General features: G+C 63.3%; 54 protein-coding genes and 3 pseudogenes. 34 read left to right on the forward strand and 23 right to left on the reverse strand.

Going from position 1 to position 57,538, the window contains the following annotated elements; all coding sequences use genetic code 11:
• From C3B61_RS19910 to C3B61_RS19505, 5 genes and pseudogenes are all read right to left on the reverse strand, one after another.
• On the reverse strand, positions 1–323 hold a 323-nt coding region (locus C3B61_RS19910), incomplete at its 3' end, for a hypothetical protein (protein ID WP_208858830.1).
• A 105-nt stretch (positions 324–428) separates the two neighbouring features.
• Complete coding sequence (locus C3B61_RS14715) at positions 429–1,295, reverse strand: DNA/RNA non-specific endonuclease (protein ID WP_103461357.1); 867 nt, start codon at positions 1,293–1,295, stop codon at positions 429–431.
• Between the two features lie 289 nt (positions 1,296–1,584).
• A complete protein-coding gene (locus tag C3B61_RS14720) occupies positions 1,585–2,022 on the reverse strand; it encodes a DUF4232 domain-containing protein (protein ID WP_240632543.1) in 438 nt (145 codons plus the stop codon).
• Positions 2,023–2,478: 456 nt separating this feature from the next.
• A pseudogene (locus C3B61_RS14725) lies at positions 2,479–2,747 on the reverse strand (recombinase family protein); the annotation flags it as partial.
• Positions 2,748–3,118: 371 nt separating this feature from the next.
• Entirely contained in the window at positions 3,119–3,643 is a 525-nt protein-coding gene (locus C3B61_RS19505) for a hypothetical protein (RefSeq protein WP_133160311.1), read from the reverse strand.
• A 250-nt stretch (positions 3,644–3,893) separates the two neighbouring features.
• On the opposite strand from C3B61_RS19505, the gene C3B61_RS14730 reads away from it, so the two are divergent.
• Both C3B61_RS14730 and C3B61_RS14735 read left to right on the forward strand, forming a co-directional pair.
• On the forward strand, positions 3,894–4,844 hold the full coding sequence (locus C3B61_RS14730; RefSeq protein WP_088458250.1) for a hypothetical protein: 951 nt from the start codon (positions 3,894–3,896) through the stop codon (positions 4,842–4,844).
• A gap of 610 nt (positions 4,845–5,454) precedes the next feature.
• On the forward strand, positions 5,455–6,213 hold the full coding sequence (locus tag C3B61_RS14735) for a GAF and ANTAR domain-containing protein (protein WP_103461358.1): 759 nt from the start codon (positions 5,455–5,457) through the stop codon (positions 6,211–6,213).
• Positions 6,214–6,852: 639 nt separating this feature from the next.
• Here the strand turns inward: C3B61_RS14735 and C3B61_RS14740 are convergent.
• Positions 6,853–7,182: a hypothetical protein gene (locus C3B61_RS14740; RefSeq protein ID WP_133160312.1), complete on the reverse strand. Its 330-nt coding sequence runs from the start codon at positions 7,180–7,182 to the stop codon at positions 6,853–6,855.
• A 246-nt stretch (positions 7,183–7,428) separates the two neighbouring features.
• Here C3B61_RS14740 and C3B61_RS14745 point away from each other — a divergent pair, with 246 nt between their 5' ends.
• From C3B61_RS14745 to C3B61_RS14785, 9 genes are all read left to right on the forward strand, one after another.
• Positions 7,429–7,611 carry a hypothetical protein gene (locus C3B61_RS14745; protein ID WP_103461360.1) on the forward strand — a complete coding sequence of 61 codons (183 nt, stop codon included), beginning with the start codon at positions 7,429–7,431 and terminating at the stop codon, positions 7,609–7,611.
• Positions 7,612–8,284: 673 nt separating this feature from the next.
• Positions 8,285–8,821, forward strand: a complete 537-nt coding sequence (locus tag C3B61_RS14750; RefSeq protein WP_088458247.1) for an LPD29 domain-containing protein — start codon at positions 8,285–8,287, stop codon at positions 8,819–8,821.
• Between the two features lie 16 nt (positions 8,822–8,837).
• Positions 8,838–9,137 carry a hypothetical protein gene (locus C3B61_RS14755; RefSeq protein WP_208858831.1) on the forward strand — a complete coding sequence of 100 codons (300 nt, stop codon included), beginning with the start codon at positions 8,838–8,840 and terminating at the stop codon, positions 9,135–9,137.
• Between the two features lie 9 nt (positions 9,138–9,146).
• The gene (locus C3B61_RS14760) at positions 9,147–9,356 is read left to right on the forward strand and encodes a ribonuclease PH (RefSeq protein WP_088458246.1); all 210 of its coding nucleotides are present in this window, start codon (positions 9,147–9,149) and stop codon (positions 9,354–9,356) included.
• The gene (locus C3B61_RS14765) at positions 9,347–9,724 is read left to right on the forward strand and encodes a hypothetical protein (RefSeq protein ID WP_133160313.1); all 378 of its coding nucleotides are present in this window, start codon (positions 9,347–9,349) and stop codon (positions 9,722–9,724) included. Before C3B61_RS14760 ends, C3B61_RS14765 begins: the two co-directional genes overlap by 10 nt.
• A gap of 20 nt (positions 9,725–9,744) precedes the next feature.
• Positions 9,745–10,122 carry a hypothetical protein gene (locus tag C3B61_RS14770; RefSeq protein ID WP_103461361.1) on the forward strand — a complete coding sequence of 126 codons (378 nt, stop codon included), beginning with the start codon at positions 9,745–9,747 and terminating at the stop codon, positions 10,120–10,122.
• 17 nt (positions 10,123–10,139) lie between these two features.
• The gene (locus tag C3B61_RS14775; RefSeq protein ID WP_103461362.1) at positions 10,140–10,541 is read left to right on the forward strand and encodes an RNA polymerase sigma factor sigma-70 region 4 domain-containing protein; all 402 of its coding nucleotides are present in this window, start codon (positions 10,140–10,142) and stop codon (positions 10,539–10,541) included.
• 19 nt (positions 10,542–10,560) lie between these two features.
• Positions 10,561–11,046, forward strand: coding sequence for a hypothetical protein (locus C3B61_RS14780; protein ID WP_103461363.1), 486 nt, complete (start codon positions 10,561–10,563; stop codon positions 11,044–11,046).
• A 206-nt stretch (positions 11,047–11,252) separates the two neighbouring features.
• A complete protein-coding gene (locus C3B61_RS14785; protein WP_103461364.1) occupies positions 11,253–11,768 on the forward strand; it encodes a DUF4232 domain-containing protein in 516 nt (171 codons plus the stop codon).
• A gap of 256 nt (positions 11,769–12,024) precedes the next feature.
• Here C3B61_RS14785 and C3B61_RS14790 read toward each other — a convergent pair whose 3' ends face one another.
• A complete protein-coding gene (locus tag C3B61_RS14790) occupies positions 12,025–12,414 on the reverse strand; it encodes a sigma-70 family RNA polymerase sigma factor (RefSeq protein WP_103461365.1) in 390 nt (129 codons plus the stop codon).
• 329 nt (positions 12,415–12,743) lie between these two features.
• Positions 12,744–12,872: a hypothetical protein gene (locus tag C3B61_RS20180; RefSeq protein WP_279628311.1), complete on the reverse strand. Its 129-nt coding sequence runs from the start codon at positions 12,870–12,872 to the stop codon at positions 12,744–12,746.
• On the opposite strand from C3B61_RS20180, the pseudogene C3B61_RS20290 reads away from it, so the two are divergent.
• The 3 genes and pseudogenes from C3B61_RS20290 to C3B61_RS14800 form a co-directional block, all read left to right on the forward strand.
• Positions 12,825–12,995 (forward strand): annotated as a pseudogene (locus C3B61_RS20290) (DNA/RNA non-specific endonuclease); the annotation flags it as partial. The gene C3B61_RS20180 and the pseudogene C3B61_RS20290 sit on opposite strands and share 48 nt — an antisense overlap.
• A 121-nt stretch (positions 12,996–13,116) precedes the next feature.
• Positions 13,117–13,260 (forward strand): hypothetical protein, encoded by a 144-nt coding sequence (locus C3B61_RS20085; RefSeq protein WP_244285950.1) that lies wholly within the window; start codon positions 13,117–13,119, stop codon positions 13,258–13,260.
• 147 nt (positions 13,261–13,407) lie between these two features.
• Positions 13,408–13,614 (forward strand): ANTAR domain-containing protein, encoded by a 207-nt coding sequence (locus C3B61_RS14800; protein ID WP_165791186.1) that lies wholly within the window; start codon positions 13,408–13,410, stop codon positions 13,612–13,614.
• 508 nt (positions 13,615–14,122) lie between these two features.
• Here C3B61_RS14800 and C3B61_RS14805 read toward each other — a convergent pair.
• Positions 14,123–14,674, reverse strand: coding sequence for a MarR family winged helix-turn-helix transcriptional regulator (locus C3B61_RS14805; protein ID WP_103461367.1), 552 nt, complete (start codon positions 14,672–14,674; stop codon positions 14,123–14,125).
• Between the two features lie 100 nt (positions 14,675–14,774).
• On the opposite strand from C3B61_RS14805, the gene C3B61_RS14810 reads away from it, so the two are divergent.
• Both C3B61_RS14810 and C3B61_RS14815 read left to right on the forward strand, forming a co-directional pair.
• Positions 14,775–16,415 carry an MFS transporter gene (locus C3B61_RS14810; protein WP_103461368.1) on the forward strand — a complete coding sequence of 547 codons (1,641 nt, stop codon included), beginning with the start codon at positions 14,775–14,777 and terminating at the stop codon, positions 16,413–16,415.
• Positions 16,416–16,557: 142 nt separating this feature from the next.
• Positions 16,558–17,832, forward strand: coding sequence for an FAD-dependent monooxygenase (locus C3B61_RS14815; protein WP_103461369.1), 1,275 nt, complete (start codon positions 16,558–16,560; stop codon positions 17,830–17,832).
• 260 nt (positions 17,833–18,092) lie between these two features.
• Here the strand turns inward: C3B61_RS14815 and C3B61_RS14820 are convergent.
• Both C3B61_RS14820 and C3B61_RS14825 read right to left on the reverse strand, forming a co-directional pair.
• Positions 18,093–18,319: pseudogene (locus tag C3B61_RS14820) on the reverse strand (transposase); the annotation flags it as partial.
• Positions 18,320–18,352: 33 nt separating this feature from the next.
• Positions 18,353–19,249 (reverse strand): IclR family transcriptional regulator, encoded by an 897-nt coding sequence (locus C3B61_RS14825; RefSeq protein WP_241983595.1) that lies wholly within the window; start codon positions 19,247–19,249, stop codon positions 18,353–18,355.
• 99 nt (positions 19,250–19,348) lie between these two features.
• Between C3B61_RS14825 and dhaK the strand changes: the two genes are divergently transcribed.
• The 14 genes from dhaK to C3B61_RS14885 all read left to right on the forward strand — a co-directional run bounded on the left by dhaK (position 19,349) and on the right by C3B61_RS14885 (position 40,549).
• Positions 19,349–20,347, forward strand: coding sequence for a dihydroxyacetone kinase subunit DhaK (gene dhaK, locus C3B61_RS14830; protein ID WP_103461370.1), 999 nt, complete (start codon positions 19,349–19,351; stop codon positions 20,345–20,347).
• Positions 20,348–20,351: 4 nt separating this feature from the next.
• Entirely contained in the window at positions 20,352–20,996 is a 645-nt protein-coding gene (dhaL, locus tag C3B61_RS14835) for a dihydroxyacetone kinase subunit DhaL (RefSeq protein ID WP_103461371.1), read from the forward strand.
• Between the two features lie 3 nt (positions 20,997–20,999).
• Entirely contained in the window at positions 21,000–23,450 is a 2,451-nt protein-coding gene (gene ptsP, locus C3B61_RS14840) for a phosphoenolpyruvate--protein phosphotransferase (RefSeq protein WP_103461372.1), read from the forward strand.
• A 461-nt stretch (positions 23,451–23,911) separates the two neighbouring features.
• Positions 23,912–25,057, forward strand: coding sequence for a glycerol dehydrogenase (locus C3B61_RS14845; RefSeq protein ID WP_088458230.1), 1,146 nt, complete (start codon positions 23,912–23,914; stop codon positions 25,055–25,057).
• A gap of 847 nt (positions 25,058–25,904) precedes the next feature.
• Complete coding sequence (locus C3B61_RS20295) at positions 25,905–26,081, forward strand: type ISP restriction/modification enzyme (protein ID WP_165791187.1); 177 nt, start codon at positions 25,905–25,907, stop codon at positions 26,079–26,081.
• A complete protein-coding gene (locus C3B61_RS19510; protein WP_133160316.1) occupies positions 26,078–26,401 on the forward strand; it encodes a hypothetical protein in 324 nt (107 codons plus the stop codon). Before C3B61_RS20295 ends, C3B61_RS19510 begins: the two co-directional genes overlap by 4 nt.
• A 69-nt stretch (positions 26,402–26,470) precedes the next feature.
• A complete protein-coding gene (locus C3B61_RS14850) occupies positions 26,471–27,553 on the forward strand; it encodes a LacI family DNA-binding transcriptional regulator (RefSeq protein ID WP_103461444.1) in 1,083 nt (360 codons plus the stop codon).
• A gap of 168 nt (positions 27,554–27,721) precedes the next feature.
• Complete coding sequence (locus C3B61_RS14855; protein WP_103461373.1) at positions 27,722–29,383, forward strand: ABC transporter substrate-binding protein; 1,662 nt, start codon at positions 27,722–27,724, stop codon at positions 29,381–29,383.
• Positions 29,384–29,490: 107 nt separating this feature from the next.
• Positions 29,491–30,471 (forward strand): ABC transporter permease, encoded by a 981-nt coding sequence (locus C3B61_RS14860; RefSeq protein WP_103461374.1) that lies wholly within the window; start codon positions 29,491–29,493, stop codon positions 30,469–30,471.
• A complete protein-coding gene (locus tag C3B61_RS14865) occupies positions 30,468–31,433 on the forward strand; it encodes an ABC transporter permease (RefSeq protein ID WP_103461375.1) in 966 nt (321 codons plus the stop codon). The genes C3B61_RS14860 and C3B61_RS14865 overlap by 4 nt, the downstream gene beginning before the upstream one ends.
• Positions 31,430–33,160 carry an ABC transporter ATP-binding protein gene (locus tag C3B61_RS14870; RefSeq protein ID WP_103461376.1) on the forward strand — a complete coding sequence of 577 codons (1,731 nt, stop codon included), beginning with the start codon at positions 31,430–31,432 and terminating at the stop codon, positions 33,158–33,160. The genes C3B61_RS14865 and C3B61_RS14870 overlap by 4 nt, the downstream gene beginning before the upstream one ends.
• A gap of 70 nt (positions 33,161–33,230) precedes the next feature.
• Positions 33,231–34,400, forward strand: coding sequence for a glycoside hydrolase family 1 protein (locus C3B61_RS14875; RefSeq protein ID WP_103461377.1), 1,170 nt, complete (start codon positions 33,231–33,233; stop codon positions 34,398–34,400).
• Positions 34,401–34,553: 153 nt separating this feature from the next.
• Positions 34,554–38,015 carry a glucosidase family protein gene (locus C3B61_RS14880; protein ID WP_133160317.1) on the forward strand — a complete coding sequence of 1,154 codons (3,462 nt, stop codon included), beginning with the start codon at positions 34,554–34,556 and terminating at the stop codon, positions 38,013–38,015.
• Positions 38,016–38,032: 17 nt separating this feature from the next.
• Entirely contained in the window at positions 38,033–40,549 is a 2,517-nt protein-coding gene (locus C3B61_RS14885; RefSeq protein WP_103461379.1) for a glycoside hydrolase family 3 protein, read from the forward strand.
• A gap of 621 nt (positions 40,550–41,170) precedes the next feature.
• Here the strand turns inward: C3B61_RS14885 and C3B61_RS14890 are convergent.
• From C3B61_RS14890 to C3B61_RS14905, 4 genes are all read right to left on the reverse strand, one after another.
• Positions 41,171–41,869 carry a tetratricopeptide repeat protein gene (locus tag C3B61_RS14890; protein ID WP_103461380.1) on the reverse strand — a complete coding sequence of 233 codons (699 nt, stop codon included), beginning with the start codon at positions 41,867–41,869 and terminating at the stop codon, positions 41,171–41,173.
• A 197-nt stretch (positions 41,870–42,066) separates the two neighbouring features.
• The gene (locus tag C3B61_RS14895; RefSeq protein ID WP_103461381.1) at positions 42,067–43,101 is read right to left on the reverse strand and encodes a PDDEXK nuclease domain-containing protein; all 1,035 of its coding nucleotides are present in this window, start codon (positions 43,099–43,101) and stop codon (positions 42,067–42,069) included.
• Positions 43,102–43,272: 171 nt separating this feature from the next.
• The gene (locus C3B61_RS14900; RefSeq protein ID WP_103461382.1) at positions 43,273–44,166 is read right to left on the reverse strand and encodes an exonuclease domain-containing protein; all 894 of its coding nucleotides are present in this window, start codon (positions 44,164–44,166) and stop codon (positions 43,273–43,275) included.
• A gap of 83 nt (positions 44,167–44,249) precedes the next feature.
• Positions 44,250–45,242, reverse strand: a complete 993-nt coding sequence (locus C3B61_RS14905) for a DUF559 domain-containing protein (protein ID WP_103461383.1) — start codon at positions 45,240–45,242, stop codon at positions 44,250–44,252.
• Between the two features lie 221 nt (positions 45,243–45,463).
• Here C3B61_RS14905 and C3B61_RS14910 point away from each other — a divergent pair, with 221 nt between their 5' ends.
• Both C3B61_RS14910 and C3B61_RS14915 read left to right on the forward strand, forming a co-directional pair.
• Positions 45,464–45,805, forward strand: coding sequence for a hypothetical protein (locus C3B61_RS14910; protein WP_103461384.1), 342 nt, complete (start codon positions 45,464–45,466; stop codon positions 45,803–45,805).
• Between the two features lie 166 nt (positions 45,806–45,971).
• Positions 45,972–46,880: a nuclease-related domain-containing protein gene (locus tag C3B61_RS14915; RefSeq protein ID WP_244285951.1), complete on the forward strand. Its 909-nt coding sequence runs from the start codon at positions 45,972–45,974 to the stop codon at positions 46,878–46,880.
• Between the two features lie 76 nt (positions 46,881–46,956).
• Here the strand turns inward: C3B61_RS14915 and C3B61_RS14920 are convergent, their stop codons facing one another.
• From C3B61_RS14920 to C3B61_RS14965, 8 genes are all read right to left on the reverse strand, one after another.
• Positions 46,957–47,385 (reverse strand): DUF4913 domain-containing protein, encoded by a 429-nt coding sequence (locus tag C3B61_RS14920; RefSeq protein ID WP_165791188.1) that lies wholly within the window; start codon positions 47,383–47,385, stop codon positions 46,957–46,959.
• On the reverse strand, positions 47,378–49,192 hold the full coding sequence (locus tag C3B61_RS14925) for a type IV secretory system conjugative DNA transfer family protein (RefSeq protein ID WP_244285952.1): 1,815 nt from the start codon (positions 49,190–49,192) through the stop codon (positions 47,378–47,380). Before C3B61_RS14925 ends, C3B61_RS14920 begins: the two co-directional genes overlap by 8 nt.
• Positions 49,189–50,913: an ATP/GTP-binding protein gene (locus C3B61_RS19915; RefSeq protein ID WP_208858832.1), complete on the reverse strand. Its 1,725-nt coding sequence runs from the start codon at positions 50,911–50,913 to the stop codon at positions 49,189–49,191. The genes C3B61_RS14925 and C3B61_RS19915 overlap by 4 nt, the downstream gene beginning before the upstream one ends.
• Positions 50,913–52,409, reverse strand: coding sequence for an SCO6880 family protein (locus C3B61_RS14940; RefSeq protein WP_341866777.1), 1,497 nt, complete (start codon positions 52,407–52,409; stop codon positions 50,913–50,915). The genes C3B61_RS19915 and C3B61_RS14940 overlap by 1 nt, the downstream gene beginning before the upstream one ends.
• 9 nt (positions 52,410–52,418) lie before the next feature.
• Complete coding sequence (locus C3B61_RS19515) at positions 52,419–53,858, reverse strand: TrbL/VirB6 family protein (RefSeq protein WP_133160318.1); 1,440 nt, start codon at positions 53,856–53,858, stop codon at positions 52,419–52,421.
• 113 nt (positions 53,859–53,971) lie between these two features.
• Positions 53,972–54,700, reverse strand: a complete 729-nt coding sequence (locus tag C3B61_RS14955; protein ID WP_133160319.1) for a DUF8175 domain-containg protein — start codon at positions 54,698–54,700, stop codon at positions 53,972–53,974.
• Between the two features lie 47 nt (positions 54,701–54,747).
• Positions 54,748–55,023 (reverse strand): hypothetical protein, encoded by a 276-nt coding sequence (locus tag C3B61_RS14960; RefSeq protein WP_103431146.1) that lies wholly within the window; start codon positions 55,021–55,023, stop codon positions 54,748–54,750.
• Positions 55,024–55,053: 30 nt separating this feature from the next.
• Complete coding sequence (locus C3B61_RS14965) at positions 55,054–55,539, reverse strand: DUF6668 family protein (protein WP_133160320.1); 486 nt, start codon at positions 55,537–55,539, stop codon at positions 55,054–55,056.
• 292 nt (positions 55,540–55,831) lie between these two features.
• Between C3B61_RS14965 and C3B61_RS14970 the strand changes: the two genes are divergently transcribed.
• Together C3B61_RS14970 and C3B61_RS14975 are read left to right on the forward strand one after the other, a co-directional pair.
• On the forward strand, positions 55,832–56,074 hold the full coding sequence (locus C3B61_RS14970; RefSeq protein ID WP_103461390.1) for a helix-turn-helix domain-containing protein: 243 nt from the start codon (positions 55,832–55,834) through the stop codon (positions 56,072–56,074).
• Between the two features lie 21 nt (positions 56,075–56,095).
• On the forward strand, positions 56,096–57,445 hold the full coding sequence (locus C3B61_RS14975) for a MinD/ParA family ATP-binding protein (RefSeq protein WP_103461391.1): 1,350 nt from the start codon (positions 56,096–56,098) through the stop codon (positions 57,443–57,445).
• Positions 57,446–57,538 lie beyond the last annotated feature (93 nt).

Below are 57,538 nucleotides of genomic sequence, written 5' to 3' on the forward strand. Positions count from 1 at the left end.
TCTTCTATCCGAGTCGCTTGGGCCTGGGCGTTGACGACCTCAGCGCTACGGCGGGGTCCGTCACTGACGAGGGGGATGCCCTCGGAGTTTTCATCGAGCCGGCGAAGTTCTTCGTCCGTGAATTCCAGCGGAGGTTCCCAGACATCCGAGGTGAGACCTTCAGCCGTGTCGACGTTGCCTCTTAGTTCTTCGTCTATTTCAGTGGGCGACGCGGCCCCCTCCGTCGCAAGGTACGACAGAACCGCGATGGAGGAACTCGGAAGAAACCGTTGCCACCCGCTCTGGACGTAGACGAGGGTAAAGAGTGTCCAGGTGTCTCTCATTCCGAAAGAGTAGCTGCCCAGTTCCGGTTCGGGAACTTTCCGATCCTCTTTGCCCTCTGCTCGAGTCGGTAGGGGCGAGCGTAATGCGCCGCCACACCAGGTCCCCTAAAGGTGGATTCCTGACTCGTCCGAGAGCTCGACCCAGAGCCCACGGTCACCAGTGTCATTCCGCACGGCTAAGACCGGCGCCAAAACGTCAGCGTCGGCGAAGGTCATCAGGTCAAGGCCGGTCAGGCCGGCGATATCCATAATGGGCACTTGATATGTGCGGTACGGGCCAAGTGGGGGAGGAGTGCCAGCGATGAGCGCTTGGGCGCGAAGAGCGTCGAGATCAAGATCGGCCAGCTGCGGCCTTTGATCCAAGACGAACCCAGCGGTTTGAAGAACAGTGGCAGCATCAACCGTTGTCGTCCACGCCGCGACCTTCCAGAAAAGTTGAGGGATCCTGACACCGCGATACACCGGATCTTCTTCGAAGAGCACGGGTGCGGTGAAGACGCTGATGCGGTTCTTGTTGGTGTGTGCGTAGGTGAGGACGTGATCTTCGAGGCCGAGCCAAAGCTCTTTCGATTGGTTGAACGCCCCGGCTTGCGGGGCGGCATTGGTGTAGGCGAAGGTATCAGCGTTGGCCTGCTGGGCGGTTGCGGCGTCGCCCCAGACCGGGTCTCGACGCCGCACGAGGTGCCCGCGGTCCAGGTCGTTCTTCGCGTAGACGGCCTCCCCAGTCTGTTCATTGTTGGGGATGCGGGGGTCGAGGTGCCAGTCATCACCGCGGTCGACGTCGATGAGTTGGTCGCCGTTGATGTTGACACCGGTGGCGATAGCAAGGCGCCGGACGGGATCCAGAAGGATGGTGAAGTGTGTGTAGGGCAGTTCGCGAGTGATGGTTCCCGCGGACGGTGTGGGAAGCTGCAGCGGCAAGTCGAGGAAATTGTCGTCGTACCCAGTAGGAGAGAATATCGCAGCGTCCATGCCCACAGCTAAGCAGCCGCAATCGACATGTGAGCGACGACAAGGTGTCGCATAACCAACGATGAATGCCGAAAACCACTCCGGAGGTTGTGCGACCTAGTTATAAGACTCGGCCCGTCGCTAGATCCAGGCGATTTCAGAAGAAGCCCACATCACGGCTTTGAGACCTCCTATATCTCTAGGGTTTTGATACACCCAGTGCCCTCCACCGGCTCAGCCCGCCTAGCTGAAGTCTTGTCTCGTTGGTTCCGCTCTGACAAGTATGTGACCGACACGTGGCGCTTTTAGATCAGAAGAGACTGGTCGCGCTGATCCACGACACATTGTATGTAGCGGGTGTGTTGCACACGGTGACGGGACTTTCCAGCGTTATAGTCCGCGACGAATCCCAGTTGGGTGGACTCACTTTGGCCACATCGGCGACGGCGGTGGCACAGTCGTACGCTCCGGCATTGCTGAAATGGATGGTGCTGTAAGCAGACGCCCCAGGAGCGAGTTGCACCACCTCCGGCATGCCGCTGTCCGCCGCGCGCTTCCCAACGACCGCCCCCGTAGCGCTGTCCGCGAGGTTGAAGATGGAAGGCGCTCCCTCAACCAAACAGGCGTCGCCGCTGGTGTTAGTAAACGTAATCTCGGAGAAGAACGAACCGGCTCCGCTGGCCATCGGCTGCGCGGCGATAGAAATACCCAGGTTGTCTCCGTCGCACTCAGCGACTCCGACGGGCATCGGCGTCACATCCGGATCGTTTGCGGGGACCGAGGCTTCGCCGCTGGGCTCGGACTTCCCAGGATCAGGCGCTACGGGCGAAGGGGAAGCCGAAGGGTAACCGGTACTAGTGGGCGACGGGGTTGAAGACGCTGCCTCTCCGCTCTCCTGGCCAGCGCAGCCAGTCAAGAAGAATATGACGGCAATTCCGGAGCAGAGTGCACAAAGTTTCTTCATGATTTTCCTCGGATTGTCGTGATGTCAGTTGATGTATGTACCTGCGGTGTACGACTGCCGGGGCGGCGGCCTCGGGCGTTGGGTCTAAAGGTACGAGTCCGTCTGTGCAGAGCCTGGCAGCGGCGGTTTCAAACGGTGGAAGCAACAGGGGCTTTTCCTTCTTCGAGACTAGCTCGCCGAGCAGATCGGCTGGGGTGCCGCGGTTGAGAGTTTTGCGGGGCCGCTCGTTAAGTTCAGTGGCCGCACGCTGGCCTCTGCCAGCTCGGCCGATATGTCGCGCGCATTCGGCACCGACCGGGCGAGCCGATCGAGCTTGGTCACTACCAGGGTGTCACCCGACCTGCACGCAGCGAGGGCGCGCGCCAGGCCCGGACACGGTCACGGTTGGCGCCTGAGCGGCCCTGATCGACGTACACGCGCTCTGGCGCGACTCCCAGGCCCGTGAGGGCGTTGCGTTGCACTGTGAGGTCCTGCGCGTCCGTGGAGACGCGGGCGTAGCCGATGAGCATTGTCGGACCTGGTCAGGGGAGGCACCCGTTCAATGCTCAGCAACAACTGCAGTCGCAGGTGACAGCGCATTGCGCGGCACAACGCCTTTTCCTTTTTGTCGTCATTCTCCCGTAATGCACGTACCGAAAAAGGAAAAAAGTAGTGTCGGGTCCGACGGCGACCTTTGAAGGTGTACTCCTCCGACTCGGTGGGGGAGACATCTGATAGCCACCATTGCCACCATCATTGCCACTCATGAAACTGGACGGATCTTCAACTAGTTCTACGCTGCCCCCTCTTCTGACCATTGGAACCGCGCTTCAATGTACGCCGCGTCCGGAGAAGGATCCCCTATCGGGCAGCCGATGGGGCAACGCTTGCACGGTCACGACTACGAGAGTCGAGCTGCGTTGCGGGTGACAAGAGTCTTTCCCGTCCCAAGCTCGACATACATACGCACGCGGCCAACAGAGGTCCGCCTTTTTGCTTTTGTCACGCGCACAAGCGCTACGGCGTCCTGCAGCTCCGCGTACCACGTCGTGGATTCGCCGGGTTCGATCCATACGGGCAGTGCTGTGTTAAACGCTCCCGGATCGTTGTAGCCAACGCTGGGTAGCCCCTTGGCCTGGTGGAACCCGTAACGCACAACTTTTGTCCGTTGTCGCCCCACATTCGTCACCTCGACCGCTAGGACATCGGGGCCCGCCCACCCTTGGCTGCGCATCGACCCCATGTCACGAAGTCGGCCGTTCTTTTCGACATTGGCGGTTACAGCGCTGCCGCGCCCGAGCACTCCGCTTTTGAGGGTCACCCGAACACGTGCACCGTTCATCAACCAAATTGCTATTTGCCATCCCAGAGAAAGTCCGCTGACTATCAAGCTCAGCGAGGCTATAAAGACTGCGGTAAAGGTCATAGCTGCAGGTTATGGCCACCCCCCGGCACATGGAGAAACCAGGCCCTCGCGGAAGTTCGGCGCTGGCTGCCGTGAAAACCTGAACGGCTGCCGGTTGTGCTGGTAACCAGGTCGGGAAGCCCTCACACCCGGAGTTCCGACTAGGAGATGTCGGCGACGGGCTTTTGCACTCGCATTCGCTAACATGCAGATATCAAATGGATAGCATCTCCTCGCAGAGGGGTGTCTCAAGTGGTAAGAGTTCTAAACCGTGCTGGTAACCAGCGCGGTGATTATGGGCCATGATGGGCTGATGAGCATCCCGCAGACAGCAGCCAGCACGACGCTGAACCCCTTCCAGGGTTCTGCGCCTCTGGGCGCGCCTGCTCGGGAGGAATACGTTAAGACAATGCTCGCGCGCACCACCCGGACGGCTGTGCCGATCCGGAGTGCGTTTGTGCAGCGCTTGGCAAAGGACGCTAACGCCTCGGGGGAGCGAGGTTCGATGTTGGCGAAAATTGTCAAGACGAGGAGCGCAGTCCACCTAGACGCTTTCCTGTTCATCCACGCGATCGCGTCCAGCAGGGCGCCATACAAAGCCACTTACCCATCTCAGACCTGGGTCCGCGCACTCGGCCTGGACCAGGGAACGGGAGGGGGCACGGATGACGGGCTAGAAGCCGCCCAATCATCCTGGTCCAAGGTCGTCCGTCGCTTGGTCGACCAGGGCCTCATCCGCCGAGAACGGGAAGGGCGACAAATGTCCTACATCCTCCTGGATGAGTCCGGACACGGCTCCGAGTATGTCCGTCCCACGTCAGACAAGGTGCACGGCACATGGTTCTCCATCCCTCACGCGTACTGGTTGGAGGGGCACTACATGACCATGACGTTCCCCGCCAAGGTCATGCTGCTCATAGCTCTGTCGATGAAATCAACGTTCACTTTGCCCTTTGAACGTGTGCCGAAGTGGTACGGGATTTCGCAGAGCACCGCCAAGAGGGGCTTCGCTGAACTGACCAAGAAGGGCATCCTGTCTCACACGATCCAATGGAGAATCGAGCCGACTTCACCTGTGGGTTACGCCGAGATGCGGAGCTACGAGCTTCAAGGCGGGTGGTCTACGGCTTCCCGCAAAGCGGCCTCCACTCGGCCCACTGATGCCGTCTTATTTACGGTCCCCGCCACTAATAGTGGCGACGAAAAGTCGGTAGGAGAGTGATGGTCGAAACTGGGCGCGAGAACTCGCGGAACCCAGCGGAACTCACTCACTGCCGCCCAAGAGCTGAGGATAGAGACACTCCGGGTCTCCTTCCTTGTGGCAAGAAAAAAGCCCAGTCCCGTTACAGCGGTACTGAGCTTGTTCTTGCCTCCCAGATGGAAGAGCGCGGGATTCTACAGATCCCAGTGGTTTCAACTGGAACTGTACGCGGAAGTGAGTACGTGTGCAAGCTCATCAGAGCCCGCGCGTATGCCACCCGCACCCGCCTCGACCATCCTTCGTATTCGCCGGAGTTATCGAAGGACGGTGAATCCTATGACATGCACTTGTGCCTGCCACGGGGTCACAAAGAGCGAAGCAGGAAGGTGGGTAAGGATGGCGATTTCTATCGCTGTCACCCTCGCTAACCTGATTCGGCTGTTTGTGGGCTGAGTAAGTGCGGGGCTCCAGCAATCGGCTGGGGCCCCGCTTAATTTCCGCGGCACGAGGCGCGACCGTCAAAAAGTAAGCGTCGAGCTGCAAAATCTCGCTGGCCCATCCCCTATCGGACAAGCATGACGGTGTGCAACCCCTTTGCGGCCGGTGTGATCGCGCTCTAATCTCTGGGTGCATGGTCTCCTCACAACGCGAAGTTGATCTTGCAGACGTTTTTGTGCTCCTCGCCGACTCACTAAGCGCGGGCCACGACGTCGTTGACACCATGGACATCCTCGTCCAGGCCAGCACCGAATTCACCGCGGCGACAGACGCCGGAATTCTTCTGGCCGACAGCGGTGGCGTTCTTCACATTGTGGCGTCTTCGAACGAGCGTACGAGCGAGGTCGAAGAGGCCCAGCTTGGTTACAATGAAGGCCCATGTCTGGACTGCTTCGCTTCCGGGGAACCTGTAGAGGTTTCTGATCTCTCTGAAGAGGCCGGACGGTGGCCTCAGTTTGTTGCGATTGCCTTGTCGCGGGGATTCGATGCGGCGCATTCTTTCCCCTTGCGCCTGCGCGGTCACACTTTCGGGAGCTTTGACCTTTTTAGTTCCGCCCGCGAACCGTTCAGCGACCAAGACGCAGCCTTGGCGTTGGCCTTGGCTCAAGTGGCAACGATCAGCCTCGTCCAGTACCAAATCATCCACAATCAAGGCACAGTGAACGGACAATTACAGCAAGCGCTGAAGAGCAGGATACTCATCGAGCAAGCTAAGGGTGTTTTGGCGCAGCGCCACGGGGTGCCCATCGATGAAGCCTTCTCCTTGCTCCGCACCTACGCGCGCACCAGCAGCTCCAAGCTGCACGACATCGCTGATGGTGTCGTACATCATGGGCTCTCGTTCCAGGCGGAACGATTAAGACGACCGCTCGAGCGCCCTCGCCTGAAATAGAAATCCAGGGCTGCTTGCCTTGCGGCCGGCACGTCGGTCGGCTCCGTCGTCGGGTCAGTAAACGTACGTTGACCGATCCCCTACCGGTCACCGAATTGAGAGCTGCCGGGCACTACGTCCATCTCCAAAAGCTTCGCAACCTCAGAGGTTGCCATGCAGCGGTCCCGCCCTTCCCCAAGCCAGGTGTTGCTTAGTGTGCCGTCCCAAGATGAGGCGTGCACAACCAGGCGTTGTCCAGCGAAAGGGCCCGTGGCCGGACCGTAGACGAACGTGCGATCGGGCGGTGCCGGGTTGTCCTCGCCGTATCGCGCCCCACGCTCATCGACAAATGCGTATCCCAGTGCCATGGCTCACACCCTAAACCGGACCGCGAACACGTCGCGGGCTGCTGGCTCCAAGGAGCGCGCATAGGGAAACCGTGCCAGCATCCCTCATCGGTCACGATCACGTCTGCCGATGGTGTGAGTGGGGGCCGCTCTACTGGCGCCCTATTCAGGCGAAGAGACAGGGTGGAATCTCCCAACCCGAAAGTACCCAGCAAACTCACGGTAAGCTTTCAGGGAAAGTCCAGATTCAGAATCTAACTACAAGCGCAGAGTGGGAGGGGGGAAGGCGATGCGCGTCACAATTTTACTGGACCTAGACGGCCAACCCGCCGCGTTCGACGGCCGAAGCCCACACCCACGCGCGGTGCAGCCCGCGGTGTTCCCACTCGACGTAGACGGCGCGTTGGGTCCACGCCAGGGCGCGGCCCTGGACGTGCGCAGACATTGCGGGGGATCGCACCCACGCCAGAACGAGAATGGGCTCGGTGACCACAATTGCCGGCAGTCGGCCCAGCTCCTCCGCGGTGAGGCTGAACGGCCGAGCGGTGAACTCCTCGTACTCGGGCTCAACCTGTTTCAGGGTGTCGGCCTGCACGGGGGGTGCCGGTTGCGGGCCACTCGGGTATCTCTTGTTCGCTCCCATGCCGCAATTCCATTCGAATGTGTGTTCGATTCAAGGCACAATGTCCCAACGGACTCCAGCCCCGGCCCGGGGAACCGCATAGACGTACTGGCAGGACCGCCGACGGCGACAGGCCCCCTGCCGCGCATGTCCAGAAAGGAAGTGCCGATAGTACCTAGTAGCACGACCGTTTAAAGCACAGAGACCCCGTGAGGGGCCTGTGTCCGATAAACCTCCCCAAGAGGCAAACCAGAAAGAAGAAACACCATGACCGTAGCACCCGAACTGCTGCCCACATCTCCCGCATTCAGCGCAAGCATGCAGTTCTCACCCTCCGGGATGAAGATTGCAGGCGGGGGAGTGTTGGGCGCAACCTTGCTCCTGTGCGTGATCTCCGGCGTCCTGAGCTGGGACCAGGCCCTGACCGTTCTGGACTTGCTCCTCCCGTAGCAAGCTTGGGGAGTGGCCCTGTCGCTCTCCAAGCCCTCCAACGGTGGCCGGCGCCCTCGACTACTTAGCGGGCCTGACGTACGGCACCAGGTGATCCGCGGGGATCGCAGCTCGCAGTTGCTCGACTGCAGCCCAACTGTCAGGCGCTTCGACAGTGGCCGGCGTTGACTCAGCCGCGTCCCGTGGGCGGTGTGCCAGGTCCCAGTTCATCCCCCATTATCCGCCCACCAGATGGGCCGATCGGGAGCTAGACCAGGCGCACCAGGTCACACGAGGGACACCGCCAGAACGCGCTTGCCGGTGACCCGGTGGCCACCATCGGCACTAGGCACCGCTCGCAGTTCGGGGGAGCGCCCAAGGAGTCCGGTTCCATGCCGGCAGCATAGCCAACCTGCCGAGACCCGTTCTCGAGACGGGGAAATGCGGCGGTCTCGGTGCCCCGGTATGCAGGCCGGCGCACGGTGGCCTTTTTGCTTTTTCGTCTGGGGGATTGTTCACTTCGCGCTGCCGGCGTCAAGCCGTCGTCGCAGTTTCGGCAAAACTTTTCTCCCCCGCTGCGCTCCTCCAAAAACTTTGGCCTGCCAACCGCTCCTTGTGGCTTGACCCCGACAGCACTCCCGTGAGGGCGGAAGACCGCCGAAAAGGCAAAGAAACGTTGAGGGAGATAGAGAACATGATCGAATACATCACCACCAAGGACACTGCCAAGTTGGTTCGCGCCGCATTGAAGAACGCGTTTCCCGGAGTGAAGTTCAGTGTTCGGATGAGCACCGGCACCGCGGCCGCGTGGATGAACGTGAGCTACAGTGACGGACCCACCGAGCTTGAAGTAAAGGAAGTCACCAGCCAGTTTCAGGGCCGCAGCTTCAACGGGATGACCGACAGCTACGACGACAGCGGAACAGCGCTGATCGCGGGCGAGGGTGAAGAGATGCCCCGTGAGGTGCGCTACTGCTGTGACGGAATCCTCAGCCACCGCGAATACACCGCCGCCGGATACCGCGCAGCGCAGCACCTCATTAGGACCGAGAGCGACCACCGGGACCTAGTTCTGTTTACCCCCGAGGGCGAGCCGATCGACAGCGCAACGTTGCCCGATGGGCTGTACGTCGCGGGCCGTTACCTCGACTACCTCTACAGCCCCAAGCAGGTTGCCCAAGCAATCCTCCACCGCGTAAACCTCTGCACCGTCACCACACCCGTCCGATAGACCAGGAGAACCAGACATGCCCACAATCACCATCGACTCAGTTCCCGTCGTTGTATTTGTTGACGTTTTCGAGGAAGCCGACCTAGCCCGCGACCTGGGGCCGCGGTTAACCTGTGGCGAGGTCGAGGCCCTGTCAAACTTGCTCCGCGCAGTGGGCGCAACCGCCGCCGCCGACTACTGGATCGAGGCGCACGCCGCCACCGACGAGGAGGGGGACAGCCACTGCCGACCCGCCGAAGCTACGCCCGTCGAGGTCTTGGACATTGACCAAGAGAATCTGTCTAGTAACCTTGACTTGTTTAGTCAAGGTCGCTAGACTAGAGTCATGAACAAACGCGCGGTACTCAAAAAAATCAGGGATGCGGCCAAAGCTCGCGGCCTTGACTATCGAGAGGTCGAGCTGACTAACCACACCGGCATCGTGGTTGGAGAAACGCGAAGCACCATCGGGCGACATTCCGAAGTTGCGGAAGGAACCGCCCGCGCGTTTTACAAGCAGTTCGAGAAGGAACTAGGGAAGGGGTGGTGGCGGTGACGTACACATCACAGGCACACAAGGAGGGCCGCTGGTGGGTCGTGCAAAACGACCAGGTGCCCGGCGCGATCTCGCAGGTAACCAGGCTCGACCAGGCGGCCGAAGCGCAGCGGGAAGCAATCGCGTTTGTTGAAGATGTTTCGGCGGACTCGATAGAGGTTCTGGTGCGCGTGTCGATCAGCCCGGAAATCGACCGGGAAGTGCAGGAGGCTAGCGCGCTGCGCGAGGAAGCGCAGGAGCGCGAACAGCGCGCGTCCGAGCTGCGCCGCGGCGTCGCGCGCCGCCTAGAGGCGGACGGTTACACCATCCGCGACATTGGCGTGGTGTTGGGCGTTTCGTATCAGCGCGTGCACCAGCTCACCCACTAGACCAACGACCAGGAGACCCAATGTCAGTAAACGAAGAAGGCCGACAGACAGAAATTGCGGACGAGCTGGCCGAAGCGGCCAAGACCCTGGCGCACTCGACGCGCACAGTTCCGCGCCCCTCAGATTCTTACGAGCTGCTGGGCAGTCTCCAAGCCGCCCAGGAGTCGCTAGCCCAGGTCTATGCACATTTGGCAGGGTGGCACGGCGCAGCGGTAGACGGCACGCACTACAACGGCGAGGACGACCACGGCACCCCCGGACTTCCCGCAGTCGGCGCCGACGGGCAAGCCACGGGGCTGCTCGACCTGGCGGCGGCATCCGCTGCAACAACGGCCGACCTGGTCGCCAAGGCTCACGCAGCTAACGCCGTCGTGCGTTGGTTCGATGAAGTGAAATAAGAAAAGGAAGCACGACCATGACGACGCCCCGCACGATAGAAGCAACCGCATCCCACAAGGGCAACTGGTGGGAAATCTCCTTCCAGGATGATGACCTAGACACCGTGACTTCTACGCGCAACATCTACGACGTAGAGGCCACGGCCACCGACGCGGCCGCGCTCTGGCTTGACGTGAATCCCGCCACGATCGCAGTCCGCGTAACCTACGCGCTCCCCGAGGCCTACCGCTCCACCTGGGAGAGCGCCCAAGCTAAGACTGTGGCCGGCGAGGACGAAGCGGAAGCGGCGCAGATGCGCCGCACCGTGATTGCCAATCTCCTTGCAGACGGATACACACTCGAAGAAGCCGGCAAAATTCTAGGACTATCCAAGGGCCGAATTCACCAGCTCGCGACCGTCCCCACACCCACCGCCTAACCAAGCGCGCAGCGAGAAAATGAAAGCCACGGAGGTAGAGCGGTTCGGGTCGCACGTCGTCAAGGGCCCTGCCGCCGATGACTGTTGGATATGGACAGGCGCGATCGCTGATGACGGTTACGGCCGGTTCTGGACGAAGGACGGCGACGACCAGAAGGTCTATCGGCCGCAGCGTTTCGCCTACCAGCTCGACACCGGAAAAGCGCTTCCGTCGTCGGTGCTGCTGCCGCACTCCTGCGACGTGCCTATCTGCGTGCACACCGTCAGAGACGCGGCAGAGTCGTACCTATCCGAGGACACCAACAAAACGAACATGCTCGACCGGGCGCAGAAAAACCGCCACGCTAACCGGTGGTCAGCATGGCAGTTCAATGGTCTTGCGCGAGAGGAAGGCGCGCAGCGCTCCCGCGATCTTCGAGACGTGATCCTCACCCACGGGTGGGACCCTGAGCGGATGAGCGCCGCTCTCGCCGGGGTAGAAGAAACGCACCCGCGCCTGTTCTAACCGTAAAGCCCGGCCCGGAGCCCAACGCCGCTCGGCTTGGGCGCCCCGGGGAAGCTGGGCGTGTGCTGAGGGTCTGAGAGACGAGGTGTTCCCCCTCATTTCTTTGGCTGATCAGCCGTACAGTGCTGGTAGGCAACTTGATAGGGGGGATTCAAGTGAACGGTCGACCTTGTCGATCCACCAGCGCACGGGCCGCCGTGACAGCGATGATCATTCTGGGGGCACTAGCGGGCTGTTCGCCGACGGTGCCCGATGAAAGCCTGGCAACGTCGGCACCGGTGGTAGGCACCACAGCCGGAGGCTGCGAGTTCGCTGCCACCCGTAAAGCGTTCGACCCTGAGCACCCTCAAAACACAGCCCTGTCTTACGTGAAGCTAGCCAACACCGGCACCACTGACTGCGAAGTGTCCGGCTTTCCCGATGTAGCCCTGCTCGATGCCAACGGGAACGTTGTCGGCGACCCAGCCGTGGAACGAACCACGGTCCCGGCTCGGACGCTCACCGTAAAACCGAAGCAGGCCGCCTACGTCACACTCAAAGTCGCTGGCCAAAATCTCTACCAGGACTGTCCGTTGCTCGGAGCGGCAACACTGCGGATCCGCCTGCCTCAAAGTAGCGAAGACATCCATGTTGATGTGGCTGATCTCAACATCTGTGATGGTGCAACCTCCAGGTGGCTGGTGTACAACCTCGCCGCCAGCCCGGATAATCCTCTTTCCTAACCGAAGCGGATCGACCCCACCTATACATGAGCTGTGCGATGAACCCGCTTCGCACGAGTGACGAGCCTGACCGGGGAATGGCGTCCGTTTGGGGATCCTCTATCGGACGCCGAAGGTGCAGACCGAGAGTGGCGGGGCCACTGCGGACACCGATAGCTTGTCATCCAGTAGGAGCCACAAAGGGGGCATCTCATCCCGTGGCGGGGCGCGCGTGCGAGCAACGTGCGGCGGGCGGCGTGATGGCGAGCCGCATCGGTTAAGAAAGCGGGTTGTCCGGGCTGGCCGCGATGTTGTACCCCAGCCAGTTGGAGGTGGCGTCATCGCAGATGTTGAGAGAGACAGCCGTTCCTCGGGCCAGGCGCTCTGCCTGAGCGTGATACTTGGCGTGGCGCTCCGCGGTTTCAATGATGATTGACCAAGGCGAGCCGTCACGCCTCGATAACATCGCCGCGTTTTGCCAGACGTATAGCCACAGGCCACACATGGCCTCGTCGACCGCGGCCGGGGACTTCAGATAGTGATTGCAGATCGCAAACGTCGGAACACACAACTGATCGTAAATCAGGCCGAACGCAGCCTGACTGCCCGAAGCCATGCTCAGCATCAGCTTCTGCTGATCGGATGCCTCGGACAATGCCGTCACCACACTATGCCGCTTCGAACGCCAGAATCGGATATCACCGCGCTACACAGAGGACCTCCGCTGCTGGCATGCACGGGCTCACGGCAGGCGAGGGGCCAAAGCTTGTGACCGGTCGATCTGCACCCGATGCCGGTTGAGTCGCTATGCCCACAGCACTCGCCGCCGGCACAATCCGGCCCCACTTTTGCCGATGAAACCACACCCCACCGAGGGACGTGACCCGACTGCAGCTGATTTACCGTCGACATGAAGGGTGCAGTATTTCCTCCTGCTGGATACAAACCGAATTCCTCCAGTTTCCTCTGACGCTGCCGGAATTTACCGACTGCGCCTCAATGCGTGCACTGCCCTGCACACAACTCACCGTACTCCTGGGCCCGCTGCGGGCCCTCGCGATCGCCACTGGCATCAACATCAACGGTGATCAGTTCGTTGATGTCGATCAGGGCGACAACTGGCATCTAGACCCGCTTATCCCGGCCGACAAACAGCTTGAAAAGGCCACCTATGCCAGGGACGACCTCGACCGCGGCTATCTCGCCCGGCACCAACACCCGGTCCGGGGCGTCGCCGCAACAGCCAGGCAAGCTAACACCGACACCTTCGCCTACACGAACACCGCCCCGCAGTCCGGGGCGTTCAACCTGTCGAAATCGCCTGCACTCCCCGCCGCTTGGACGGTTCCGGATGTTCCAAAGGCCCATCATGGATATCGTCGGCCTCACCGAACTCGACCTGGCCGATCTGTCCGACCCAGACGCTCTGGCGCAAATTGCGAACACTCGGGACGACGCAGGCCGTCGAGACGACTGGGTCAAGCTCCACGACGCAACAGGAATCCACTTCTAATCCGCAACAGCCAGTTCGGTTGCCGTCGAGTGAGGGCTATCGCCGTCGTTACAGATTCGTTATATGCATCTTGACCCATTCGAGGGGAGCAGCCCAGAATATAGGCGAACCTCATTACCCGAAACGAGGCGGAGAGCTAGGCGCGACGTGACCATCGAAAACCCGCAACAGATCAGGCGATTCGAGAGCTGGTACAACCCACAGGTGCATCAGGCAACTGGGGTGATCATCGCTCAAACCAACGCAAACCCTGACCAAGCGCTGCGATGTCTCGTGAGGCATGCTAAATCCACGGGGGTTTCAGTTGATGCCGTGGCCGCGGACGTTATCGCCGGCAAAATCACTTTCACCTAACGTCCTCGGTTAGCCCGGTGCGTAGGGGACTGCCCCGAGTTCAGTTGACTCAAAGGGTTAGTGGTTTCAGGCGGCTTTGAGGGCCACGTATATTGCCTCAAACTCGATCGGTGAGCTTACCGAGGCCAGATCCACCCGTTGTCATGTTCGCGCCGGCCTCCCAGGGAGAATTGCCGTTAGGTCCGGTGGCCTCGAGATACCGTGTCCCTATGCGGGACAACAAAGCGAACGCCGCTCTGATGCGACAACGGATTCGGACCTGATCGAGCGAGGCCTGGGCCACTGTCTCCCCGCCTTCTATGAGGCGGCGGGCGTTTCCAATCTGGCTGTCTATGACGATCCGCGGGCGACCGCCCATATCCTTCCTGGAGTTGCGGCGATTGGTGGTCGAATCCAGTATGACTGTGGCGGCTTTAGTGGGACCCACCGGGGCAATCTAAACGGGACTCACTTCGACGTTTTTGGGGTGTCTGGGGCGATTTAGGCCGGACCCACCCCTACGGTTTCCTCACCGGTCGGGATCCTTGGTGGGTTGTGGGTGAGGCGTGGGTGGTTCTTGTGGGCTGTTGATTCGGGCGGCAGTGGTGGCTGTGATGTAGCTTTCCATCGTTTCAGTCAGATCGCCGAGCATTCCCTCGAATTTCCCGAGAAGCTCGGTGGAGTGTTTTGCCAACACATCAGCGATCCGATCACCCAGCGGCTGGAAGAAGTCGTCGGCGATGGCCTGGACACCGGATGTGGAGTGGAGCGTCACGATGCGCCGATCGGCGTGGACTCGGCTGCGGAGTACGTGGCCGGCTAGCTCTAGACGGTTGATGAGTGTTGAGGTGGCTCCGGGGGTGAGGCCGATTTTTTCACTCAGTCTTGCCGGGGACAGCGCCGCGCCGCGTTCCTCCGCTGCGAGGATCTCAATCAGGGCAGTGGCGTCAGTGGAATGCAGGCCTTCGTTGGCCGCGAACTGGCGTGCGAGCTCCGAGTAGGTGGCACCGTAGGCGCGCAGCGCCTCATTGAGGCGTTCGCTCTGCTGAGGGAACCCGGCGTGCGGGACGCAGTTACCCATGAGGCCACCTTTCGTTAGGTTTCATAGCTCGATTGACATTACCATCATAAAGTAGTTTGATGATTAAATAGTTTTTTGGTGAAGTTACATGGAGGTTGGAATGGCTGTTTCTGCAGGAGCGCGGCGGTGGATCGGTTTGATAGCCGTCGCGCTGGGTGTGGCCCTTATCGTGGTGGATACCACCATCGTGAATGTGATCACCCCGTCGGTGATCGATGACCTGGGCATCAATTCAAGTCAGGCGCAGTGGATTCAGGAATCCTACGCGATCGTCTTCGCGGCGCTGCTGTTGGTCTCCGGACGAATCGCGGACCTGCGCGGCGCTCGAAGCGTGTTCATCGGCGGTGTTGTCATCTTCGGTGCCACCAGCCTTCTCGCCGGATTGGCATCAAATGGCGAGATTCTCATCCTTGCCCGCTTCCTACAGGGCATCGGTGCCGCCGCTATCCTGCCGACGTCACTGGCGTTGCTGAACCACATGTTCACTGGCCCGGCCCGTGGTCAGGCGTTTGCCGTGTGGGGTTCCACCATCGGTGCAGCCACCGCGCTGGGGCCGGTGCTGGGAGGCTGGCTCTCCGAGCACGCGTCGTGGCGGTGGGCGTTCGGGATCAACATCCCATTGGTCATCATCATCCTGGTGATCGCTGTTATCTTCCTCCCACAACCCCCGCGTTCTCGGGGAAGCGTCGATGGCCTGAGCGCCGTGTTATCCATTCTCGGGTTGGGCCTGCTTGCGTTTGGCCTCGTCGAGGGCCGCGTCTATGGATGGGTGATGAGCGAACAGCCACTCACACTGTTCGGTGCTACGTGGGGTGCCGGGCTCTCCCCAGCGTTCGTGGCGCTCGTGCTCTCTGTCGTGCTGATGACGGTCTTCGTGTGCCGTCAGGTGGTGATCAGCCGTGTGAACAGCAAGCACCAGCCGCTCATGGACGTGAAGCTATTCTCGATCTCGTCCTTCCGCAACGGCAACATCGCCACTCTGATCATTGGCCTGGGTGAATTTGGCATCATCGCCGTCCTGCCGCTGTGGTTGCAGTTCACTCTGGACTACACGCCGCTGGAAGCCGGAGCAACACTTGTCCCTATCGCTATCGGCAGCTTCGTTGCCAGCGGCATCAGCTTCCCGCTCTCCGCGAAGGTCTCTCCGCTGGCACTGGTGCGTATCGGTCTCATCCTTGAAGTAGTGGGACTTGCCGGCCTCGGCCTTGTTGCGGCCGTCACTGACGCGAATTGGTGGTTCATCGCCCTGGTCCTGTTCTTCTACGGGATCGGCGTCGGATTCGCCACGTCCCAGGTGACCAACGTGGTCTTGGCAGATGTTCCGGAAGGAGATGGCGGTCAGAGCTCGGGCATCCAGAGCACCTTCCGCCAACTGGGCTCGGCACTTGGTATCGCCGCCTTGACGACGGTATTCTTCTCCTCCCTGGGGAGCACCCTGCAGAACAAGCTAACCGAGGCCGGCCTCTCCGGGGCGGAGGCGAGCAATCTCAGCAACGCGGTCACCGACAGCGCCGGAGCCGCCATTGGGCCGCTGGCAGCGAACCCGGAAACAGTTTTCGTCGCCGATGCGGCGAGGGAAGCGATGACCCAAGCGATTGCGTTTGGTTCCTACCTCGCGGCCGGTTTCCTCATCATCGGGGTGATCGCCACCCTGCTCATTCCGAGCAAGCGGCTCACCGAGAAGGCACACGCCGACAGCGTTTCAACCGAGGCTCAAAAATCCGTAAGCGGCAAAGCGTGAACTGGGTGCCCAACTCGCCCGCCCTTCTGCTCTGAGCGGTGGTCTCCGCCTCCCGACCGCGGGGGCGGAGACCACCTCACTACCGGGGCCGGATTCACCGAATGAACCGGCAACCCTCGCCCACTCTGAAAGGAACCACCGCATGCCGAATATGCGTGTACTGATCTCCGGAGCCAGCATCGCCGGCCCCGCCGCCGCCTACTGGTTGGCAAGATACGGGTGGGAGGTCACCATCATCGAGCGTGCCGCCCAACTGCGGGTGGGCGGGCACAATATCGACGTTCGCGGCGCCGGACGCGAAGTGGCCCGCCGCATGGGAATAGAACAGACCATCAGAGAGGCGACAACGGGTGAAAAGGGGACACGGTTCATCAACAGCAATGGCGAAACAGTCGCCGAGTTCCCAGCCTCGACCTCCGACACCGCAGGTGCGACAGCTGAGCTGGAGATCCTGCGCGGAGATCTTGCACGCATCATCATTGACAGCAACTCCACGGGTGTCGAGTACATCTTCGGCGACGTCATCACCGGCGTCACCGAATCCGCCGACGAAATCACCGTATCCTTCCAACACGGGCCTGACCGCTCCTTCGACGCCCTGGTGATAGCCGAAGGCATCAATTCCCGCACCCGAGCCCTGGTATACGGAGACGAGCCAGTCATCAGACACCTCGGCCTGTACACGACATATTTCACCATTGACCGCACCCCCCACGATGACGATTGGGCGCACTGGTACAACACAACTCAAGGCCGGGCCGCTCTTCTGCGCCCCGACAACAAGGGCACCACCCGAGCCGCCCTCTCGTTCCTCTCCGGTCCGGAAGGATACGAAGACCTGCCCCCCAAACAACAGAAGACGGCAATACGCAACCGCTTCGCTGACGCCGGATGGGAAATCCCCCGCATCCTAGAAGGTCTCGAAAGCGCAGAGGACATGTATCTGGACTACATCGGACAAGTACACGCCCCGAGCTGGTCCAAAGGCAAAGTGATACTACTTGGCGATGCAGCCTACTGCGCCTCACCCATCAGCGGCATGGGCACCAGCCTGGCCCTCGTCGGCGCGTACGTGCTGGCCGGAGAACTCGCATCCCATCCCCACGACACCGATACCGCAAACCAAAACTACGAACGCCTCATGAGGCCATACGTCCACCAAGCCCAACAACTGCCACCCGGTGCCCCCCGCATAGCAAACCCCAAAACCCGACCCGGCCTGGCGGTCTACAACGCTGCGCTCAAACTCGGCGCAACCCGCGCATTCAGCGCACTGGGCGAAAAGATTTTTACACCACCGGCTGACAAGATCGAACTGCCCCACTACACACATCTGATCAAATCAACCTTTGTTTCCAACCAGAATTCCGATTCTCCTCAACAAATACCCCACGATGATGAGGATCATGTCTCCTGACCTCTCAGAGACCCGCATCAACAGACAAGGCATGATTGCTTCGATTTACCGGAACCCTTGGAGCAATAGTCATGACCCCGCTCACCCTCACCCCGGCCGGAATTCTCCCGACCGCGAGCTCCAACTCACCTGGCGGAAACCGCCGGGACCCGGCCGCACCGATGATGATCTCCGGCGGTACCGTCATCGCCCCGGAGGGCGTGCACTCGCCAGGCTGGGTCGATATCCGTGCTGATTGCCCCGTCGAGGACCTCGATGGGGTTGTTCCTGGTGGCCAGCTCGAGCATGGATACTTCGGAGAAGTAGCGTCGTTCGCCAGCTCCCCACTCGTCGTGCGGCTCGATCAAAACCAACCCGGCCAGGCGCAACAGAGCTGCAGCGTTGGGAAACACGCCGACGACGTCGGTGTGGCGTTTGATTTGTTCACCCGTTCCAGCGAGTTTGTGGACCAGATCTGGCGCCAGTGCCGCCGCAGGAACGCAGCGAACTCATGGTCGACACCATGGCCGGCGAGTCGCTCTCACGGCTCTGAATGCGCGACGACGGCTGGTTGGGGTGCCCGCGGCGGCCAGGTGCTGGCGCCGAGTTCCCGGGAGATGTTTCGGGCCGTTTCGCGCAAGCTATTCAGCACGCTGGATTCAGGAGGCCACTCGCTCGTCGGAACGACAACAGCGACCGCGGCAATGACAGTGCCGCGGGTGTCCACCACGGGCACCGCGACCGACGACTCACCCAGCACCGCCTCGTCCTCTTCGGTGGCGATGGCGTGTTCCGTAATCGAGGTTAACTGCATGGCGAGCTGGGCCGGGTCGGTGATCGTGGCGCCGGTGAGACTGCGGAGGGTTCGCCCCAGCAATTCGGAGGTGTACTCCGGGCTATACGCGAGGAGAACTTTGCCCATTGCCGAGGCGTGAGCAGGGATGGACAGGCCCGTTTCGGGCATCTGCTGGCTGCCGTCAGGGCGCTCGTTGTGATGGATGACGATGACCTCGTCGAACAGCTGTACTCCCAAACGCGTGGACAGTCCGGTTCTGCGCGCGAGCTCGACGGTCCAGCGCATGGCCCGCGCGCGCACATCGAGCGTGTCGAGGTAGACATTCGAGAGTTTGAGCAGGGCCGGGCCGAGCAAGTACCGGCTGCCGCCGGGCTCCTGCGCGACAAGGCCGTGACCCTGCAACGATTTGACGATGCCGTGCACGGTCGAGACCGGCAGTCCCAGTTCGGCGGAGAGTTCGGTGATGCCGAGGTGGCGTGCGCCCTGCAACGATGAGAGCACTTTCGCCGCACGATCGATGGCTTGAATCACATCTGCACCTCCGGTTGATCTCTTCAGTATGCTGCGCCATTGACACTTCTTCATAACCCGTGTTGACATCCACCATCCTTCCGGAGGATATTCGACATTGTCGAATTGCATTCTGTGGCTTGTATTGAGTTGCGGGCGAACGCGTCTCGCGGATCCACCTCGAAAAGTTCAACGGAGAGCAAACATGAAGGTATACCTGGAGGTCTCAACATGAAGAAACTGATCAATTCCCCGGAGACGGTTCTGGCCGATTCCCTTATCGGCGTGGCGGCCGCGCACCCGGAACTTCGCGTCGACCACGTCAACCGCATCATCTATCGGGCAGCCCCAACGAGAGTAGGCAAAGTTGCCCTGCTCTCGGGTGGAGGTACCGGTCATGAGCCCCTCCACGGCGGTTTTGTCGGTGTGGGCATGCTTGACGCGGCCTGCGCTGGAGCGGTCTTCACCTCGCCGACGCCCGACCAGATGCTCGAGGCGACAAAGGTTGTGGACAGCGGAGCGGGCGTGCTGCACATAGTCAAGAACTACACGGGTGACGTGATGAACTTCGAAATGGGCGCGGAACTCGCGGCGGCGGAGACCGGGATCACGGTTGCAGTTGTGGTCGTTAACGACGACGTGGCGGTCGAGGATTCAACGTTCACCGCAGGCCGCCGGGGTGTGGGCATCACGGTCCTGCTCGAGAAGATCGTGGGTGCGGCCGCTGAGGAAGGCCGCGACCTCGCCGCCGTCACCGCGGTGGCCCGCCAGGTCAATGAGTCCGGTCGCTCCATGGGAGTTGCCCTCACCAGCTGCACAGTCCCGTCGGCCGGGAAACCAACTTTCGAGCTCCCCGAAGACGAGATGGAGATCGGCGTGGGCATTCACGGGGAGCCGGGACGCCGCCGCGTGCCGTTGGCCGGGGCCGCCGAGGTAGCCCGCCAACTCGTCGAGCCGATCCTCGCCGACCTGGACTTCACCGGGGCCCCGACGATCGTGATGCTGAATGGGCTAGGCGGTACCCCGTTGATCGAGCTCTATGTCATGTACGCCGAAGTCCGGAAGATCCTCGACGCTGCCGGCATCACGGTCGCCCGCTCTCTCGTGGGCAATTACATTACGGCGCTGGACATGGCGGGCTGCTCTGTCACGATCCTCAAGGCTGACGAAGACCTGCTTCATCTGTGGGACGCACCGGTAAACACCGCCGGAATGCGCTGGGGGATCTAACACCATGACGAATGACACGATCGACCTTGATCAGCTCACCGGCTGGCTGACCCGGTTTCGCGATTTGGTGACTGAGAAGGTCGCTTACCTCACCGAACTGGATTCGGCCATCGGCGACGCGGACCACGGCTCGAACATGACCCGTGGCATGGGTGCGGTCCTCGAGAGAATCCAGGCCTCGCCGGTTGGCACCGTTGACGAACTGTTCAAGGGCGTGGGAATGACCCTGGTGACGTCGGTGGGTGGCGCCAGCGGCCCTCTGTACGGCACCTTTTTCCTGCGGATCGGTACCACGGCAGGACCGGTCAAGGCTCTGGACGCGTCCGGCCTGGCGGCGGCCCTCCGTGCAGGGCTGGATGGTGTCGTTGCCCGCGGCAAGGCTGAGGCGGGGGACAAGACCATGTTCGACGTTCTTGCTCCCGCGCTCGACGCGTTCGATGCCGCTCTTATCGTGTCTTCCGATATTTCTTCAGCAGCCCGTGCTGCCTACTCCGCCGCCCGAACGGGGCGGGATGCCACTGAACCTCTGCTCGCCCGCAAGGGTAGGGCAAGTTACCTGGGGGAGCGCAGCATCGGTCATGTCGATCCGGGAGCCGCGTCGACGTCGCTGCTCTTCCAAGCGCTGGCCGAGATCCTCGACGAGGAGTAGATCGTGATAGGAATCGTAGTTGTATCGCACAGCCCCCGTCTGGCGCAGGCAGCAGTGGACCTCGCGGTGGAGATGGTCGGGGTCAACGGGCCGGCCATCGCAATCGCGGCCGGTGCCAGCGAAGGCGTCATCGGAACGGATGCGCTCAAAGTCTCCGAGGCCATCGCCGAGGTGTCCTCTCCCGAGGGCGTGCTCGTGATGATGGATCTAGGATCGGCTGTGATGAGCGCGGAAATGGCGCTGGAATTCTCGGACGACCCCGATGTGCCCGTCCGGCTCAGCAGCGCTCCCTTCGTTGAGGGTCTAATGGCGGCAGTCGTGCGAGCGGCGGGTGGCGCCACCCTCGACGACGTGGAACGTGAGGCCCGAGGCGCCCTCCGCGCCAAGCAGAGCCACCTAGGCGACGAGGAGCCGGCCGGCCGTCCGGCCGATTCCGGCCCGGCGGCGGAACACACGATCCAGGTAATGCTGCTGAACCCCCACGGCCTGCACGCGCGACCGGTTTCGATGCTCGTCACCGCCATCAGCGCATTTGAGGCGACGGTGACGGTCGCCAACCTCCGCACCGGCAAGCCCCCTGTGCCGGCCAACAGCCCGACGGCACTGTTGGCCGTCGGCGCCCGGAAGGGCGACACGATCTCTGTCGCAGCGGCCGGACGACAGGCCGTGGCGGCACTCGAGGCCGTGAGCGACCTGGTCTGCAAGGGCTTCGGGGAACTGGAGACCACAAACGCTCCCGCGCCCATTCCGGCACTGCCCGCGCCGCAACCGGAGGCACCGCCCTCGACCAAGGCGGCGTCGAACCGGCCGCTAGGCGTAAGTCCTGGCCTAGCCGTCGGTCCGATCGTGCGGATGCAGGAGCCGATGGGTGAACCCGGACCGGCAGCCGAACTCTCCATGCGCGAACGGGAGGCGGCCGCGGAGAGAATCGTAACTGCCGCGACATCCGTTGCCCTGGCCTTCAGGGCCAAGGCGGTCCGGGTCAACGGAGCGGCGCAGGGGATTCTGGAAGCGACGGCGCTGATGGCGGCCGATCCCGGATTGATCGATGCGGCCGTTTCCCGGGTGACCAAGCAGGGTCACACTCCAGAGCGCGCCGTTTGGGCGGCCGTGGGTGAGGTCGCGTCGCTCTTCAGCGAACAGGGCGGGCTCCTCGCCGAGCGCATCCCGGACCTGCACGACGTGCGCAACCGCATCGTGGCTGAGCTGCTCGGCCGTCCGGCACCGGGCCTGCCGGATCGTTCCGAGCCATATGTGCTCGTGGCCCGTGACCTGGCGCCCGCCGACACGGCGCTGATCGACCCCAAAGTGTGTCGGGCGATCGTCACCGTCGAAGGCGGCCCGACCTCCCACACGGCCATCCTCGCGCGTGCCCTCGGCCTACCCGCCGTGGTGGCGGCCCGGGATGCGATGGACCTGCCCGAGGGGAGCGTGGTGATCGTCGACGGCACGACCGGTGAAATCGTCGTGGACCCCACCGACGAGCAAGTGGTGCGAGCTGAGGGACAGGTCGGCCGGGTGGTCACCTTCGACGGCGCGGGAGCGACCAGAGACGGGCACCGTGTGCAGCTCCTCGCGAACGTGGCTTCGCCGGACAGCGTTGCCGCCGCGATCGAGGCGAACGCCGAGGGAGTCGGCCTCTTCCGCACCGAATTCTGCTTCCTCGACCACGCCGAAGCTCCGGGACTCGACGAACAGGTCGCCGCCTACCGTCAGGTGTTTGCCGCATTCCCTGGGAAGAAAGTGACGATTCGAACACTGGATGCGGGCGCCGACAAGCCGCTCGCGTTCGTCACGGCCGCGGACGAGGTCAACCCTGCCCTCGGCATCCGGGGGTATCGCACCGCGTGGCAGCGCCCTGAACTGTTGGACACCCAGCTGCGGGCCATCGCCACGGCGGCGGCTGCAGAGGACGCCGTCGTCGGCGTCATGGCTCCCATGATCGCGACCGTCGACGAGTCTGCGGATTTTGCGGCCCGATGTGCCGCGCACGGCCTGCACAACGTGGGTGTGATGATCGAGACTCCTGCCGCCGCCATCACCGCGAGCTCAATCCTCGAACGGGTGGACTTCGCGAGTCTGGGGACCAACGACCTTGCCCAATACACCATGGCGGCCGATCGGCTGATGGGAGAGCTCGCCCTGCTAAACGACCCCTGGCAGCCAGCGGTCCTGCGGATGATCCGGGAGGCTTGCCAGGCCGGTGTGGTGGCTGGTAAGCCGGTCGGGGTCTGCGGAGAGGCCGCGGCAGATCCGATGCTCGCCGCCGTCCTGGTGGGGTTCGGGGCAACCAGCCTGTCGATGTCCCCGCGCGCCCTGGGTGGCGTGGCGAAGTTACTGCGTGGCGTGACGCTGAATCAATGCCGGGATGCCGCGATCGCCGCGGTTGCCGCCGGTAGTGCCGACGTGGCCCGGTCCGCCGCCGCTGTCCTGCTTGAGCCGACACGGGTGTAGCGAGCCCGAAACAACCCGCTAATCCGGTGGGGACCCGGACTGCTGCACTGCTCCGGAAGATGCCCGCCGAATCGTTGGACGATCGCTTGACTCGAGCGTACCCCCGGCGGCTCGGCGGGCATCTGCTGGTGCCGGGCCGCTCACGAGCGTCCGATTTGCACAGACGTGCATTGACGGTTTCTAAAATTAGAACCCATCTTCCAAAAATGCTGAATAGCATTCAGGAAATATGGCTTCGGAGGCGTATTTACGCCTTGAAACTGATTTTGTGGGCCTTGATCTCGGATTGGGCGAACGTGCCAGAATCCGCTCGAAGGTGCGTTCGCCCGGCCGCTCGGCGCAGGACGCCCGTTTTCGGCCGGATCGGCGGGCGTAGTGTGAAATCTGTGACCCGGAAGACCGGTTCACCGCTACCGTCCCACAAAGATGTAGACGCAGTTCAACCAGGAAGAAGGTCTACGATGACCACTCCAATCCGCACAGTTATGAGCCCCGGACGATACGTCCAGGGCAAGGGAGCGATTGATCGCCTCGGCGAATTTGTGGCTCAGATCGGATCCGCCCCCGTGATCGTCGCTGATGACGTCGTGTGGGGCTTCGCAGGGGAGCAGGTGTCGGCGAGCTTCGCCACTGCGGGCCTCCGCGTTGAACGAGTCGAGTTCGGCCGATTCGCGACCGCGGCCGCAGTCGACGCGCTGGTCGAGAAGATCCGCGCAACCAAGTCCGACGTGATCATCGGCGTGGGTGGCGGAAGCACGATCGATTCAGCCAAGGCCGCCGGCTTCCTGGCCGGAATTCGCTGGGTCAGCGTGCCCACCGTGGCATCGACCGACGCACCCACCTCCGCACTCTCGGTGATCTACACGGAGGAGGGCGAGTTCGTCGAGTACCGGTTCTTCCCCCGCAATCCCGACCTTGTGCTTATCGACACCCAGATCGTGGCCAATGCGCCGGTCGAGTTCCTCATCGCCGGTATCGGCGACGCATTGGCAACCTGGCTCGAAGCCCGGGCCACGGCGACTGCCAATGCGACCACGATGGCCGGTGGGCTACCGACCCAAACTGGAACCGCGCTGGCCAAGTTGTCGTGGGACGTCATCTGGGAAAATGCCCTTCCCGCACTCGACGCCGTGCGTGACAACCTGGTCACTCCTGCTCTCGAAAAGCTGGTAGAAGCTAACACCCTATTGTCCGGGCTTGGTTTTGAGTCGGGCGGCCTAGCGGCGGCCCACGCCATCCACAACGGTCTGACGGCGGCGCCGCAGACCCACGGGCTCACCCACGGTCAGAAGGTGAACATCGGCTCTTTGACCCAACTCGTCCTTGAGGGCGCGCCACGCACCGAGGTGGAAGACTTCATCGAGTTCACCACTCGCGTCGGTTTGCCAACCACGCTGACGGAGATCGGTCTGGGCCTAGATGACGAGAAGGAACTGAGGGCCATCGCAACGGCTTCTACCCTGCCGGGCGAGACAATCCACAACATGCCGTTCGTAGTCACGGCAGACGACGTTCTTGACGCTCTCAAGTCGATCGAGCGGCTCTCTCGCTCCGTGCGCGTTGCGCGCGGATTGCCCGCTCCCGTCAGGTACGTGCAAAAGCACTGACACGTCGGCCCGCCGGTCGCCACGCACCGCAGTGGCGTTCCGGCTGGCCGCCGTCTTGCACTCGGCCGCCGGGGCGGCGCTGTCGTTGATGAACAGGTCGCCCGCTGAGGCTGTCTTGCTTGGACCTGCCCGAGCACGCAGATGCACCGACGGGTGCAGCGCAGCTCGGACAGTTCCGAGCCAGCCCCGCGATCGTTGAGCGGGATGCTGTCTGTTGAGGCATCCGCGCGATGGACGCCCGTCGCGACGCCGCCGACGACCCCGGCGTCCTGAGCACCTCGGAGTCGACGTCGGGATAGCGGCCGACGTATAGGTGGCTGGGCACCTTGGAGAAGGGCGATCTGGGCGTTGTGGGTGCATTTGGGGCTCACGCGGCGGTTGACCGCATTCATGCTGTTTCAGGCGATACCCATGATTATGTTCGAGTCGAAGAACTCGCCGTGAATCCGTGCAACCGAGAGGGCTACGCGCCCCAACTGTTCGACATCATTTGGACCGGGCACAGGACCGACCTGCGCGGTGACCTGGAAGCGGTCCAGGATTAGCTACTCCACCCGGCTCGTCGCGTTCAGCGGAAAGCTGATCTAAACGTAGACCAGCCCGCTGGCTCTAGCCTGGCTGAGCAGGCGGGACCCCGAAGAGCGATGGCTCTAATGTCCGGTCTCAGATGCAATATGGGTGCGCCGCCGTGAACGTGTCGCTGGTCCGGTTGGACAGGGATGAATCATTTGGGTCGGTGATCTTGAATCCGTGCACGGATGTTCACAATGCTTGACCGTTTGTGCGGAACTCAGCCCGCTAAAGATTTGCTCAAGCAGGACTTCCAGTTGGACTTCGTTCTCGTCGATTGTCACCACCAAAGCGGAAGAGCAAGGCCGGAGCATGGGACAAGTCCACGATTATCTACAAACAACGCCTCACGCGCCGCGGAATACCGGAAGAGGCGCATGAATACATGCTCGGCTCACGTTCTGTGATCGAGTGGGTTCTGGATGACGGCGCTCATCGAAAATCCCCAGCATGAACAACCCCAGCGACGTCATCGACGAGGCGGTGACACTCCCGGAACTTGCCGCCGCCCAAGCTAGAACAACTGACCTGCACGGTGTCGAGAAACTCCACCACTTAGCGGGACGTGACCGTTGCAGCACGATGAACCGGCATCCCGGCGCACCCCAGATCAACGAAATCAATGCGCGGATGCGGGGGAAACAACTTGACCATCAAACACTCTTTCAATCAGAGCCTTGCTGCGACCGTATGGCTTTGCCGCCAGCTGTGGTCCAAAATCAGGCAACTAGGCGCATCTCATGGGCATCCGACGATCATGCCAAGATGGACTAGACCGCAGCCTTGTGCCAGTCCACGGCCCACAATCCGCCCAGCTGGAGTCCATACGAGATGGAGGATCTGATGCCGAAGACTCCCACCGTCTACGACGTGGCGGATCTCGCGGGGGTGTCGATCGCGACTGTGTCGCGGGTGTTCCGGAAGCCGCACAAGGTGTCGCAGGCGACCAAGGACCGCGTGAACGCCGCCGTCCTGAATTTGGGCTACGTGCCGAGCGGAAGCGCTCGTAGTTTGGCGGCGCGACGGGCCGGTGCGATTGGGCTGTGCTTCCCCGACTTCGACGGGATCGACGGTGGGCCGGCGCCGATTGTTTATGCCGATGGCAGGGTGATCGAGCAACTCGACCCGCCCGAGGACGTCGAACCGAGCGGGGACCTTTACCTCAGCGAGGTCATGCTTGGCACGGAGATCGAGGCGTGGCGGCACGGTATGGCCGTGACTATCGCGGTGGCGCGGGGCGACGAGATCTTCGACAACCTCGCCGGTCGTGTCGATGGCATGATCACCCTCTCGCGGACGGTGCCTGAGGGGCTGCTTGCCCACATCGCCCGGCATATCCCGGTCGTGGTCATCGCCGGCACGCGCGCAGGGGACGATTACGACCACATCGGCACCGACAACGTGGCCGGGATGCAGGCGATGACCCGGCACGTCGTCGACGCCCATGGGGTCCGCGACCTGGCCTTCGTCGGAGGCCCGGCCGACTCCCCGGACGATCACGACCGCTTCGAGGGGTTCCGAATGGGGCTGCACGCCGAGGGGATTGAGCTGCCGTCGGAGCCGCTCCTGCGAGGTGACTTCACCCGGAGCCACGGTCGGATGCTCGGTCGTCGTTTGGTCGAGGCAGGTCGGGTCCCGCGGGCGCTCGTGTGCTCGAACGACCAGACCGCCCTTGGAGTCCTCGACGCCCTACTCGCCACAGGGCTGAGGGTGCCCGAGGACGTCATAGTCACCGGCTTCGACGGGATCGACGCCTCGCAAACGTCACGACCGCGGCTCACAACCGTCCGTCAACCCATGCGTGAGTTGGGGCGAGCCGCGGTGGACACCTTGCTGCGCAGATTGGGCGACCCTTTGATGCCACCGCAGACCGGGACCTTGCCGGTCACGGTGCTGCTGCGTGAGAGCTGTGGTTGCCTCGCCTGACCCAGGCAGGGCATCGTCACGTCCATCCCGTCGTCTGTTCGATCAAAAGTTGCGCGAGGGTGATGTATGCGCATACAGTATAAGGACAGCACTACTTGCCGACGTAATCCGCGTGGATGCGTAACGCTCGGCCGAGGTGACAAAGATGACACTAAGGAGAAGACATCCATGATCGATGGCACCCGTCGGACGCGCATGCGCCTGACTTCCGCCCTGGGGCTGGGGCTCGCCGCAGCCCTGGCGCTCAGCGCCTGTGCGGCCCCCGAGTCGGGACCCACGACCGGAACGGATGGATCGAGCTCACTCATGCTCGCCGCCGACAACGGATCGCCGACGTTCGTCAAGAACTTCAACCCGTTCGTGATCGAGAAGCGCACCGCATCGACGATCATCAACGAACCCCTCATGGTCGTGAACGCGCTCGACGGCAAGTCGACGAGCTTTCTGCAGACCGACTACACGCAGCCCGACGCCAAGACGATTGTCTCGGACATCCGCGAGGGCGTCATTTGGAGCGACGGCGAAGAGTTCACCGCTGAAGACGTCGTCTTCACGTACAACCTCCTCAAGGAGTTCCCAGCTCTCGACAGCACCGGTGTATGGTCACGTCTTGAGTCCGTGAGCGCCGAAGGCCTGAAGGTCACCTTCACCCTTCAGGCGGAGGACTCCTCCGCCCCTATCACCGTGCTCGCCGTCCCGATCGTCGCCGAGCACCTCTGGGCCGACGTCAAGGACCCGGTTACTTTCACCAATGAAGACCCCATCGGAACCGGCCCTTATACGCTCGGCGACTTCAACGCGAACCAGTACAAGCTCGAGAAGAATGCGGACTACTGGCAGGCCGACAAGGTTGCCGCCGATGAACTCGTGCTCCCCGCCGCGAACTCGCAGCTGGACGTCGTCAACAACGGCTACGACTGGGCCTACGCGTTCATGTCTGACGTCGAGAACACCTGGGTCGCCGCCGACGAGGGCAATCAGTATTGGTTCCCCGCGGCTGGCACGGTTGCCATCGCGCCGAACCTCACCAAAGCGCCCTACAACGACCCGAACTTCCGCGAGGGCATGTCCCTCGCGCTCGAGCGCGACAGCATCGCCGACAATGCCTCCGAGGGCACCGTTGGTGCCGCCGGCCAGCAGGGACTCCTGCTGCCGACACAGGACGAGTGGCTCACCGACGCCATCCCCGACAAGGGCATGGTCGCGCAGGATACCGACGCTGCCGAAGCGGCCTTCGCCAAGGCCGGCTTCACGTCCAAGGGCGGAAAACTCGTCGACGCGGACGGCGTCCAGGCCAAGATGACGATCACAACCCCGAACGGCTGGACGGACTGGCTGCGCGCAGTGCAGGAGATCCAGAAGCAGTACGTTGCGATCGGCATCGACGTGAAGATCAACCAGCCGCAGCCCGCCGCCTACTTCCAGGCGGTTCAGAACGGTGATTTCGATGTTGCGATGACGTCCTTCGGCGGCAACGGCTCGGTCTACCAGGGCTACTACAACCTGCTGAGCTCCGATTTCCTCCAGCCGATCGGTACCACGGCTCCGTCGAACTACCAGCGGTACTCCAACCCTGAGGTCGACAGGATGCTCACCGAGTTCCGCACGACCGTAGACGCGGACCGCCAGAAGGAGCTCGCCGGGGAACTCCAGGAGGTCATGTACAACGACCTCCCGGTCATCTCCGTCTACTATGCGGGCCTCTGGGGTCTCGTCTCCGACAAGAGCTTCACCGGCTGGCCCGACGCCGACAATCCCTACATGACGCCGACTCCGTACACCTCGGCAGCGCTCGTCGTCCTGACCACCATCACGAAGGCGAACGGCTAAGAGGTTCTCCTGCAGAACCGCTAAAGGCTGAGCGAGGTGCCTCTGACACCTCGGGCACCTCGCTCAGCCCCGCTGTGCCCCAACCTCCTATCGAAGGCGAGTAACCCGTGTGGTACCCCCTGCGCAAGCTTGGCCTGCTGCTCCTGACCGCGTGGGCCGCGATCACCCTGAACTTCCTGCTGCCGCGGCTCATGCCCGGCACGCCTGCTGACGCGGCCATCGCGAAGCTGGCACAAAACGGCCCTGTGGATCCAGCGACCCGAGCAGCCATCGAGGCTCAGCTCGGCGTCCCGACCGGCGACGTGTGGTCGCAATACGTTCAGTACCTCGGCAACGTGTCCCGCCTCGACTTCGGGGTCTCGTACACGTTCTTCCCGCAGAGCGTTTCCTCCCTCGTCTTGAACGCGCTCCCGTGGACACTTGTCATGGTCGGTCTCGTAACGATTGTCGCGTTCGTCCTCGGCACCCTGCTCGGTGTGCTCGCCGCCTGGAAGCGCGGCACCTGGCTCGACACCCTCCCCACGCTCGGCGGAACGTTCACCTCGGCCTTCCCATACTTCTGGACCGCCCTTCTGCTCGTCTTCTTCCTCGGCTACACGCTCAAGTGGTTCCCGACCTCGGGCGCGTATGGCCTCGAAGCGACCCCCAACCTCAGCCTCGCCTTCATCGGCGACGCGCTCGGCCACGCCTGGCTGCCCGCCGTGACTATCCTCGTCACCTCCGTCGGCGGCTGGATACTCGGGATGCGCAACAACATGATCAATACCCTCGGCGACGACTACGTCACCTTCGCCGAAGCGAACGGTCTGCGCACCCATACCGTCGCTATCAAGTACGCCGCCCGCAACGCGATCCTGCCGAACCTCACCGGCTTCGGCCTGGCGCTCGGTGGTGTGGTGGGTGGCTCGCTGCTCGTCGAGCAGGTCTTCAACTACCCCGGTGTGGGCTACTTGCTCTTCAACGCGGTCACGAACCAGGACTTCCCGCTCATGCAGGCGCTGTTCCTCATGATCACGATCAGTATTCTGCTCGCGAACTTCTTGGTCGACATCTTGTACGGACTATTGGATCCGAGGACCCGACGATGACTGCTCTAGTGAATCCCCCTGAACCCACGGGCTCGACCCCGCCCCATCAGGCCGCGCGCGGTGCCGGCCCCGTCCTCCCCAAGCAGCACGGGCCGGCCTCGCCGTTGCGGGTCCTCACACGCGGCGCCTCGACGATCTGGAGCAACAAGAAGGCCCGCATCGGCGTGGTCCTGCTCCTCGCCTTCGTGGCTCTGGCCATCTTCGCGCCGCTCATCGCGCCCTACGGCGCAGGCGAGAACGGCTTCGGACGCAACCAATCTCCATCCGGAAGCCACTGGTTCGGTACCACGGCCGCAGGCGAGGACGTGCTCTCGCAGGTTATCTTCGGTGCCCGGATTTCGGTGCTCGTCGGCTTCATCGCCGGGTTTCTCTCCACCCTCATCGCGGTCGTCGTCGGCCTGTCGTGGGGCTATATCCGTGGCCCGCTCGCCGACGTCATCAACTTCATCGTCAACCTCGTGCTCGTCATCCCGGGGCTACCGCTCATGATCGTCATCGCGGCCTACCTGCAGAACGGCGGCATGACGATGATCATCTTCGTCGTCGTGCTCACCGGTTGGGCGTATGGGGCGCGCGTGCTCCGATCGCAGACGCAGTCCATCCGCGGTCGTGACTTCATCACCGCAGCGCAATTCGCCGGAGACGGCGCGGCCCGCATCGTCTTCCACGAGATCCTGCCGAACATGACCTCGCTCATTACCGGCAGCTTCTTCGGTGCGGCGACGTCGGCGGTCCTCGCGGAGTCGGGCCTGTCCTTCCTGGGGATCGGCGACACGACGACCGTGAGCTGGGGATCCATGCTCTTCTGGGCGTCGAATTCAAACGCCCTGCTCACCGGTCAGTGGGTGCTGCTTTTCGCACCCGGCCTGTGCATCGCACTGATCGCCACGTCGCTCACTCTTATCAACTTCGGGGTGGACGGCCTGTCCAACCCCCGCCTTCGGGAAGGAACCGGACGATGAGCCTGCTCGAGGTCAACAACCTGTCGGTCATCTATGAACCGCGCGGCGCGGAGCCGACATATGCGGTCAGGAACGCTTCTTTCTCTCTGGAACGTGGCGAGTTCGTCGGCCTCGTGGGGGAGTCCGGCTCCGGCAAGTCAACCCTCGGCTTCGCGGTGACCCGCCTCGCTAAGGCGCCGGCCCGCATCTCGGAGGGAACGATCCTCTTCGATGGACGCGATATCGCGAGCATGGATGAGGAGGAGCTGCGCAAGCAGCGTCAGGGCGGTTTCGCGATGGTGCTGCAGTCCGGCATGAACGCCCTCAACCCGGTGCGCTCGATTCGCAAGCATTTCGGCGACATCTTTGCCGCGCACGACCACGTGCCCACGAGCAAGCGTCTCGCGCGAGCCTACGACCTCGTCGAGAAGGTCGAGTTGCCCCGAGATGTGCTCGACCGCTTCCCCGGTGAGCTCTCTGGCGGGATGAGACAACGCGTCTCGATCGCTCTCGCACTGTCGCTTGAGCCCCAGCTCATGGTCTTCGATGAGCCGACCACGGCTCTCGACGTCCTCGTGCAGCACGCCGTCATGGGCACCATCCGGGAGCTGCAGAAGTCTGAGAACTTCACCGCGCTGCTGATCAGTCACGACCTCGGCGTCGTGCTGGAGTCGACGTCACGGGTCATGGTCATGAGCGAGGGCGTCATTGTTGAGGACGGTACGTCGCAGCAGATCCTGCACGCACCGCAGCACGAGTACACACAGATGTTGCTCGGCCACTATGCCGACCCCCGCGCGGAGGTCGTCGAGGTGCCCGGGCTCGTCGTGCGCGGCTTGACGATCTCGAGCACCGGGCTCGGCTCCGCCCTCGACGCCGTCTCGCCGAAGACAGGCGAGGTGACAGCTGCGCCCTCCGCGCCCGCCCGGCGCCGACCGGGGCGGCCCGAAGTGGCGGCGATCGTGGTCGACGACGTCACTAAGGTCTATCCGCGGCCGCGCCGCGGTAGCGACCCGGTCACTGCCGTCGACCACGTCTCCTTCACCCTCGACCAGGGCCAGTCCATGGCCCTGGTCGGAGCGAGCGGCTCGGGCAAGTCCACCATCGCCAAGCTCATCACCGGCGTCGAACGTCCGACATCGGGCACGATCCTTTTCGGTGAGACCCGGGTCGACACGCTACGGGGCAAGGGGCTGCGGGGGCTACGCCAGGAGGTGCAGATGGTCTTCCAAGACCCGTACTCCGCTCTCAACCCGCTGCACACGGTCGAGTACGCGCTCATGCGCCCCGTCCTCAACCACACAGGACTGCGCGGTGCCGCGGCGCGCACGCGCGTCCTCGAGCTCCTCGACACCGTGGGCCTGACGCCCGTCGAGCAGTTCGCGGCGAAGCTCCCGCATCAGCTCTCCGGCGGGCAGCGTCAGCGCGTGGTCATCGCCCGCGCTCTCGCCTGCGACCCGCAGGTGATCATCGCGGACGAGCCCGTTTCGATGCTCGACGTGTCGTTGCGCGCCGGCGTTCTCGCGCTCCTGGATGGACTGCGGGTCACGTTCGGCGTCTCGATGCTCTACATCACCCATGACCTCCTCTCCGCTCGGCTGGTCACTGACCAAATCATGGTTCTCAATCAAGGCCGGGTTGTGGAGTCCGGACAGACCGCCCAGGTGCTGCGGTTCCCCCAGGACCCCTACACAATGGAGCTGCTCGAGGCGATCCCGCAGCCGCACCGCGCGGGAGCCGGGCGATGACCGGCGCCGGGCGCACTGCGCACACCACGTGCTGACTGCACCGATCCAAAAAAGACCAAGCGAGGCAAACATGCTGCACTTCCCCGAAGGATTCCGCTGGGGATCCGCGACCGCCGCTCACCAGATCGAGGGCAACAACGTCAACTCCGACTGGTGGCGTCGCGAGCACCTCGTCGACTCCACGATCGCCGAGCCGAGCCTTGATGCCTGCGATAGCTACCACCGCTTCCGCGAGGACATGCAGGCGCTCGTCGACGCGGGCCTGAGCATGTACCGCTTTTCGATCGAGTGGGCTCGCATCGAGCCCCAGAAAGGCTTCGTCTCCCAGGCGGAGCTCGCCCACTACCGTCGCATGGTCCTGACAGCCCGTGAGCTCGGTCTCGAGCCGATGATCACGCTGCACCATTTCACCATTCCGCAGTGGTTCGAGGACGAAGGTGGGTGGCGTGCGCCCGACGCCGTCGAGCGTTTCTCTTTTTACACGCGGACCGTGCTCCCAGTTCTTGAGGGCGTGGAGTGGGTGTGCACCATCAACGAGCCGAACATGGTCGCGATGATGGCCGGAGGCGACGGTCTAGGTGCGACCTTGCAAGCCTTCGGACAACCCGGACCCGACGTGGGCGTCGCCCGGATCCTACTCGCGGCCCACCGCGCCTGCCGAGCGGTGCTCGCGAAGGCCGGAGATTTCCGCACTGGCTGGACGGTCGCCACACAGGACTTTCAGCCTGAGCCAGGTTGCGAGGAGATCGCCCGCGAGTATGGCTACTACCGTGACGCCTGGTACCTCGAGATGGCCGCCGGCGACGACTGGGTCGGCGTGCAGGCCTACACGCGCACCAAGATCGGGCCCGAGGGGCCGCTCCTGATCGCCGATGGCGCCGAGAGGACCCTTACCGGCTGGGAGTTCTACCCGCGTGCCCTCGAGGACGGTATCCGCCTGTCCCACCAGATGGCACCGGGGGTGCCCGTCTTCGTCACCGAGAACGGCATCGCCACCGACGACGACTCTCGCCGGGTGGCCTATCTGCAGGGCGCGCTCGAGGGACTGCACCGGGCGATCACCGACGGGATCCAGGTGGAGGGTTATCTGTACTGGAGCCTGCTCGACAACTACGAGTGGGGTACCTACGGCCCGACCTTCGGGCTCGTGAGTGTGGACCGCTTCACCTTCGTGCGGACCGTCAAACCCAGCGCTCGATGGCTCGGCAACGTGGCGACGGCCAACGCTCTCGCTGTCTGAGCCTTCCCGCCCGCGCCATCCCGCTCTACCCGCCGCATCCCGCCCACTTGCAGCTGCCTGCATTGAGGAATATCCGTGACCACGCACACCATCCACCCGTCCACTACCGATCCTGCCGCAGCCGTCACAGCCCTGCCAGCCGAGCGTAGCCCCATGAGAGTCGCGCCGACGGCGGCGTTGCTGGAGGCGGGGACCACTCGCATCGAGCTGTCAGCCGCGGGTGACGTGCGTGCCATCACGTACGGGGAGTCGATGCTGGTCAACCAGTATGTGCCGAGCGAGCATGACGCAATGGTCGGCGGCGTGTTCTTGCGCCGCCACGGTCTGGACGCCTCGGGTACTCGCATTGTCGAGGGGGTACCGCTCGTCGGTGGACGCTCGTTCGGTGACTTCGCTGCGGAGCCGGGCTACGTGCGCTGGTCAGGCCAGGCCCTCGGGGCGAGCTACGTGGTGACTCTCACTCTTGACCCGCACGGTGACGTCTGGGTGTGGCGGGTGGACCTCGCGACCGGTGAGCCCGGCGCGGCGGGCTCCATCTACGACGTCATCTTCGCCCAGGACCTTGCCCTCGTGCCGTTCTCGACGGCCGTCAACAACGAGCCCTACGTGAGCCAGTACGTCGTGCACCACGTGCTCGACGACGCCCGCGCCGGAACCGTCATCGCGAGCCGGCAGACCATGGCGACTGCGCCCGTGCTGCCTCTGGCGGTGACCGCCCTCGTCGAAGGTGCTCGCGCCTACCTCACCGACGGATTCTCTTTCTATGGGCTCAACGCGAAGATCGATGGCCGCGCTCACAGCCTGGGTGTGCCCGACTGGGACTCGCTCATCTATCAGTACGAGTTTGCCTTACCGGCGCTACTCGGCCCCGAGTTCGATCTCACCGCTCCGCGAACCGTGCACGCGGTGACAGCCGTGGTCGCGGATTACCGCGGAGAACTCGCTGTCGCCCTCGACGAGGTGCCTGGGCTGTTCGATCGCGCGCTCGCGCTCGCGCTGAGCAGCGCGCCCTCAGCACCGAACGACGGTGTGCGCTCCGCCACAGCGAACACCGCCCCCGCTGCCGAGTCCCCCACGTCGTCCCGCTCCCTGCTGGTATCGGCCCCGCTGCTGTGTGGCCTCGACCTCTCCGACGCCGAGCTCACCGAGCTCGGGACCGTGTCGGCGAACTCCGACGCGTCGTCCCGGGTCCTCCAGCCCGAGCGCGACGATGCCGGGAACCTGCGGTCCTTCTTCACGCCCGAGGCCACCCACGTCGTCAGCCGCGCAAAGGAACTCGCGGTTGAGCGACCCCACGGGCACGTCCTCAAGGCCGGCACCGACGTTAGCCCGAACGACAACATCCTCTCCGCGACGGCCTACGCCTACGGGGTCTTCGCCTCCCACGTTGTCGTCGGGAACACGACCGCCAACCGTTTCGTTTCCGTCCAACGCAACCACCTCAACCTGCTGCGTTCCTCAGGGGTGCGGGCACTCGTTCGAATAGGTGACCGGTGGCAGCTGCTCGGAGTGCCCTCCGCCCTCATCCTCGACCTCGGCGGGGTCCGTTGGATCTACGCGACCGAGGACGGTCGCATCGAGGTGCGCACGACGGCGAGCCATGACGCCCGTGCCATCGAGATCTGCATCGACTCCGAGCAGCCGATCGACATCATCCTCACCGTGGATGTCGAGCTCGGCGGGCAGTCGTGGACCGCAAGCCGGGCCCTCAACGGCCGCGCGATCGTCTACGCTGCGGACGCCGGGACCGACGTCGCCGAGCACTGCCCTGATCTCGTCTACGTACTCGCCAGTGAGGCCGGGCGCTTCGGTGACGACACGGCGCTCTTCCCCGACGGCCGCTCCCATGGCACGAACCTGACGACTGTCGCTTTCGACGCAACGACCTCGGCCTCGCTTGTGCTCTCCGGTGACCTCGACGGCGCCGCGGACGCCCTCGCCCACGCCGAGGCGGTGCTCAACAACCCACTCGACGTCGCCGCCGAGCTCGAGGCGCACCGCGGTTACATCGCCGACTACACGCGCAACCTACGGGTCGAGGGCGACGGCCGCCTCACCGAGATCAACCTCCTGCTGCCGTGGTTCACGCAGAACGCGCTGGTTCACTTCCTCGTCCCGCACGGTCTCGAACAATACTCCGGCGCGGCCTGGGGCACCCGTGACGTCTGCCAGGGACCGCTCGAGCTCAACCTCGCCTTCGGTCACTTCGACGCGGCGCGCGACATCGTCCGCCGGGTGTTCGCCCAGCAGTCCCCGGACGGGACCCTGCCGCAATGGTTCATGTTCGACGCCTACCGCGAGCGGTACTCCGACGAGGCCCACGGCGACGTTGTCGTCTGGCCCCTGATGGCGCTGGGGGAGTACCTGGCTGCGACCGGCGATACGACGATCCTCGACGTCACGGTGCCGTACTGGGACGGCGAGCTACGCCGCCCGGGCAGCGTGGCTGCGCCCCTCACCGACCATGTGCGCGCCTCCCTGAACTACATCCGCAGCCACCGCGCCCCTGGGACTGACCTGCTCTCGTACGGTGAGGGCGACTGGGATGACACCCTCCAGCCCGCACAGGCCTCAATGAGCCGTGAGATGGCCTCCGCCTGGACCGTCGCCCTTCTGTTTCAGGCGGTCAGCACCCTCGGCGGCCAGCTTCGGGGGACCGCGCACGACTCGCTCGCCACCGACCTCATGTCCGAGGCGTCGACGATAGCGGCTGAATTCGCTGAGCGTCTCATCATCGACGATGTGCTCGCCGGCTACGTCGTCTTCACCCCCGAGGGCCCGCGGCCCGTGCTGCACCCCAGCGACGACCGGACGGGGCTTTCCTACCGGCTCATCCCCATGACCCGGTCGATCATCGCCGGGCTGTTCACCCCTGAGCAAGCATTGCGCCACGAGAGTCTCGTCGAGGAGCACCTGCACTTCCCCGACGGCGTCCGCCTCATGGACCGGCCCGCGCCCTTCCACGAAGGCCAGACGCGATTCTTCCGTCGTGGTGAGCAAGCGGCGAACTTCGGCCGTGAAGTCGGGCTCATGTACACCCACGCCCACATCCGCTACACGCAGGCCCTCGCGACGCTGGGCCGTGAGCGGCTCGTCACGGAGCTGCTGAGAATCAGCCCAGTCGGCCAGTTCGAGCGACTGAGCACGAGCATGCCGCGCCAGCGAAACTGCTACTACTCCTCCTCCGACGCAGCCTTCACCGACCGCTACGACGCCGCCGCGAATTTCGACCGGTTGCGAGATGGCACCGTCGGGGTCAAGGGCGGATGGCGCGTCTACTCCAGTGGCCCGGGTATCTACCTTCGCCAGCTGGTGCAGGGAGCGCTCGGCCTCGTCGAGCGAGCCGGCGCGGTGGTCATAGACCCGGTCCTCGCTCTCGAGGACGACGGCCTCACGATCGCCATCGACCTTGCCGGCGAGCGTCGCACGGTGCGCTTCCACGTCGAGCCCGGCAGCGGGGATGTCCGCGTGATGGCCGACGGCGCGCCCCTCACCGGGGTCAAGACGACGGCGCACTACCGCCAGGGTGGCCTGTCCGTCTCGTTCGCGGACCTCATCGGAATCTCGGTCCTCGACGTTCACGTCGGCGTTGACCGCAGCACACTTGAGGCCTGACCATGGAGGAACATCTGATGACATCGCCGGCGGACAACCCCACCCCATCGCTCTCGGCGGGCGAAGAGCAATTGGCGCAGGCCTCCACGGGCCTGGTTGACACCGAGACCTACATCGACCCGGAGCTCGTCGCGCTGTGCCGGGAGTCCGCCGCTGACGGGACTGTCCTGCTCCGCAACGACGGCACCCTCCCTTTGCGCGGGGGGTCGCGCATTGCGCTCTTCGGGCGGGTCCAGATCGACTACTTCTCGGTCGGGTACGGGTCGGGCGGGGACGTCAACGCTCCGTACTCCTGGAACCTTCTGGACGCACTACGCGACGGCGGCCAGGTCACCGTCGACGGAGATCTCGCCGCGTCCTACACACGCTGGTGCGCGGAGAACCCACCCGACGAGGGCACTTGGGGGAATTGGCCGCGCTACTTCGAGGAGATGCCCCTCGAAGGCGAGGCCGTTCGAGCCGCCGCAACCCGGGCGGACGTCGCCATCGTCGTCCTGGGGCGTGCCGCCGGGGAAGCGCGAGAGAACACCCTGACTCAGGGCAGTTATTACCTCACGGACGCGGAGAAGAGCCTGCTGGACGCGGTCACCTCAGCGTTCACGCACACCGTCGTGGTGCTCGATTGCGGCAACGTCATCGATCTCGCCTGGCTGGACCAGTACGGCGAGGCGATCTCCTCGGTGCTCTACGCCTGGCAGGGCGGCATGGAGGGCGCGCGGGCCATCGCGGATGTCCTGACCGGCGTGCAGGTGCCCGGAGGGCGACTCACCGACACCATCGCACGTTCCTACGCCGACTACCCGAGCGCACCGAACTTCGGCGGGCTCGAGCATAACGACTACGCGGAGGACATCTACGTCGGCTACCGGTACTTCGAAACCTTCGCGCCCAACGCCGTCCTCTTTCCCTTTGGGTTTGGTCTCGGGTACTCGAGACTCGATGTGGTGGCCACGGCCTACGTCAACGACGAGGAGGTCACGGTCACCGCGCGCGTGAGCAACGTCGGGACGGAGCATCCCGGCGCTGAGGTCGTCCAGGTGTACGTCCAAGCGCCGGACGGCGAGCTCGGCATGCCTGCCCGCACGCTGGCGTCCTTCGCGAAGTCGCGACGACTGGACCCGGGCGAGAGCGAGTCGTTGCACCTGGCGTTCCCGATCGCCTCTCTGGCCTCTTACGACGATTCCGGGGCAACCGGCCATCGGTCCGCCTACGTCCTCGAGGCCGGTGAATACAAGGTGTTCGCCGGCACCGACGTGCGCGCGGCGACCCAGATCGCCTCGTTCACGCTCAGCGAGCTGCGCGTCGTCGAACAGCTGACCGAGGCGTGCGCACCCGCCGCCGCTCACCCCTTCCAACGGATGATTCTCGACCGCGACGACGCCGGTCGCGCCGTCGTCGGGTGGCAGGATGTCCCCACGCGGGAGGTCTCCCGCCGCGAACGGCTCCAGGCACGCACGGTTCCGGTACTGGAGCAGACCGGAAGCCAGGCCGTCACCCTGGCCGATGTCGCTGAAGGGGCAGCGACGCTCGACGAGTTCGTGGCCCAGCTCTCCCACGAGGACCTGGAAGCGCTCACCCGAGGTGACGCAGTCATGGACAGCCCGCTCGGGACGCCCGGGAACGCTGGCGTGTTCGGCGGCATCACCGCGTCGCTACGAGCCAAAGGCGTGCCTCCCATTACGACGACGGACGGCCCCTCCGGCATCCGGCTGGCGGCCTACGCTGCGCTCCTGCCCTGCGGAGCGGCACTCGCCTCAACCTGGAACACCCCGCTCGTGCGTCGACTCGCGGCACACCACGGCGAGGAGATGGTCCGCAAGGGCACCCACGTGCTACTCAGCCCGGGAATGAACATCCACCGTGACCCCCTGTGCGGGCGCAACTTCGAGTACTTCTCCGAGGACCCGCTGGTCACCGGCCTTATCGCGGCCGCAGTCGTGGCCGGCGTCCAGGAAGCGGGAGTAGCGGCCTGCCCCAAACACTTTGCGTGCAACAACCAGGAAACCAACCGGAACCTCAACGACTCGAGAGTCTCGGAACGGGCCCTGCGGGAGATCTACCTGCGCGGGTTTCAAATCTGCCTCGCCCAGGCGCGCCCGCACACCCTCATGACGTCGTACAACAAAATCAACGGCGCATGGTCGCACTACAACGACGAGTTGTGCACGACGATCCTGCGGGAGGAGTGGGGATTTGAGGGAACGGTGATCACCGACTGGTGGATGCAGCGCGCCGTCGACCCGGATTTCCCGGCAGTGGCTGACGACGCATACCGGGTCCGCGCGCAGGTCGACGTCTTTATGCCTGGCGGATGGTTCGACCACGTCAGCGGCGGCTTCGACACCACTGCGGCATCGTCTCTGCTCGATTCCCTCGCTCGCCCAGACGGCATCACACTCGGTGAAGTCCAGCGCACCGCCCGAACCGTCCTCCAGCTCGTTCTGGCGCTACCCGCGCTGAGCGAGGAGATCATCAGGAACTCACGGGAGAGGAGCCTGCCATTCATGAGCTCCGCCAGGCGTGAAAGACCTTGAAACGACTGGCCCCTGCCGCACCCAACGAATCGCTAGGTTAGGATAACCGCGGCGCTTGATCTCTTCCCCTCCGGGCTAGCCAGGAGCTCAGACTCTGCATCTCGCTCCATCAGTCGGAGTGTTCACGGTCAGGACGGAATTCCCCAGCGCGGCTACCGCCGACTGTGTCCCCACGCGGGCAATAAAATCGGAGCCCGCCTCAGGCTTGTGCGAGCCGTCGAGGCACTCAAAACCTCGACCCATCGGTCGGCTTTTGGGGTCGGATCAAATTTCAGGTTGAGACGCTTTGCGGTGGTCGGATATATTGAATCGGCGGGCAAACAGACAACGTGAAACCACGGAGATTCGGGTATTCCGAAAGGGTATGCGCCGAGACATTCCCGATGTTGAATCAGAGCGCTCAGGCCTGAATCACAGTACATGTAGCGCCCGCATCTCAGAGAAATGGCGGAAGTTCCTGACGCGGCCGACGCTCCGGCGGGTAAATACCAGGGGAGTCCTATTCTGCAAGTTCTGCAATAGATACAGTACTTGTTGACATAATCATTATTATCGGCGGTCAGGATAGACGCTACGAAAGATTTGAAGACGCCAAAGTCAGCTCCTCCTGGGGCCGTGCGATCACAGATCAACCCAGCCTCGGCTCAGCTGAGTAAGAGTGAGCGCGATGTCGACAAGCGCCGCAATTGCGCATCCGCGCGCCCACCATCTCGCTTTCAGCGCGGCGGCGAGTACCGCGCTGGAAGCGAGAGCCAACGCGCCGACACCGTTGGTGATGAGGACTATCGTTCGAGCGAGGTTAGAGCTCACCGAGTCGAACACGGCGAAACCGGTAACCACATAGGCGCCGCCGATGCTGGCGATCGTCCAGCAGATCCACAGGACGATGGTGAGGACGAGGACCGTGTTGTGGTCGGGCTCGCCGCCCCCCGAGAAGACGGGCTCGGGGCGGGGTCGAAAAGCGAATGTCTCCCGGTACTCCTGAACAGGACCGTCGAGAATCGCTCGCACCGGCGGAGAGAGCACGCCGCCGGGAAGCGCGAGGAAGTGGGCAACCCGCGCCTCGTCGACACCGGATGCCGCGAGCAAGCGAGCGAGCCGGTCTCGCTCGAGGTCGGTCGTCCAGTCCGGGATGTCGACCCCCCACCGGCCGGCCTGGTCCGGGTGTCCCATCTGCCGGTAGCATTCGGCCAGCATTCGACGGACCTCGTCGAAGGAGGGATGAGCACGAATCGCGTCTTTCAACACCCTTAGCGCCCCTGCCCGGTCGTCGGCTTCCCAGGCAGAGTGCGCTTGTGCCAGAACCAGCTTCTCGAACATCCGCCCAGTTTGACCGCGCAACCCTTGCTCCCCTACTCGGTCATTGCAGCCTGATGTGGCGCGCTAGCTCAGCCGAGAGTTTAGGGCACGACTGAGCGAGCGGACAGTCCGGCATTGCAGGGCCAGTGCTGCGGCGAAAATCTCGAGTACCCACGGCGTGAAAATCCTATTGAACGCTCGCTGGATGGATGACGTTTTCAGGGCTCGTCGGGAACCCAGTCGAGGGCGGCCGCTAGCTGTTCAGCGGCAGGAAGAGCACTGCGTTCGTCGTCGGGCAAGGTGTCGTAGGAATACGTCGAGACAGCCATCGGGGAAGCGGCGCGACCGAGTGAATATCTCACGGTGTGGTCGTTGCGGCTGCCGCAGATCAAGATACCGACAGTTGGTGCGTGGGCGCTGCGGCGGAGCCGGTCGTCGACCAGGGCGACGTAAAACCCGAGCTGTCCGGCGTGCTCCGGCAGGAACTTTCCTGTCTTGAGTTCGATGACGACGTAGCGCAGTTGTTCGACGTGGAAGAACAAGAGGTCGAGGTAAAAGTCGTCGCCGTCGACGTCGAAGTGGACTTGGCGGCCGACGAATGCGAATCCGGCGCCAAGTTCGCGGAGGGTGTCAACGATACGGTCCATGAGCGCTTGTTCAAGTTCGCGTTCGGCGACGTCGGCCGTGAGGTCAAGGAAGTCGAAGACGTAGGGGTCTTTGGCGAGTTGGTGTGCCAGGTCGGAGTCTGCTGGCGCGAGCTGGGTGCTGAAGTTCGACGGTGATGATCCGATTCGCGCGCGGGTCTGGTTCATGATTTGGTTCATCAGCACGTTTCGGGACCACCCGTGTTCGGCTGCTGCAGCTGCGTACCATTCACGGTCTTCGCGCGAATCGAGTTTGTCGAGCAGGACGGTGACGTGGCCCCACGGCAATTGGCCAACAGCTTGTTGGCCAATTGGGCGCTGGTTGTTCCAGGCCTGTGCGAATGCTCGCATGTATTTCAGGTTTGACCGCGAAAACCCTTTCATGCCCTGGAACTCGGCTTGCAGGTCATCAGCTAATTGGTTGAGGACACCCGTGCCCCACCCTCCTTGTGCTTGGCGGGAGGAGAGAACGGTGCCGATGTGCCAGTAGAGCTCGAGCAAGTCCGTATTGACGCGTCGCTGGGCACGCAAGCGGGCGCCGCGGACTCGGGTTTTCAGCTCCTCGAGGACCAGCCGGTAGTCGCCGGGCACAAGTGTGTTGTCAGACATCGATCGGAGCTTACCTGACCGCAATTCTCTACTGTCGGAGTTCAGCGCCGCGCACAATTCGAGAGCGCAACGAAGCTTTCGTCGACTTCCAGACCGTCTTCTGCTCAGGATCTCAACCAGACCGGGAGACTACCCCGGGAGGGCTGAATCAATCTGGTGGTAGCGAGTGTTTCAGAAAGTCAGAATTTCGAGGAATGTCTGCTCAGTGACAATCTCGATCGATTGACCGGCAACAGCGAGCTCCTGGGCTCGCTGGATCTTAGAACTCAGCGTCGCACCGACCCGGAGGGTGGCTGGGTCGAAGCCTCCCATGACGACCAGGGAAGTCTTCTTCGTGACGTTTCCCGACACAGCCGCCCCGAATGAGGCAACGAGATTCTGAGCCTCCGAGCGAGTGTAGCTATCGAGATCACCAGAAAAACAGATCACCTCGCCGAAAAGGGGATGGTGGGGATCCGCTACAGCGCTCGCCTGCGGAAGATCGGCTTTCTTCTGATAGATGCGAGATCGAGTTGCCCTGACTTTGTCCCGGGCGGGGACCGATGCCCACAACTCCTCGACCGTTCCCGCACCGCGTTCCTGGGCCACACGTAGTGTGATCTGGGCGCACGCAAGTGAGTCTGCCCCTGCTTCATGGTGGTCGAAGCCCGCCAACCCGAAGTGCGCGATAACGAGGGGGAGCTTGTGGCTAGGGAGCTGGCAGTGATGTCGAACGATGGCCAAGGCGTCGAAGAATGCGAAGTCCGACGACGGCGTGCCAGTGAGGTTATTGGCGGCGTTGTAGACGCCCTTGTCGAATGGGCTGTACGCGATGAGCGGGTCCCCATCAGCGACCTGGCTAATGCGCTGTAATGACTCCTGCCAAGACGGAGCGCCGGAGACCTGCTCCAACCCGATGCCGTGCAAGTAGGTATTCGTGAAATCCAGACCAGTGGGCGGGGTGACAAACCACGACTCGGTAGAGGAAACGCGACCATCCACGACTTTTGTGAGGCCTACGGCGCAAACGGATGCCCGATCGAAGTTGGCTGTTTCGAAGTCGATTGAGACGAAGTTCAGGGGCATACCCGCAGTCTAGGTTTCGCGATCGGTCATGCCCGGCGGTTCCTTGGGGCGTGGAAGCCCCCAATAGTGGTCCTGCTCAAGCCCTAGGCGGTTGTCCAAAGGTTTGCGCGCATCCCATTGCGTATGAGCCGGAAGCGTTGGTATGGCCCATACATCCCGGTCATGATCTGTAGATCCTCCAGCCGCCATCCTGCGTCGACAGCGCTGGCATGCAATTGTGCGAGCACTTCACCCTGAGCAGTGAAAGCTGTGTCGGATATCGCATCGACGCCAACTAAGTTGCATGTGGCATCCCAATCTTCTCCGCCAGCATTGAACTTCTCGAAGATTCGGATACTCGATGCTTGCTCACCGGTGAAGAGGTGGTCGCCCCAGGGGAGCTGGGACACGGATCCGAAATTGTCCATCTCGGTCAGCAGCTCGATGAGTGGGGCCCTCCAGTGCGCTTTCGGGGTGCCGGCGAGGCCGAGCCAGCATATATAGCGAGGAGAACTCCACCCCTCCCCCACGGCCAGATAGTTTCCGCCATCCATCGCAACCATCCGTTCGATGGTGTTCCCGTCGCCTCTCCAGGAGACGTAGAAGGCATTCTCCGTATACTTGTGGGGAGAGATTGCCCCAAGACGGGAAGGCGCTTTCGGGTTCTTCGGGCGAACCGCCTTCGCTATGTGCCGAACCGTCCCGGGCCGACCCGCGACAGCATCTCCAATCGCCTCAATTAGGGCTTCGATCGATGCCTTGGTGGGAGCAGAGGACTCGGAGACGACATCGTGTGGCCCGACTTCGCTGAGGCCGCCGAGCCGCAGTCGAACGACTGTCCAACCCACTTCCCCCAACAGCTGGTTTCGGAGTTGATCTTTCTCGAATTCGTCCGCGTGGGTGTAGCCGGAATCAATCTCCACAGCAACCTTGGCGCTCTTGATGAGGATGTCTGGAGAAAGCACCGGGTGATTATCCCTGGAGGCTTCGTGCCCGCATTGAATGGCCGAGCGGCCTTTGTGAAGCTTTAGCCGAGCGTCGAAAAGTTTCTGCCGGACGCTTTCTTCCATCTTGGACGTACTCGGGTTCTTGGACATGACAACTGCCCCTATTTCGTACCTCGCGCTGCGCACCACGGACACCCCCAGTAATAGTTGCTCGGATAGTATCGACGGCCACCGACACCCAGATAGGACACTCTCGCTGGGATGGCCGCGGTGCACTTCAGCCGACGATGTGCAGGTTAGGTCCAGGTCGGCAGCGTCTGCCGTGCTTTGCGTGAGCCGGCTAAAGTGTTCGTCGTCGATAGACTCCGACTATGCCGCTCGACCTGACCTTTCTCCTGGTTGGCATCGCTATTGTCGTGATTACCATTTGGTGGGGTAGCAAGGCGTTGTTGGCCCGGTTTCAGAAGCGAACAGCCGAACGGCAGTGGTTCGAGGCAACAACTAGGGCTATTGCCGCCACTCCAGATTTGCTTGACACGATCGGGCCGCTCAGCGAGGAAGAGCTGCGCGAACTGCTCAAGCAAATCGTTTTCGAGATCACGCGCGCAGGTGCTGTGAGCTGGGCGGATTTGGTCGGAACCGTCGGATGGGTTCGGAAGAGAGTACGGGAGCAGGCAGAAAATCCCGAGATAGAACCAGCCGCCGAGCTGTAGGCGTCGACGAACGGATAGCGGCATTTACACAGCCAAAGGGGACCGAAGAGGAGCCCGGCGACATCCGCTGCTCCAGTTCCGAATCAATATGGAAAACGCCCCCAATCATGGCTACACCGCGCTAGAGCTCCTTCGCCTGCGGTCCAGCGGCCCTAGTGTGTCTAACGTGAGCGGTGACGCGGCGTTGCCGCCAAAGACAATGCGGCTTCGATACGCGGGACGATGCCGAATATGCGCGTTGGAAATCTCTGCGGGGACGATGGCGGTGTACGAGCGGGAGACCAAGACCGTCGTCTGCCTAGAGTGCCCTCCAAATCCGCCTCTCGCTGCACCCGCGATCGTCAGCACAACGAACGCCCTGCCTCTGGAGGTCTCCACGGCCGCCGGTCCGGAACCACAACCAGAGCCGGCTGAGGTCTTCACGGGCGTCGCGGGTGCCTCGGCTAAACGAGAATACGACCGACGTAAGGACAGGCGTCAGGCGCGGATCCGTGACGACCACCCCTACCTGGGGAAGCTCATACTCGCGGTGAGCGATGATCCGCAAAGTACCCGGGCGTGGGCCATCGGAGCGCGAGGAGAGGAAGTTCTGGGCCAACGGCTCGACAAACTCACGGGGCGTAACATTCACGTTCTCCACGACCGTCGCATCCCCCGCACGAGAGCCAATATCGATCACATCGCTGTCTGCCCCACCGGGGTCTTCGTCATTGACGCCAAGAAATATCAAGGTCGTCCCAGCTTGCGAGCCGAAGGAGGCCTATTCCGTCCCCGCACGGAAAAACTGATAGTCGGCTCACGCGACTGCACCAAACTTGTCGACGGCGCACACAAGCAAGTCGACCTCGTCCGATCTGCACTCGAAGACGCGGACCTCGAGGGGGTTCCCGTGCGTGGGCTCCTCTGCTTCGTGGACGCCGACTGGCCACTCTTCGGTGGCGACTTCACGATTGACGGCGTCCATGTCACCTGGCCGAGAAGAGCACTCGAGAACCTAATGAAGCCCGGCCCAGTAGATGATCAGACCGCGAGGCACATTCATCGTACGCTCGCGTCCTGCTTCCCACCCGCCTGAGGGTTGATCCGACGGTTCCAGCGATCGTCGCAGCCGACAGGTTCGACGACCCATACCCGTTTCAAAGAGTATTTGTTCAGACTCTTACGTCGGGGAACATGCCCGCCGGAGGTGCCTCGTAGGGCAAGGGCTCGCCCGGCTTGTTCTGATCGTCGGAGTCCGCGAATGGCCCATCAGCGCTCATGAGAATCGGCATGTGGTGGTCCAGGTGGTCGCGCCACCAGGTGCTTGACCCGGTTGCCCCGTCCAGCCGCAAATGTTCCCAGGAACGCCACAGCGCCTCGAGGCGGGCGATGGCTTCGGGTGACCTCCACCACTCTGCCGCCCAGCGCCTTGAGGCACGGTTCGACGGGCCCACCACGCGCCGGTAGGTCTGGCTCAGCTGCTCTCGCACGAACTCGTCGACTGACCCGAAGACCAGGGTGGGCGCCGGGGATTCTTCCGCCGATTTGTCGTCGGAGACGGCATCGAGGTCGTCGTCCAGGTCGTCGTATCCGTTAGACACCAGTGCGCCTCTCATCCTTGATCGCTGTGCTGGCGTTCAGCCACGGATGAGCCGGCTCGGCTGGCGCGGGCAACGTCTGGCCGCTCGGGTCGTGTGCAGCAATCGACGCCCGCACGGCCTCAGCTTGCTTGCCTTCCATCCAGGGCACAGTGGCCACCAGCGTTGCCGGGGCACCGGACGCAAACACGACGGCGCGGCCGCGCGGCAGCGACGTGAGCTCCGACACCTCGAAGGTGTGCTCTCGACGGTTAGCAAGCGACGTCGAGCGCTGCCCCTTACCCACCGAGACGGAAGATGTTCGCAGGGTAAAGTCACCGATCAGCTGGGATAGCTCACCGAGGAATTCCGTCTCCGCGACGCCGCCGCCGTAAACCTTGATGTTGGAGGCTGACCAGAGCTTGCGCATTCCCTCGCGGCCCCAGACCTCGACGCCCTGTGACCAGGACTGGAGGATCGTCATCAGGACGATCCCGCGTGAACCGTAGTGCGAGTACAAGTCAGGCAAGTTGCGCCAACGGCACACGTTCGCGGCCTCATCGAGAACACCGAGCATCGGAACAGCGAGGCGACCGCCTGGCTGGGTCGTGGCCAGCTCTTCGGCGGCCTCAACGGTGATCGCGGTCAACGCTGTCACGAGCGGGCCGGCGCTGCCCTGACCCTCCTTGGAGAGGCTGTAGAGGGTGTCTTGGCTGCGCACGAACGCGTCGGGGTCGAACTGCGGCCGCCGATCCGCTTGGGCGTTGCAGCCCAGCGGCGTCACCCATCGGGCAATGCCGCTGATCTTCAAGCAGTCGACCATTTGCGCGGCGGTGCCGTACACGCTGTCGCGTCGTTTCGGCTCGCCATTCACTTCGCCGGCCACGGCGTCGGCCATGCCGTCGTATCCGTGATCTTCCAGGATCCGCACCGGTTCCTGATCGCCCGGCTTGGTCGTCCAGGTGAACACCTGAGTGATTGGCTTCTGGCCCAGGGCCGCGGCCAGGAGAAAACCCGCGAGAAGGTTCTCGCCGGCCCGGTTAAAGTACGACGAGTTTTCGCTACCGCCGCCGCTCATCGTCGACGACGAAAAATGTGCGGCCATCTTCGCGGCACGCACATCGTCGGTCACATACGAGAGTGGGTTCCACCACCAGCGGGGTTCTTCCCGGGCGATGCCTTGCGGGTCGAACGCCCACACCTTCGACCCGTTGGCCGATCGCACATCACGAGTCGCGTCGAGGACGTCGCGCTTGTTCGACGTCGTGAGGACCGCACCAGGTGCGCTCAGGATCGCCGGGATCGCTCGACTGGTCGACTTACCCGTACGAGGCCCCCAGATATCTACGTGCATGTCCTCAGGAGAGCCATAAAGCCACTGACGTCCCGCCACAGTGACTCCGATGGGGACACCGAGCCAGTCCGTCACCCCGAGGCGCTGCGCCGTGGCGCGTGCGCCCTTCGTTGTGAGCGCCGCCAGGTCTTTCCCTCGACCCATGTAGCGAGCGGCGCTGTCGACTCGGCTGCGCTTGGAACGGCCCCGGTTCACCTGAACAGCCACGAGGATCACCAGGACCAACACGACCACAGCAGCGCTGACAACGATCCACGTCGCGGCCATGGGCCACGCGTACGTCCCTTTGAGCGTGCCGAAGACAATCTCGAAAGGATCGCTCGGAAGATCCGGGTTCACCCCGTCGATTTTCGACCCGAAAACCATCCCGCCCCAAATGCCGCCGACGAGCACGACGGCCAGGCCGATGAACACCCAAATGAGAACGCCGTCGCTGCCTCCGGCGTTCTGCTTGCGACGATCCGTTGCCTGGCTCACACCGTCACCTCGCGATCGACAACGCCTGTCCTTGACGCGTCGTGCCACAGCTGGTTGGTGTCGTTGGAGTGCAGTTCTGCCTGCGTCAGCTCCACATTCAGAGGGATGCCGGGACGGCCACCGACCTTAATCAGGAACTTGCCACGCCCAGGCGGGTCGGCTTCCTTCCCGCTCACCGGATCCCACGCGGGCGGATCCTGCCAGCCCTGCAGCATGCTCTGCTCGGCCGCGCTCATGGTGATCGCGCTGTTAAGCAACGGCATTTCGGAGGCCGGGAGGCCTCCGCAAATGACCATGCCGGAACGCTCGACGAAGCCCTTGGCTTTCATCCGGTCTTCTTCATTGCTCAGTGACATGAGGTCGCTCATGGTGTGAGAAATCATGGCCATGCCCACGCCCCGCGCCCGGTTCAGACGCGTCAGCGCGTCCACCCGGTCGACCATGCCACGGCCGGCGCGCAGCGCCCGCCACAGCTCGTCGAGGATAACGAAGTAGTGACGGCGCGGTTCTAGCTCGGCGTCGGCCAGGGCCGTCGCCACGTTGACCGTGCCGAAGCCCGCCGACCAGCACGCCAGCAGCACCGCGGCCTGCAGGTCCATCTCCGAGTCATCGATGCTCGACACGTCATAGACCACCGGGCGGTCACGCTTCATCCGCACAGTGGTCTGCTGGGAGAACAATTCACCCAAGCGACCGCCGGAGACGAGGCCGATGAGGGACGCTTCCAGGTTCTCCGTAATTTCCTGATAGCGGCCCATGTCGCCACGGTCCAGGGCTACGGAACGCAGTTCAACAGGTGCCTCACGGATCAGTTCGAGAAGATCGCTGAGGACCGGAATCCCGTCGTGATGCGCGTCCAAGTATTTGAGCGCCGCGTCGATAATCGTCTCTTCACGGTCAGTCGGCGGCTCTCGGCGCATGATCGTCAGCAGAGCGGACACCATCGTGAGGCGACGCCCGTGGGCGTCCTGCAGAACCTGTGTCGCAAGGCGCTCATTGCGCGTGATGTTCTCGGCGTGGACGGGCATCGAACCGACGAGCTGCGCGGAGCGCTCGCGGATCACCTGCGCCGCAATCTTGTCGTCGGGTACATCGGCGGCGCGGAGCTGGGCTAGCTCGGCTTCCTCTTCTGCGATCGCTTTGCGTTCGCGGTTGGCGGCATCGCGGAGCAGCTGCGCGGCCTCGCCGGCTTCGCCGGGATCCAGAATATTCAGGTACCCGCGGCCGCGGCCGAGGGTAATGACCTGCCCCTTCATCTCCTTGACGAGGTCCACGTAGTCGGGCTTCAAATCCCCGAGGATGAGGGGCTGCACGCCATAGCCGGCCAGCCCCGTCGCCATCCGGCGGATGAGCGTGGACTTGCCTAGGCCGGGCTTGCCGAGCACGAAGGCCGAAGGGTTTGAAATCAGGTTGGCACGCTGGAACCAGCTAATTGGATCACAGCAGACGGTGCCGCGATTGATCAGGTGCCGGCCGAGCGGCACACCGATCATCGGGGCACCCGTGCCTACGCCGAACGGCCAGAGGCCGCAGACCTGAACGGTGGTTCCGCGCCACTCAGGTGCGGGAGAAATCACCATCGTTTCGCCCCCTCCGCGTCCCGGCCACCCGCGAGCGGGCGGGCGGCGCGTGATGGGCTTGGCAGCCGCGGTCGCTGCGGCCTTTGCAGCCGCGCGGCCTGCTCCACTGAGGGGCGACGCGGGCTTTGTGAACCAGCTCATTAGATGTTCCCGCGCAGTTCGGCAGGCAGTTTCAGGTGCTTCGGCAGGACCAAGCCCAGCGGCAATGCGGCCGCGAACGCGGAATCCTGGCCGCCGGTGACGACGCGCAACCGGAGCCGCGCCGTCGACGACATGTTGTCCATCGCAGCGCGGGCGTCCGCGAGACGCTCAACGTCCATGACGGTCGCCGTGGCGAGCATGCCGAAGTTGACCAGTCCAGCGCCAGATGCCTCTTCCGCAGCGGTCGCCAGGGCTGCGCGGGTTCCCACGACTGCCCGGGCGGAGGGCCGATCGTTGGCTGACTCATTGAAGCTTGCCGCCCGCACGTCCGCCTGCACGATCGCAGCGGCCCGGCCGGCGTCGATGGGCCGGTAGAGCCAGGTGACTCGCTTGCGGGCAATGTCGCGGTGAGGGGCGAGGAACCTGGTCAAGATGTTGGCCTGAACAATGCCGCGCGGAGCCTCCGTCATCTGCCACGTCACCGACACGGCACTGTCGTGCCGGTAGGAGTCCCAGTTGGACTGGTGACCGGACGGGCCAACATCGGGCCAACGCAGACCGGTGCTTTCGCCGTCCGCGTGTGCGTCGTCGATCAGCGTGGCCACTTCGGGGTCGTACGCAATTCGGATGACCTCGCAGAGTTCCTGCGCCGAGAGAGGGCGAGCTGCACCGGCCCCGGTGGCTGAGAGTCCCTGTGTGAGCCCGGGCAGGCGTGCTGCAAGCTCGCGCGCCATCTCATCGGCGTCACGACGTCGACCGTTCGCACGAGCGGCGGCACTGAACGTCACTGACACATACGCCCGAACGGACGCTGAACCGGACGGATACGTGGCCACAACCTCGTTGAGCATCGCCCGGGCGTACGCAGGTGCTTCCGGATCGATGTTGGTGGTGACCTCGCCGCGCAGCCTCGTGCCGGTGTCGGGAGCTGTCTCAATCGTCACCGCAGCGGCAACGATGCCAGCCTCGTCTCCGAGGTTGGCGAGCCAGTGTCCCCAGTCGGCCACCCAGCCGTCGACCTGTTCTTGATCGACGAGGGCGGCGCCGTCAGGCTCCGTCCCGATGATTACCGTGTAGTCGCCCGACGACGGAACGGACAGAAGGGCAAAGGGACGCTGGTAGGAGTCCAGGTGTTCGCTCAACCGCGATTGGGCCGCGAGTCCGGGGAGCTGGTTCGTACCCCATTTTGTGCGCCCCAGCGGGCCAGAACGGTACACGTTGGCTCCCGAGTTTCGGGCGCGCATGAAATTGAAGCGGTTGGTAGCCCGGACAATCATGCTCTGGCCGTGCTTGTCCTTGACTGCCACCGTGGACAGTGCGGCGACCATGACGAGAAAAACGCCGATCGCGTTCGTCAGGGTCGACGCCATCACGGTCATAATCGTGGCGATGAGCCCCAGGAGCAGCACACCCGTGCTGATCGATCCGAGGCCCAGTAGGCCCGGCGACGTTGGCTGACGCCAGTTACCGTACGTGCGGATAGTCGAGTTAGACAATGTGATCCCCTAGTTCCCCGTTGGGCCGCCACCGGCGGCATCCTCAGTCGCGCTCTTGGCTGCCGCAGCAGCTTTCTTGCCTGTCTCGCCGGCCTTCTGAGCGGCGGCCAAACCGATCCCCACTGGGCCGGCTGCGGCCGCTGCACCGCCACCTGCTGCAGCTACGCCGCCGCCTGCGCCGCCCGTGGATGCGGCTTTGCCGGCCGCAGCGCCGCCGCCTGTTGGGCCGCCACCGCCGCCGCCACCCGTCGAGGATGGCGCAGGGGAAGGTGAGGCAGTTTTCTTAGAACCAGAGGCGTCATCCTCACCGCCACCACCGCCGCCGCTTGCGCTGGAACCGGTGCTCGAGCTGAGCTTCTTCATGGCTCCCGACGCGACCTCGCCGATCGCACCGCCTCCGGCTGCCGCCAGCGCCATCGCCGCACCCCCGCCACCACCAGTTTGGGAAACCATCGGCGCGACGAACTTCATCAGAGCTGGGAGGGCTACAAGTGCCATCGCCATCAGCGCAAGGCCGGTCAACATTTTGACCAGGCCGGTGCTGTCTTCCACGAAGAGGTTGCTGCCTGTGAGCTTGAACGCGGCCGCATAAACAATCGCGGCGGCCGGCTTGTAGAGGATGAAAGCGACGATCCACCCAATGGACTTTTTGAACCAGGCTCGGCCGGTTTCGGTGTTGGTGAAGGCCGCAGTGATCGGGAGGATTCCTGCCAGGATGACGAGCATGCCGCCCCGGATGACCATGAGGAAGACCTGCACGTAGCTCATCAGAATGGTTATGGTGCCGAGGATCAACATCGCAATGAGGCCGATTCCGCTCGACGAAGCGACGCCCAGTGTTGCCGTTATGTTCGCCTTGAAGTCCCCGTCAGCGGCGCCGTCGAGGATCCAGACGGAGAAGCCGTCCGCCGCAGCGACGGCAAGACCGACTGCCGTCAGGCCCGCCGAAGATACGACAACGAGAGTGAGCAAGGACTGCAGCAGTTCCTTGCCTGGCTGCATGCGCTGAGTCCAAGCCATTCTTAGACCGGCAACGATGACGGACAGGACCGCGAAGCCAGCGACGTACCACCAGAGGGAGTCTTGGAGATAGGCTACCGGACCGCTACCGCCAGACGTGCCTATGGCAGGGATGAGTCCGGCCACGATTGCGGTGGCAGCTGAGATAAGCATGACCGCGACGAGAACTATCCCGAGTCGACCCATGTGTGCGCTGCCCTCACCTCGACGGTGGTTCAACGCCAGCATCGCGCCTGCAGCGATAACGGACATGATGCAGATTGCCAGTGAGATCCACACGACGTATCCGAGGATGGTCGCAAACCCCTCGGAACCTGTAGCGGCTGAGGCCGAATTGCCGATCGTTGTCACCTCCCCCTCGCTCTGCGTCAGGTTAGGAGTGGGAATCATTACCCAAACCGTGGCCATGGCCTGTACGGCGGTGCCCACGGTTTCCACGATGCTGTCAACGAGGTTCTGCAGCTGGTCGTTGGCGAAGTCAGCGATAGCACCTCCGACGGCCTCTTTGCCCCCGCAAACGACGTCCCACCCGTTGCACATTCTTACGCGCCTGACCAGGGTGTGTAGCCACCAAGTCCATTGAGGGCGGCTGGAGCAATAGGCATGCTGCCGTCATCGGCTACAACGATCTTCCAGTCCCCCGCTGACCACACGAGTTTGATTGGCAAGCTCACCATCTGGCCGTCGTTGTAGTTCAGCGCTAGGTCAACTGTTGCGGCCTTCTCGTCAAAGGAGTTGATAGCAAACCCGGCGACCTGGGCGCGATCGCTGGACGCGCCGCTGTCGGCGCCCTCAGTCATCGCGATCAGTGCGTCACGTCCCGGGCCAGGTGCAACGAGAGCGCTCATCTTGTCGTACATGGTGGCATCGGTGCCGAGGGCGACGTAGTTGGCAGCCGCAAAGAGCGCACCCTCTGCTGTGTGTGCGTAGCAGCTACGGAAACCGGACGAGTCGGTCACGCCCGGCCCAGAACCTTCCGGGTCCGAGGGCGCCGCTACCGTTCCAACGAGAGTCCAAGTGGTATCGGGTGCGTCGGTGAGCGACGCAGTTGTTTCGTAACCCTCCAAGCCACACGAGCTTGGATCGCTGTCAACGGGAACCGCCGTCGTCGACGGGAGGGGGGAGGCTGTCGGTGCTGTCTCGTCTTTGCCTCCAAGGAGGTTGCTGACGAGAACGATCACCGCGAGAAGCGCGATGACTGCGACGATCACCATAGAAAGGACAAATCGTCGGCTGCGAAATGGGTTCTGCTGTTCTGACTGGTCGGACATAAGTCCCCCCTCTTATTGCTGTGTCGGTTGGGTGGTGCCGGCTGCTGTCAGCTGACGAAGAAGCCGACGAGTGAGGCGGCGGCAGAGATGACGATCACACCGGCCATCGCCGTTCCGAGCGACCCGAGGGCTGCTCCACCCTCACCGCGGCGGCTCTCGATGGCGAGCTTCGCGCCGATGATCATGACGCCGATGATGGCCACGCCCAGGGCGATCCACTTGACCCAGCCCATGACCTCCTCAAACTTTTCAGCTCCGGGGGGCGTGCCATCTCCCGGCTCGGGAATGGCGGCGACGACGTTGGTCAGCGTTTCAACTGCCATGTGCAGAACAGACAAGGTGAGTCCTTTCGGTTAGGTGGTTGGTGCGATCAGGGCGGTGACCGAAGCGGCCAACACACGGACTTCTTTAGGTGCGGAGTCGAGGTCGAAGGGCTCTCCGAGCCGCCAGTCCTCAACCCAGGGGACTTGCCAAACTTGCGGGACCCCGCCCGAGACGACCTGTGCCAGGTCGCGGAGGGGCTTGGGAAGCTTGCCGCGTGAGTCAGCGACGATGACGAGGCCCAGCAGACGGACCATCGGGAGCGAGCCAGACGCCCACTCTGTTGCGGCACGTTGTGCAGCAGCCAGCCCGTTCGCGTTGGACCGGGCGACCAGGATCACGTTGGACAGTGATCCGTCGTTTGCTGTTGGCCAGGCATGCCCGGCCGAGCGCGAGCCGGCGACAGTGGCCGCCAGAGTGCTTTCGCCCGCGCCCCCGTGAACGCCGAGCCACCAGAGAGTCGCGGGGCGGTTCACGTCGCGGCGTGGCAGGCGGTCGGCCATGTCTGGTGCAGGCACACCAGGCTGCGGCGTCTGGGGTCGCGGAAGCTCACGGGACTCTTCAACTACCGGGATGAGGGTGTCTTCGGGCTCGATTGGTTCTGTGAGCCAGGGGTGCTGGGTATCCGACACGGGTTCTCCTTCGCTATCGCGGGTTCAAGTATGACGAATTCCTGTGACGTTCCCACGCGATAATTAGTCTCACGTACCCGGCCCCCTCTTTGAACGGAAGCGAACCCTATGTCCCCTATAGTAGCTTGTGAATATCGATACAGTTTCATACGTGTTGTTAAAGATCTAGACTGCCGATATGAATCAGCATCGAGTTTTTGACGTGACCGCACTTGACGACATGTTTGCGGACCTGCCAAAGACGCTCTCCCCAGAACAAGCGGCCGAATTGTTCGGCGTGACCGTCATCACGATCCGAAACCTCATCACCAAACACAGCGACGACCCCCTGCCGGCCATCAAGATCGGCAAGGTTTGGGTCATCCTTCGCGATGACTTCAAAGCATGGCTGCTCCGCCGTAGCAACAACATCACCGACTAACCAAAAATCGAAAGGCCGACTATGGCTCAGCACGATTCAGCCCAACCCACCATCTACGCGACTGTGCGGGCCGATTTGACTGGTGTCCTCGACGTCGACGGTGTGAAGCACAACGTCACCGGGACGGACGATGCGGACGTGCGCACCCAGATCTTCTCTCAGGTGACGGGCCGCGCCCGCATGGCTGGACGTCCCGTGCTGTTGGTCACCGATGACGCGCTGGGCCAGGGTCGGCTGAATGTTCACCCTGACGGCAAGGTGGAGGCCGTGGGCGATTTCGTCTACAACGAAAAGAACGACACCACGCCCTCACGGATCGTCACGGCGCCACCCGCCGGGCCGAGCCACGTTGCGGATACGCCGGCAGCCGCACCCTCCGCGCTCATCAGCCCGCCGCCTGCCACGACCAGGGCAGCGATCAAAGGCGCAGCCGAGCCCGTCGTCACTAGTGAGCTCCGCGCTGCCCGCGCCTCCTTCCTCGTTCAGGAAACCCCGCAAGAGCCCGCGTCGAGAGGCTGGCGCGGCATGCTCAGCCGGGCCGGAATCCAGGTCGCCCCATCCGCTGAGGAAATGGCAGAACGTGCCGACGTGCACGCGGTCAGCCAGCACTGGGCAGGCCCGCGAACTATCTCCATCGTCAACGGCAAAGGCGGCGCCAACAAGACGCCCTCGACCGCTATCCTCGCGGCCGTATTCGCCCGCTACGGCGGATCCGGGGTACTCGCATGGGATAACAACGAGACGCGCGGCACCCTCGGCTGGCGCACGGAACAAGGCGGCCACGACGCCACCGTGCAGGACTTACTGCCCCAGACCAACCGCCTACTCTCGCCCGGCGCGCAATCGTCGGATCTGGCGCACTACGTGCACCACCAGACCGGCGACAAGTACGACGTGCTTCGCTCCAACCCCATCGTCTTATCAGCCGAACAGAAGATCACCCGCGCAGAGTTCGACTCACTCCACCAGGTCGCCAGCAAATACTTCCGTCTCGTATTCGTTGACTCCGGCAACGACGAGAGCGCCGAACGCTGGCAGCAGATGATCGAGCGGACCAACCAGCTCGTCATCGCCACCACCGCCCTCGACGAATCCGCCGAGGCCGGCGCACTCCTGCTCGAAGCACTCGCGCAGCGCGACGAGCGTTCCGCACAGCTCGCAGCCAACGCCGTCGTCATCGTCTCTCAGTCCGAAAAAACAGGCAGCGGCGCCCAAGCGATCGCGGACAGCTTCGCCGTTCTCGCCCGCCGCGCTGTCACCATCCCGTATGACGACGCACTGCACGGCGGAAAGCTCCGCTACGACGCACTGGCTCCCGCCACGAAGCGTGCATGGCTCGCAGCTGCAGCAGCCGTCGCAGAGGGCCTGTGAGGGCTGTAACGGCCATTCTGGCCGTCACGGTAACCGTCGCAGGACTCTCTGCCTGCTCAACGCAGGCCGACGTCACACCGGCCTCCACCTCGA

Source organism: Cryobacterium zongtaii (assembly GCF_002909375.1).
Lineage (GTDB): Bacteria > Actinomycetota > Actinomycetes > Actinomycetales > Microbacteriaceae > Cryobacterium > Cryobacterium zongtaii.

Bases quoted from the DNA above. Each gene is read 5' to 3' on its own strand.
- C3B61_RS14715 (WP_103461357.1), bottom strand. From the start codon at position 1,295: ATGGACGCTGCGATATTCTCTCCTACTGGGTACGACGACAATTTCCTC.
- C3B61_RS14720 (WP_240632543.1), bottom strand. From the start codon at position 2,022: ATGCCCGTCGGAGTCGCTGAGTGCGACGGAGACAACCTGGGTATTTCT.
- C3B61_RS19505 (WP_133160311.1), bottom strand. From the start codon at position 3,643: ATGACCTTTACCGCAGTCTTTATAGCCTCGCTGAGCTTGATAGTCAGC.
- C3B61_RS14735 (WP_103461358.1), top strand. From the start codon at position 5,455: ATGGTCTCCTCACAACGCGAAGTTGATCTTGCAGACGTTTTTGTGCTC.
- C3B61_RS14740 (WP_133160312.1), bottom strand. From the start codon at position 7,182: ATGGGAGCGAACAAGAGATACCCGAGTGGCCCGCAACCGGCACCCCCC.
- C3B61_RS14745 (WP_103461360.1), top strand. From the start codon at position 7,429: ATGACCGTAGCACCCGAACTGCTGCCCACATCTCCCGCATTCAGCGCA.
- C3B61_RS14750 (WP_088458247.1), top strand. From the start codon at position 8,285: ATGATCGAATACATCACCACCAAGGACACTGCCAAGTTGGTTCGCGCC.
- C3B61_RS14755 (WP_208858831.1), top strand. From the start codon at position 8,838: ATGCCCACAATCACCATCGACTCAGTTCCCGTCGTTGTATTTGTTGAC.
- C3B61_RS14760 (WP_088458246.1), top strand. From the start codon at position 9,147: ATGAACAAACGCGCGGTACTCAAAAAAATCAGGGATGCGGCCAAAGCT.
- C3B61_RS14770 (WP_103461361.1), top strand. From the start codon at position 9,745: ATGTCAGTAAACGAAGAAGGCCGACAGACAGAAATTGCGGACGAGCTG.
- C3B61_RS14775 (WP_103461362.1), top strand. From the start codon at position 10,140: ATGACGACGCCCCGCACGATAGAAGCAACCGCATCCCACAAGGGCAAC.
- C3B61_RS14780 (WP_103461363.1), top strand. From the start codon at position 10,561: ATGAAAGCCACGGAGGTAGAGCGGTTCGGGTCGCACGTCGTCAAGGGC.
- C3B61_RS14785 (WP_103461364.1), top strand. From the start codon at position 11,253: ATGATCATTCTGGGGGCACTAGCGGGCTGTTCGCCGACGGTGCCCGAT.
- C3B61_RS20180 (WP_279628311.1), bottom strand. From the start codon at position 12,872: ATGCCAGTTGTCGCCCTGATCGACATCAACGAACTGATCACCGTTGAT.
- C3B61_RS20085 (WP_244285950.1), top strand. From the start codon at position 13,117: ATGGATATCGTCGGCCTCACCGAACTCGACCTGGCCGATCTGTCCGAC.
- C3B61_RS14805 (WP_103461367.1), bottom strand. From the start codon at position 14,674: ATGGGTAACTGCGTCCCGCACGCCGGGTTCCCTCAGCAGAGCGAACGC.
- C3B61_RS14810 (WP_103461368.1), top strand. From the start codon at position 14,775: ATGGCTGTTTCTGCAGGAGCGCGGCGGTGGATCGGTTTGATAGCCGTC.
- C3B61_RS14815 (WP_103461369.1), top strand. From the start codon at position 16,558: ATGCCGAATATGCGTGTACTGATCTCCGGAGCCAGCATCGCCGGCCCC.
- C3B61_RS14825 (WP_241983595.1), bottom strand. From the start codon at position 19,249: ATGCAATTCGACAATGTCGAATATCCTCCGGAAGGATGGTGGATGTCA.
- dhaK (WP_103461370.1), top strand. From the start codon at position 19,349: ATGAAGAAACTGATCAATTCCCCGGAGACGGTTCTGGCCGATTCCCTT.
- dhaL (WP_103461371.1), top strand. From the start codon at position 20,352: ATGACGAATGACACGATCGACCTTGATCAGCTCACCGGCTGGCTGACC.
- C3B61_RS14845 (WP_088458230.1), top strand. From the start codon at position 23,912: ATGACCACTCCAATCCGCACAGTTATGAGCCCCGGACGATACGTCCAG.
- C3B61_RS19510 (WP_133160316.1), top strand. From the start codon at position 26,078: ATGAACAACCCCAGCGACGTCATCGACGAGGCGGTGACACTCCCGGAA.
- C3B61_RS14850 (WP_103461444.1), top strand. From the start codon at position 26,471: ATGCCGAAGACTCCCACCGTCTACGACGTGGCGGATCTCGCGGGGGTG.
- C3B61_RS14855 (WP_103461373.1), top strand. From the start codon at position 27,722: ATGATCGATGGCACCCGTCGGACGCGCATGCGCCTGACTTCCGCCCTG.
- C3B61_RS14865 (WP_103461375.1), top strand. From the start codon at position 30,468: ATGACTGCTCTAGTGAATCCCCCTGAACCCACGGGCTCGACCCCGCCC.
- C3B61_RS14870 (WP_103461376.1), top strand. From the start codon at position 31,430: ATGAGCCTGCTCGAGGTCAACAACCTGTCGGTCATCTATGAACCGCGC.
- C3B61_RS14875 (WP_103461377.1), top strand. From the start codon at position 33,231: ATGCTGCACTTCCCCGAAGGATTCCGCTGGGGATCCGCGACCGCCGCT.
- C3B61_RS14880 (WP_133160317.1), top strand. From the start codon at position 34,554: ATGAGAGTCGCGCCGACGGCGGCGTTGCTGGAGGCGGGGACCACTCGC.
- C3B61_RS14885 (WP_103461379.1), top strand. From the start codon at position 38,033: ATGACATCGCCGGCGGACAACCCCACCCCATCGCTCTCGGCGGGCGAA.
- C3B61_RS14890 (WP_103461380.1), bottom strand. From the start codon at position 41,869: ATGTTCGAGAAGCTGGTTCTGGCACAAGCGCACTCTGCCTGGGAAGCC.
- C3B61_RS14895 (WP_103461381.1), bottom strand. From the start codon at position 43,101: ATGTCTGACAACACACTTGTGCCCGGCGACTACCGGCTGGTCCTCGAG.
- C3B61_RS14900 (WP_103461382.1), bottom strand. From the start codon at position 44,166: ATGCCCCTGAACTTCGTCTCAATCGACTTCGAAACAGCCAACTTCGAT.
- C3B61_RS14905 (WP_103461383.1), bottom strand. From the start codon at position 45,242: ATGTCCAAGAACCCGAGTACGTCCAAGATGGAAGAAAGCGTCCGGCAG.
- C3B61_RS14910 (WP_103461384.1), top strand. From the start codon at position 45,464: ATGCCGCTCGACCTGACCTTTCTCCTGGTTGGCATCGCTATTGTCGTG.
- C3B61_RS19915 (WP_208858832.1), bottom strand. From the start codon at position 50,913: ATGAGCTGGTTCACAAAGCCCGCGTCGCCCCTCAGTGGAGCAGGCCGC.
- C3B61_RS14955 (WP_133160319.1), bottom strand. From the start codon at position 54,700: ATGTCCGACCAGTCAGAACAGCAGAACCCATTTCGCAGCCGACGATTT.
- C3B61_RS14960 (WP_103431146.1), bottom strand. From the start codon at position 55,023: ATGGCAGTTGAAACGCTGACCAACGTCGTCGCCGCCATTCCCGAGCCG.
- C3B61_RS14970 (WP_103461390.1), top strand. From the start codon at position 55,832: ATGAATCAGCATCGAGTTTTTGACGTGACCGCACTTGACGACATGTTT.
- C3B61_RS14975 (WP_103461391.1), top strand. From the start codon at position 56,096: ATGGCTCAGCACGATTCAGCCCAACCCACCATCTACGCGACTGTGCGG.